This is a genomic window from Aromatoleum diolicum (assembly GCF_012910955.1).
Classification (GTDB): domain Bacteria; phylum Pseudomonadota; class Gammaproteobacteria; order Burkholderiales; family Rhodocyclaceae; genus Aromatoleum; species Aromatoleum diolicum.
The window spans coordinates 1-55,942 of the sequence record NZ_WTVQ01000020.1; the positions used below are offsets into that span (position 1 = coordinate 1).

General features: G+C 67.3%; 53 protein-coding genes (1 of these 53 cut by a window edge). 34 read left to right on the forward strand and 19 right to left on the reverse strand.

Features of this window, described 5'->3' with window-relative positions; translation table 11 throughout:
• Positions 1 to 246: hypothetical protein (locus GPA25_RS23835; RefSeq protein ID WP_211163097.1), on the reverse strand; the 246-nt coding region annotated here is incomplete at its 3' end.
• On the opposite strand from GPA25_RS23835, the gene GPA25_RS12865 reads away from it, so the two are divergent.
• From GPA25_RS12865 to GPA25_RS12945, 17 genes are all read left to right on the forward strand, one after another.
• Complete coding sequence (locus GPA25_RS12865) at positions 239 to 634, forward strand: hypothetical protein (protein WP_169260805.1); 396 nt, start codon at positions 239 to 241, stop codon at positions 632 to 634. The two genes, GPA25_RS23835 and GPA25_RS12865, sit on opposite strands and share 8 nt — an antisense overlap.
• Positions 635 to 1,339: 705 nt before the next feature.
• Positions 1,340 to 7,126 (forward strand): manganese-oxidizing multicopper oxidase MnxG, encoded by a 5,787-nt coding sequence (gene mnxG, locus GPA25_RS12870; protein WP_169260806.1) that lies wholly within the window; start codon positions 1,340 to 1,342, stop codon positions 7,124 to 7,126.
• Positions 7,127 to 7,366: 240 nt separating this feature from the next.
• Entirely contained in the window at positions 7,367 to 9,313 is a 1,947-nt protein-coding gene (locus tag GPA25_RS12875) for a YncE family protein (RefSeq protein WP_343034923.1), read from the forward strand.
• A gap of 29 nt (positions 9,314 to 9,342) precedes the next feature.
• Entirely contained in the window at positions 9,343 to 10,125 is a 783-nt protein-coding gene (locus GPA25_RS12880) for an SCO family protein (protein ID WP_211163098.1), read from the forward strand.
• A gap of 4 nt (positions 10,126 to 10,129) precedes the next feature.
• A complete protein-coding gene (locus tag GPA25_RS12885) occupies positions 10,130 to 10,855 on the forward strand; it encodes an SCO family protein (protein WP_169260808.1) in 726 nt (241 codons plus the stop codon).
• Positions 10,856 to 10,860: 5 nt separating this feature from the next.
• On the forward strand, positions 10,861 to 12,447 hold the full coding sequence (locus GPA25_RS12890; RefSeq protein WP_169260809.1) for an ABC transporter substrate-binding protein: 1,587 nt from the start codon (positions 10,861 to 10,863) through the stop codon (positions 12,445 to 12,447).
• Positions 12,448 to 12,460: 13 nt separating this feature from the next.
• Entirely contained in the window at positions 12,461 to 13,183 is a 723-nt protein-coding gene (locus GPA25_RS12895) for a SurA N-terminal domain-containing protein (RefSeq protein WP_169260810.1), read from the forward strand.
• 268 nt (positions 13,184 to 13,451) lie between these two features.
• Positions 13,452 to 14,003 carry a response regulator gene (locus tag GPA25_RS12900; protein ID WP_169260811.1) on the forward strand — a complete coding sequence of 184 codons (552 nt, stop codon included), beginning with the start codon at positions 13,452 to 13,454 and terminating at the stop codon, positions 14,001 to 14,003.
• Between the two features lie 94 nt (positions 14,004 to 14,097).
• Positions 14,098 to 15,819, forward strand: coding sequence for a GspE/PulE family protein (locus GPA25_RS12905; protein WP_246265656.1), 1,722 nt, complete (start codon positions 14,098 to 14,100; stop codon positions 15,817 to 15,819).
• Entirely contained in the window at positions 15,800 to 16,612 is an 813-nt protein-coding gene (locus GPA25_RS12910; RefSeq protein ID WP_169260812.1) for a hypothetical protein, read from the forward strand. Before GPA25_RS12905 ends, GPA25_RS12910 begins: the two co-directional genes overlap by 20 nt.
• Entirely contained in the window at positions 16,612 to 17,151 is a 540-nt protein-coding gene (locus GPA25_RS12915; RefSeq protein WP_169260813.1) for a PilN domain-containing protein, read from the forward strand. Before GPA25_RS12910 ends, GPA25_RS12915 begins: the two co-directional genes overlap by 1 nt.
• A complete protein-coding gene (locus GPA25_RS12920) occupies positions 17,138 to 17,686 on the forward strand; it encodes a GspMb/PilO family protein (protein ID WP_169260814.1) in 549 nt (182 codons plus the stop codon). Before GPA25_RS12915 ends, GPA25_RS12920 begins: the two co-directional genes overlap by 14 nt.
• The gene (locus GPA25_RS12925) at positions 17,686 to 18,291 is read left to right on the forward strand and encodes a secretion system X translation initiation factor (RefSeq protein WP_169260815.1); all 606 of its coding nucleotides are present in this window, start codon (positions 17,686 to 17,688) and stop codon (positions 18,289 to 18,291) included. The genes GPA25_RS12920 and GPA25_RS12925 overlap by 1 nt, the downstream gene beginning before the upstream one ends.
• Positions 18,288 to 20,582 carry a secretin and TonB N-terminal domain-containing protein gene (locus GPA25_RS12930; RefSeq protein ID WP_169260816.1) on the forward strand — a complete coding sequence of 765 codons (2,295 nt, stop codon included), beginning with the start codon at positions 18,288 to 18,290 and terminating at the stop codon, positions 20,580 to 20,582. Before GPA25_RS12925 ends, GPA25_RS12930 begins: the two co-directional genes overlap by 4 nt.
• Before the next feature lie 16 nt (positions 20,583 to 20,598).
• The gene (locus tag GPA25_RS12935) at positions 20,599 to 21,066 is read left to right on the forward strand and encodes a type II secretion system protein (protein ID WP_169260817.1); all 468 of its coding nucleotides are present in this window, start codon (positions 20,599 to 20,601) and stop codon (positions 21,064 to 21,066) included.
• 82 nt (positions 21,067 to 21,148) lie between these two features.
• Positions 21,149 to 21,523: a type II secretion system protein gene (locus tag GPA25_RS12940; protein ID WP_169260818.1), complete on the forward strand. Its 375-nt coding sequence runs from the start codon at positions 21,149 to 21,151 to the stop codon at positions 21,521 to 21,523.
• Positions 21,524 to 21,526: 3 nt separating this feature from the next.
• Entirely contained in the window at positions 21,527 to 22,114 is a 588-nt protein-coding gene (locus GPA25_RS12945) for a type II secretion system GspH family protein (protein ID WP_211163099.1), read from the forward strand.
• A 122-nt stretch (positions 22,115 to 22,236) separates the two neighbouring features.
• Here the strand turns inward: GPA25_RS12945 and GPA25_RS12950 are convergent, their stop codons facing one another.
• Positions 22,237 to 22,440, reverse strand: coding sequence for a cold-shock protein (locus GPA25_RS12950; RefSeq protein WP_169260819.1), 204 nt, complete (start codon positions 22,438 to 22,440; stop codon positions 22,237 to 22,239).
• Between the two features lie 302 nt (positions 22,441 to 22,742).
• Between GPA25_RS12950 and GPA25_RS12955 the strand changes: the two genes are divergently transcribed.
• From GPA25_RS12955 to GPA25_RS12965, 3 genes are all read left to right on the forward strand, one after another.
• Entirely contained in the window at positions 22,743 to 23,186 is a 444-nt protein-coding gene (locus tag GPA25_RS12955) for an NfeD family protein (RefSeq protein WP_169260820.1), read from the forward strand.
• A gap of 9 nt (positions 23,187 to 23,195) precedes the next feature.
• A complete protein-coding gene (locus tag GPA25_RS12960) occupies positions 23,196 to 24,062 on the forward strand; it encodes an SPFH domain-containing protein (RefSeq protein ID WP_169260821.1) in 867 nt (288 codons plus the stop codon).
• Between the two features lie 453 nt (positions 24,063 to 24,515).
• Entirely contained in the window at positions 24,516 to 25,082 is a 567-nt protein-coding gene (locus tag GPA25_RS12965) for a PRC-barrel domain-containing protein (RefSeq protein WP_169260822.1), read from the forward strand.
• 84 nt (positions 25,083 to 25,166) lie between these two features.
• Here GPA25_RS12965 and GPA25_RS12970 read toward each other — a convergent pair whose 3' ends face one another.
• On the reverse strand, positions 25,167 to 25,691 hold the full coding sequence (locus GPA25_RS12970) for a retropepsin-like aspartic protease (protein WP_169260823.1): 525 nt from the start codon (positions 25,689 to 25,691) through the stop codon (positions 25,167 to 25,169).
• Between the two features lie 312 nt (positions 25,692 to 26,003).
• Here GPA25_RS12970 and GPA25_RS12975 point away from each other — a divergent pair, with 312 nt between their 5' ends.
• On the forward strand, positions 26,004 to 26,141 hold the full coding sequence (locus GPA25_RS12975; RefSeq protein ID WP_169260824.1) for a hypothetical protein: 138 nt from the start codon (positions 26,004 to 26,006) through the stop codon (positions 26,139 to 26,141).
• A gap of 106 nt (positions 26,142 to 26,247) precedes the next feature.
• On the opposite strand, the gene GPA25_RS12980 is transcribed toward GPA25_RS12975, so the two are convergent.
• From GPA25_RS12980 to GPA25_RS12990, 3 genes are read right to left on the reverse strand one after another with little or no spacing between them, the layout of a single operon-like run.
• Positions 26,248 to 27,075, reverse strand: a complete 828-nt coding sequence (locus tag GPA25_RS12980; RefSeq protein WP_169260825.1) for a DUF2145 domain-containing protein — start codon at positions 27,073 to 27,075, stop codon at positions 26,248 to 26,250.
• Positions 27,072 to 27,515, reverse strand: a complete 444-nt coding sequence (locus GPA25_RS12985) for a hypothetical protein (RefSeq protein ID WP_169260826.1) — start codon at positions 27,513 to 27,515, stop codon at positions 27,072 to 27,074. Before GPA25_RS12985 ends, GPA25_RS12980 begins: the two co-directional genes overlap by 4 nt.
• A 29-nt stretch (positions 27,516 to 27,544) precedes the next feature.
• Positions 27,545 to 27,991 (reverse strand): YiaA/YiaB family inner membrane protein, encoded by a 447-nt coding sequence (locus tag GPA25_RS12990; protein ID WP_169260887.1) that lies wholly within the window; start codon positions 27,989 to 27,991, stop codon positions 27,545 to 27,547.
• A 187-nt stretch (positions 27,992 to 28,178) separates the two neighbouring features.
• Here GPA25_RS12990 and GPA25_RS12995 point away from each other — a divergent pair, with 187 nt between their 5' ends.
• From GPA25_RS12995 to GPA25_RS13010, 4 genes are read left to right on the forward strand one after another with little or no spacing between them, the layout of a single operon-like run.
• Positions 28,179 to 28,946, forward strand: a complete 768-nt coding sequence (locus GPA25_RS12995; protein WP_169260827.1) for a helix-turn-helix domain-containing protein — start codon at positions 28,179 to 28,181, stop codon at positions 28,944 to 28,946.
• A 58-nt stretch (positions 28,947 to 29,004) separates the two neighbouring features.
• Positions 29,005 to 31,146: a bifunctional acyl-ACP--phospholipid O-acyltransferase/long-chain-fatty-acid--ACP ligase gene (aas, locus tag GPA25_RS13000; RefSeq protein WP_169260828.1), complete on the forward strand. Its 2,142-nt coding sequence runs from the start codon at positions 29,005 to 29,007 to the stop codon at positions 31,144 to 31,146.
• Positions 31,146 to 32,402 (forward strand): amidohydrolase family protein, encoded by a 1,257-nt coding sequence (locus tag GPA25_RS13005; protein ID WP_169260829.1) that lies wholly within the window; start codon positions 31,146 to 31,148, stop codon positions 32,400 to 32,402. Before aas ends, GPA25_RS13005 begins: the two co-directional genes overlap by 1 nt.
• A complete protein-coding gene (locus tag GPA25_RS13010) occupies positions 32,399 to 34,279 on the forward strand; it encodes an MFS transporter (protein ID WP_169260830.1) in 1,881 nt (626 codons plus the stop codon). The genes GPA25_RS13005 and GPA25_RS13010 overlap by 4 nt, the downstream gene beginning before the upstream one ends.
• On the opposite strand, the gene GPA25_RS13015 is transcribed toward GPA25_RS13010, so the two are convergent.
• Genes GPA25_RS13015 through GPA25_RS13025 form a run of 3 tightly spaced genes read right to left on the reverse strand, consistent with a single transcriptional unit; the run spans position 34,276 to position 36,908 of the window.
• On the reverse strand, positions 34,276 to 35,154 hold the full coding sequence (locus GPA25_RS13015; RefSeq protein ID WP_169260831.1) for an alpha/beta fold hydrolase: 879 nt from the start codon (positions 35,152 to 35,154) through the stop codon (positions 34,276 to 34,278). The genes GPA25_RS13010 and GPA25_RS13015 overlap by 4 nt on opposite strands.
• Before the next feature lie 58 nt (positions 35,155 to 35,212).
• Positions 35,213 to 36,331 carry a transglutaminase-like domain-containing protein gene (locus GPA25_RS13020; protein ID WP_169260832.1) on the reverse strand — a complete coding sequence of 373 codons (1,119 nt, stop codon included), beginning with the start codon at positions 36,329 to 36,331 and terminating at the stop codon, positions 35,213 to 35,215.
• A 22-nt stretch (positions 36,332 to 36,353) separates the two neighbouring features.
• Positions 36,354 to 36,908, reverse strand: coding sequence for a TlpA family protein disulfide reductase (locus GPA25_RS13025; RefSeq protein WP_169260833.1), 555 nt, complete (start codon positions 36,906 to 36,908; stop codon positions 36,354 to 36,356).
• A 473-nt stretch (positions 36,909 to 37,381) separates the two neighbouring features.
• Between GPA25_RS13025 and GPA25_RS13030 the strand changes: the two genes are divergently transcribed.
• Entirely contained in the window at positions 37,382 to 38,077 is a 696-nt protein-coding gene (locus tag GPA25_RS13030; RefSeq protein ID WP_343034924.1) for a hypothetical protein, read from the forward strand.
• 132 nt (positions 38,078 to 38,209) lie between these two features.
• Here GPA25_RS13030 and GPA25_RS13035 read toward each other — a convergent pair whose 3' ends face one another.
• On the reverse strand, positions 38,210 to 38,698 hold the full coding sequence (locus GPA25_RS13035; protein ID WP_169260834.1) for a CreA family protein: 489 nt from the start codon (positions 38,696 to 38,698) through the stop codon (positions 38,210 to 38,212).
• Positions 38,699 to 38,720: 22 nt separating this feature from the next.
• The gene (gene arfB / locus GPA25_RS13040) at positions 38,721 to 39,146 is read right to left on the reverse strand and encodes an alternative ribosome rescue aminoacyl-tRNA hydrolase ArfB (RefSeq protein WP_169260835.1); all 426 of its coding nucleotides are present in this window, start codon (positions 39,144 to 39,146) and stop codon (positions 38,721 to 38,723) included.
• Between the two features lie 235 nt (positions 39,147 to 39,381).
• Here arfB and GPA25_RS13045 point away from each other — a divergent pair, with 235 nt between their 5' ends.
• A complete protein-coding gene (locus GPA25_RS13045) occupies positions 39,382 to 40,038 on the forward strand; it encodes a c(7)-type cytochrome triheme domain-containing protein (protein WP_169260836.1) in 657 nt (218 codons plus the stop codon).
• Between the two features lie 71 nt (positions 40,039 to 40,109).
• Here GPA25_RS13045 and GPA25_RS13050 read toward each other — a convergent pair whose 3' ends face one another.
• From GPA25_RS13050 to GPA25_RS13080, 7 genes are all read right to left on the reverse strand, one after another.
• On the reverse strand, positions 40,110 to 42,587 hold the full coding sequence (locus GPA25_RS13050; RefSeq protein ID WP_169260837.1) for a putative bifunctional diguanylate cyclase/phosphodiesterase: 2,478 nt from the start codon (positions 42,585 to 42,587) through the stop codon (positions 40,110 to 40,112).
• Between the two features lie 117 nt (positions 42,588 to 42,704).
• Positions 42,705 to 43,364, reverse strand: coding sequence for a DsbA family oxidoreductase (locus tag GPA25_RS13055; protein WP_169260838.1), 660 nt, complete (start codon positions 43,362 to 43,364; stop codon positions 42,705 to 42,707).
• A 79-nt stretch (positions 43,365 to 43,443) separates the two neighbouring features.
• Entirely contained in the window at positions 43,444 to 44,475 is a 1,032-nt protein-coding gene (locus GPA25_RS13060) for a DnaJ C-terminal domain-containing protein (protein WP_169260839.1), read from the reverse strand.
• Between the two features lie 4 nt (positions 44,476 to 44,479).
• A complete protein-coding gene (locus GPA25_RS13065; protein WP_169260840.1) occupies positions 44,480 to 45,559 on the reverse strand; it encodes an extracellular catalytic domain type 2 short-chain-length polyhydroxyalkanoate depolymerase in 1,080 nt (359 codons plus the stop codon).
• Positions 45,560 to 45,577: 18 nt separating this feature from the next.
• The gene (locus tag GPA25_RS13070) at positions 45,578 to 46,072 is read right to left on the reverse strand and encodes a GDYXXLXY domain-containing protein (RefSeq protein WP_169260841.1); all 495 of its coding nucleotides are present in this window, start codon (positions 46,070 to 46,072) and stop codon (positions 45,578 to 45,580) included.
• Positions 46,069 to 47,130, reverse strand: coding sequence for a DUF4401 domain-containing protein (locus GPA25_RS13075; protein ID WP_169260842.1), 1,062 nt, complete (start codon positions 47,128 to 47,130; stop codon positions 46,069 to 46,071). The genes GPA25_RS13070 and GPA25_RS13075 overlap by 4 nt, the downstream gene beginning before the upstream one ends.
• A complete protein-coding gene (locus GPA25_RS13080; RefSeq protein ID WP_169260843.1) occupies positions 47,127 to 48,104 on the reverse strand; it encodes a DUF2157 domain-containing protein in 978 nt (325 codons plus the stop codon). The genes GPA25_RS13075 and GPA25_RS13080 overlap by 4 nt, the downstream gene beginning before the upstream one ends.
• A 208-nt stretch (positions 48,105 to 48,312) precedes the next feature.
• Here GPA25_RS13080 and gmk point away from each other — a divergent pair, with 208 nt between their 5' ends.
• The 4 genes from gmk to GPA25_RS13100 are packed head-to-tail and all read left to right on the forward strand — an operon-like array spanning position 48,313 to position 52,517.
• A complete protein-coding gene (gene gmk / locus GPA25_RS13085) occupies positions 48,313 to 48,927 on the forward strand; it encodes a guanylate kinase (RefSeq protein WP_169260844.1) in 615 nt (204 codons plus the stop codon).
• Between the two features lie 2 nt (positions 48,928 to 48,929).
• Positions 48,930 to 49,145, forward strand: a complete 216-nt coding sequence (gene rpoZ, locus GPA25_RS13090) for a DNA-directed RNA polymerase subunit omega (protein ID WP_169260845.1) — start codon at positions 48,930 to 48,932, stop codon at positions 49,143 to 49,145.
• 27 nt (positions 49,146 to 49,172) lie between these two features.
• Positions 49,173 to 51,377 (forward strand): RelA/SpoT family protein, encoded by a 2,205-nt coding sequence (locus GPA25_RS13095; RefSeq protein WP_169260846.1) that lies wholly within the window; start codon positions 49,173 to 49,175, stop codon positions 51,375 to 51,377.
• Positions 51,378 to 51,383: 6 nt separating this feature from the next.
• Complete coding sequence (locus GPA25_RS13100) at positions 51,384 to 52,517, forward strand: CobW family GTP-binding protein (RefSeq protein WP_169260847.1); 1,134 nt, start codon at positions 51,384 to 51,386, stop codon at positions 52,515 to 52,517.
• A 19-nt stretch (positions 52,518 to 52,536) separates the two neighbouring features.
• Here GPA25_RS13100 and GPA25_RS13105 read toward each other — a convergent pair whose 3' ends face one another.
• Complete coding sequence (locus tag GPA25_RS13105) at positions 52,537 to 54,036, reverse strand: aminotransferase-like domain-containing protein (protein WP_246265659.1); 1,500 nt, start codon at positions 54,034 to 54,036, stop codon at positions 52,537 to 52,539.
• A 96-nt stretch (positions 54,037 to 54,132) separates the two neighbouring features.
• On the opposite strand from GPA25_RS13105, the gene GPA25_RS13110 reads away from it, so the two are divergent.
• From GPA25_RS13110 to GPA25_RS13120, 3 genes are all read left to right on the forward strand, one after another.
• On the forward strand, positions 54,133 to 54,732 hold the full coding sequence (locus GPA25_RS13110; RefSeq protein ID WP_169260848.1) for a LysE family translocator: 600 nt from the start codon (positions 54,133 to 54,135) through the stop codon (positions 54,730 to 54,732).
• Positions 54,733 to 54,862: 130 nt separating this feature from the next.
• Complete coding sequence (locus tag GPA25_RS13115; protein ID WP_169260849.1) at positions 54,863 to 55,051, forward strand: DUF3460 family protein; 189 nt, start codon at positions 54,863 to 54,865, stop codon at positions 55,049 to 55,051.
• Positions 55,052 to 55,125: 74 nt separating this feature from the next.
• On the forward strand, positions 55,126 to 55,942 hold the 5' portion of the coding sequence (locus GPA25_RS13120) for an exonuclease domain-containing protein (protein WP_169260850.1). The gene runs 590 nt beyond the window's last position; only the first 817 of its 1,407 coding nucleotides appear in the window; the start codon lies at positions 55,126 to 55,128; its stop codon lies beyond the right edge, outside the window.

The window sequence follows — 55,942 nt, forward strand, 5'->3', positions numbered from 1 at the left end:
TTCCCCGCTTGTGGGTCGGCAGGTGGGGGGGAATTTCCCACGTGCATCCGCATAAAACTTTAAGTTATTGAAAATAAGCAATTTTATAAATTGGCACGCGGTTTGCTCAATGTCCCTCGGGATTATCCCGTTGAGCACCCGCTGCTGCCGTAGTAACCAAACAGCGGGGGCGATCGGAGCGCGGCGATCATCTTGAAAGCCGGCTTCATGAATCCACAACCCCATCAGAGGTGTCAAAATGACCATCCGTCTTCGTCACATTGCAGCACTCGCATTCGTTCCCTTGTCGCTCGCCGCAGGTTCGGCCAGTGCTGCGCTCGGAGACTATTCGGGCATGAAGGTATGCAGCACCGAGTTCGCGCAAGTGTACTGGGAGATCCAAAACGCCACATACACCTCAGCGAAAAACGCGGCGTGGAACAAGAGCGCTCTGGTCGTAAAACTCGACTCGGCGGAAAGCAAAGTGGCTGGCGGCAAGTTCGGCGAGGCGGTGGACTACCTTCAACAAATTTCGGCCAAGGCCACGGAGTGGGCCGACTTCACGCCGAAGCCGAAGCTCGAAAGCGCCGATGGGATCAATACCAGCGTTTCGGCCGCGATCGGTTGCGTGACGGTTAATACGCCAGCGATCTAAGGAAGGGGCTGCGACCGGCAGCCGCGGCCGGCCCTTCTGAGGCCGGCTGCCCGCCGGAGCATCCCCGCGCGGGAAATCGGCCCAGGTCCGCTTCGTTGCGGACGCGCCCCGCCCCGCGCACGACGGCTTCGATGCCGCGTTTCACGAAGGCCCCGCCTGAAAAGGCGGGGCCTTCGTGCGTCAACGTCCCCCTCCGTCGCGCATCGCACGGCGTCCTGCAGATCCCTGTCTCGCGCCCGCACGCTTCGATCGGGCCCGCATCGAGTGGGGAATTTCCCCCTGTCCTGGGGATTCTCCCCCCGATGTGGCCCCGCATCCCCGCGGCCGCGCCCGAGTCGCGGATGTTGCGTCGCGGCACGCCCTTTTGTCTCCGCATGTTTCAACCGGCCACGTGCGATTTGCATGGGGGGCGCAGCCACGCTGCGCGCCGGTTCGTCCAGGACTGCCTGTCTGTGGGGGATTGGGGAATTTTCCCCACCCGCATTGGGGGGATACAGCTGGGGAAAATTCCCCGGTCGCATCTGTGAGATTTTGTAAAGCATTGATAAATAGTGAAATTATGTAATGGCACGCAGGTTGCGAGAGCAGCCCCGGGGAATGTCCCAATGGGGCGCGCGCTCTCTTGCGGTTTCGGTTGCAGGGCGCGGGCTACGAGGTCTGTGGGGAGTTACAGACCGAAGCGTTGTAATCGATGGGAGAGCGACGATGAAATACCTGTACCCGATAGGGCGGGCACCAGCACACGACGGCCGTCCAGGCCGCCGGCTGCGTCTGGCCAGCCTGCTCATGGCGGCCGGTGCCACGTTGTTTGCGGGCGTCCAAGTCGAGGCGGCACCGCCGAGCGGCGGCGGCGGCACGACGACGACCGGCGCGATCGCGTGCTCGCGCACGCTGGTTGCCAACGTGGTGGCGATCGACCAGCCGCTGATGTTCAACCGTCTCGGCGCGCAGAACGTCAACGGCATGATGTTTGCGCTTGAAGACGACGTGGTCTACCACGATGACGCCACCAACAAGGACACCCCGCTGACACTGGGCGGCGCGGCGACGCCGGGCAAGGTCCAGCTGCGCGCCGACAAGCGCCCGCGTCCGCTGGTGCTGCGCATCGCGGCGGGCGAATGCCTGACTGTCAATCTGAAGAACCTGCTTACCGCGACGGCCAACCCGCGCAACGCGACGCCGCCCGAGATGCATATCGACGACCAGGTCGCAGACCGCAACGTCGGTTTCCTCGTGCAGGGCCTGCAGGCGGTCAATTCGATCGCCGACATCTCCGACAACACCGGCAAGAACCCCAGCGCACTGGTGGCCCCGGGCGGTAGCCGGACCTACACGCTGTACGGCGAGCGCGAAGGCGCTTTTGCCGTGCATAGCTACGGTGCCACGTTCGGCGCCGACGGCACCGCCGGCAACGTCGCCAACGGCCTGTTCGGCCAGGTGGTGGTGCTGCCCAAGGGCGGCCGCGCCTACCGCAACGCCGTGACCGAAGAAGAAATGCGGCTCGCGACCATCGGTCGCACGGCCGCCGGCCAGCCGATCGTCAACTACGCCGCGGTGTACCCGGCGACCGAACCGTGGAAGACCGAAGGCAAGAGCGGCGCGCCGATCCTGTCGATGGTCAATGGCACGCGCATCGTGCATAGCGATGGCGACGCGGTGGTGCTCGGGCCGAACGCCAATGGCAGCTTCCCGGCAACGACCTACCCGCTCGAAAGCATGGGCAAACGCAACCCGCCCTACCCGAACCGCCTCGAACCGTTCCGCGACTTCGCGTCGGTCTGGCACGACGAGGTCGCGACGGCGCAGGCCTTCCCGGGTTTCTACAACGACCCGGTGTTCGGCTACGTGCTGCAGGCCACCCGCGACGCGTTCATGATCAACTACGGTTCCGGCGGCATCGGTTCCGAGATCATCGCCAACCGCCTCGGCGTCGGCCCGATGCACGACTGCCTGTCCTGCGCGTACGAGGAGTTCTTCCTCACCGCCTACGTCGTCGGCGATGCGGCCCAGTTGGTCGACATCCCCGCCAACGTCGGCCTCGAAGCGCTGAAGCCGGGCCAAGTGCCGCCGGCCGGCACGACGGGCATCAAGGCGACCAAGCCGCTGTACCCGGCCGACCCGGCGAACGTGCATCACAGCTACATCGGCGACTTCGTCAAGATGCGCAACACGCACGTGGGCCAGGAACAGCACGTGTTCCACCTGCACAACCATCAGTGGCTGTTCAACCCCAACGACGACAACTCCAATTATCTCGACGCGCAAGGCATCGGACCCGGGTCCAGCTACACGTACGAGATGGTGAATGGCGGCTCCGGCAACCGCAACCGCTCGCCGGGCGACGCCATCTACCACTGCCACTTCTACCCGCACTTCGCGCAGGGCATGTGGTACATGTGGCGCATCCACGACACCTTCGAGGAAGGCACCAAGCTCGCGGTCTCGGGGAATGGCTACCATGCCGCGCCTTTCGCGTTGCGTGACGGTTCGCCCGCTGCGGGTGCCCGTGCGCTGCCGGACGGCGAACTGGTGGTCGGTGCGCCGATTCCCGCGATCGTGCCGCTGCCGGGCAAGGCGATGCCGCCGATGCCGGGCAAGGCGAGTGTCGTGGCCAAGGTGATGGATAACAACGTGGTTGCCGGATCGAAGGTGCTGGTCGATCGGAGTGCCGCCAACAAGAACGCCGATGGCACGCTGAAGAATCCGGGCTATCCGTTCTTTGTCGCCGGGATCGAATCGACGATGGGTCAGCGTCCGCCGACCCCGCCGCTCGACATGCTGACGCCCGAACAGGCGCAGGCGCTGCGCGGCAGCGGCAATGCGCTGTGGGCCGGGCTGGAGCCGGCACAGGCGGGTGGCTGGGACGGCGGTCTGCCGCGGCATGCGCTGGAAGGCATCCTGGCGGGCGGTTCCGCTGCAGTGACGACGAGCCCGGTGGACTTCCTGAAGCACCTTACCGCCGCGAAGCCGGTGTACTTCCCCGAGGAAGGCACGGACGTCGAGCAGGCGGCAATGGCGTTCCACTCGAAGACCTCGCACGCGAGCTGGTCGGTGCTGCCCAACGGCACCTCCGTCACGGCGGCGAACTTCCGCACCAACGGTGCGAAGCCTTCGGTCGCGGCGCCGTTCGCCGAACCCTGCGTGGATGACACGCAGAAACAGCTGACCAGCACCGCCGGAGCGGGCACCTGGAACAGCGGTTCGTCGATGACCGCGATGTGGACCGGCAAGGCCTCGCCGTTCAATGCGACCACGCCGCGCGTCTACAAGGGCGCCAACATCCAGTTCGACGCGGTGCTCAACAAGGCTGGCTACCACTTCCCGCAACAGCGCATCATCGCCCTGTGGGAAGACGTCATGCCGGTGATCGACAAGCTGCAGCCGCCCGAGCCGTTGGTGATGCGCATGAACACCTTCGACTGCACGATGTACCACCACACCAACCTGGTGCCCGAGTTCTACGAGCTCGACGACTACCAGGTGCGCACGCCGACCGACATCATCGGCCAGCACATTCACCTGCCCAAGTGGGATCTTTCGACCACCGACGGTGCGGCGAACGGCTGGAACTATGAAGACGGCACGCTGGCGCCGGGAGCGGTGGTCGAACGCATCCATGCGATCCGCCACTTCAACCATTGCACCGAACCGACCGACCCGCGCGACGGGACCGGTGTATGCCCGGTGCCCAAGGCTCACCCCTATTTCGGACAGTTCAACCGTCCGGACTGGATGGGCGCCCGCACCACCCAGCAGCGCTGGTTTGCCGACCCCTTGCTGAACCAGTACGACATCGATCGTGGTCTGGGCAACATCTTCACGCATGACCACTACGGCCCCTCGACGCACCAGCAGGTCGGGCTGTACGCGACGGTACTGACGCAGCCGGCGGGCTCGACCTGGTACCACGGCGAGACCGGCACCCCGTTGTACACCCGTGCAGACGGCGGCCCGACCTCGTGGCAGGCAGTCATCAACAGCGGCGACTTCGACGGCGACAAGGTCGACGACAGCTACCGCGAGTTCTACCTCGAGTTCACCGACTTCCAGCATGCGTACGAAGCCGGTGTGTATGTAGGTGCAGGCCCCGACGGCATCCCTGATGCGACGGCCTACCCGACCAGCACGGAGAGCTTCCGTTACGCCATCAACCCGCCCGCCAAGAAGACCACGCTGCCGATCTTCCCGGATATGCAGCGCATCGTGGCCGGTGGCGAGAAGGCCGGTTGCCCGGTACGTCCGTGCCCGCAGGCGATCTCGGCAGATGATCCGGGGATGTTCGTGGTGAATTACCGCAACGAACCGGTGGCGCTGCGCATCTACGATCCGGCCAAGACGGGTCCCGACGGCAAGCCCGGCATGCAGGCGGACGGGCTCGGCGGCGACCTTGCCTATGCGCTGCAAACCCGCACCGACCGCAAGATCCCGGCGTTCAACCTGGCGCCGAGCGCGATCACCCAGGCAACCGGCCCGACCGGTGGTGTCACGAAGTTCCCGCCGCACATCAACAAGGCGGGCGACGTGGCGGGCGACCCCTTCACGCCGATGCTGCGCACCTATGCGGGCGATATCACCCGCATCCGCGTGCAGGCCGGCGGGCAGGAAGAAGCCCACAGCGTCAGCATCCACGGCGTCAAGTGGCTGCAGGGTGGTTCGTCCTTCGGTGCAGCAGGCAACTCGGGCTGGCGCAATGGCCAGATGGTTGGCATCTCCGAGCAGTTCAGCTTCGGCGTTCCGGTCGCGATGTATGCGGACCCGGCACGTACCCAGGCCGACTACCTGTATGCGATCAATTCGTCGATCGAGGGCTACTGGAACGGCGCCTGGGGGGTGATGCGCAATTACTCCGAACTGCGTGACGACCTGTTCCCGGTGCCGAACAACCCGAAACCGGTGGGCGTCGCCAACGCGGCGGACTTCAACGGCATCTGCCCGAAGAACTACGTCGATCCGAAGCTCGGCTCGCTGCCGGTCACTCAGCGCAATTTCAACGTAGTGGTCGCGCTCGCCAACGACATCCTGCCCAACCCGTACAACCTGACGATCGGTATGCCGGGTAGCGACGGTCAGCATGTCGGCGGTCCGCTCAAGGCCAACGGTGGCACCCTGGTGTACAACCAGCGCGCAACCAGCATCCCGGCCGCGACGGTAATCGACGAAGTCACCGGCGAAACGATGACGATCGGTGGTCATGCGGGTCCGCTGCACGACCCGACCGCGGCGATGTACGTGCGTGCCGAGGATCTCGATCCGACTACCGGCAAGCTCAAGGCCGGCGTGCCGGTGGAGCCGATCGTGCTGCGGGCCGCGGCTGGCGATTGCGTCAATGTCACGCTGGAGAACCGTCTGCCGGCCGTGATGCCTGACCTGCCGTCGCCCAACCTGATGTCGCCGGTCGTGATTCGTGACCGCTTCAGCACCGTGGGCACCACCAGCTTCAACAACAACCTGATGCGTCCGTCAAGCCATGCTGGCTTCCACACCCAGCTGGTGACCTTCGACGTGACCAAGTCTGACGGCACCAACGTCGGCATCAACCCGGTGCAGACCGTCGCACCGCGGGCGGGCACGACCGGCAGCTACCCGACGACGTCCTATCAATACTACGTAGGAGACCTGGCACGCGCGTATTCCGCGCAGACATCCACACTGAAGATGAGCACCGATACCGTCACGGCGGTCGGGGTCGAGTTCGGCGGCGTCAACATCATGCCGGCGGACAAGATCAAGCAGACGCAGAAGGGTCTGAACGGAGCGCTCGTTGCACTGCCTCCGGGTTCCACCTGGGTCGAGGACGCGAACATGCGTGCCGCGGCCACGGTGACCAAGATCACGAAGCCGGAACTGCCGACCTACCGCGATTTCGCGCTGCAATGGGCGAAGGGTCTCAACATGCGCTGGGCTGACGGTCAACCGGTGGAGAACATCGCCGCCGAAGGTCCGATGGTGCATGAGGATCCGGAGGACAACTCGGCGATGGCGGTGAACTACAAGGTCGAGCCGCTGTGGTATCGCTTCGCGAAGGCGCCGGATGCGCCGTTCGGTCACGCCAACGGTGCGGGTTTCGCCGCTGTGCCGAACGCCAACATGGCATACAGCAACGCGCTGGTCGGAGGCGACCCGGTGACCCCGGTGCTGACGGTCAATCGCGGTATGCCGTTCCGCATCCACGTCGTGCAGTCCTCGGGCGGCAGCCGTGGCGGCACCTTCGGCCTCCATGGCCACGTGTGGCAGCGTGATCCGTACCGTTCGCACAACAGCGACGCATCGGGTTACCCGGCGCGCAAGTTCGGTGTGGGTTCGACACGCATCCTGTTCAACCCGCTCGGCATGTTCATGGGCGGTCAGGAAAGCATCCTGCCGGCCAGCCACTTCACCTTCAACATGGCCAGCGCGGGTGGCGGCAACGGCGTCGTCGGCGACTACCTGTACCGCGACTTCGAATCGCTGGGCAACCTCGGCGGTCGCTGGGGCATCGTGCGGGTGCAGTAAGCAGTTGCAGCACGGGGCGCGGCGCGAACCGCCGCGCCCCGCAAGCAGGAGTTTCAAGAGCAGTGGCAACACGCAGTACCGCAAGTGCTTTTGATTTGGGGGGGGTCATCATGGCAGAGGAGACTCCCTCACTTTTTCCGGATGAGTAAGTCGCTGCTCAGGGCAGTGGCCTCCATCCGATCGAATTCGCAGTCCGGGTCGGCTCCACCAGGTTCCGACCCTGCAATTGGGGAGACAGACGTGCGCAAACTTCGCTTCGCAACAATCTCGGTGCTTTTGTCGTGTGCATTGTCGGGCAGCCTCGCCGCCGCGCCGGCGCCGGCCTCCGCCCTGCCGGGCGCCAAGGACGCGGCCCCCGCAGCCAGCGGTCGCCTGGTGCGCGACGGGGTGGCGATCGATTTCGAAGCGCGCCCGACGGCCGGCGGTAGCGAGCTGGTCGAAGGCGGGCTCGCCGACATCCGTTTCCGCATCAGCGACGCCAAGAGCGGCAAGGCGCTGAGCGGCCTCGCGCCGGGCGCGTGGCTGGATCTCGCGCAGGTCATCTCCTCCCCGAAAGGCGAGCAGAAGGAATGCAAGGACAAGATCGCGCTCTACCTCAAGGGCGTGGTCGGCGTGCGTCCGATGGTCGACCTCAACAGCTATTACCTGCTGGTGCTCAACAAGGACGCCAGCATCACCGTGGTGGACCCGCTGATGTCGGTGGCGGGCACCACCAGCACGCTGACGCGCATCATGTTGAAGCGGCCGCCGGTCGATTGGGTCAAGAGCGCCGACGGCAAGCATATTTTCGTGTCGATGCCGATCGCCGATCAGGTGGCGGTCGTCGATGCGGCGAATTTCAAGGTCGTGCGCGACGTCGATGCCGGCGACGAGCCGGTGCGCGTCACCGTGCAGCCGGACGGCCGCTACCTGTGGGTCGGCAACAACTCGCGCGACCCCAACAAGAGCGGCGTCACGGTAATCGACGCGAAAACTTTCAAACCGGTGAAAAGCTTCGCCACCGGCAAGGGCCATCACGAGATCGCCTTCAGCGAGGATTCGCGCCACGCCTTCGTGACCAACCGCGACGCGGGCACCGTGAGCGTCTTCGACGTCGCGAAGATGCAGAAGCTGCAGGACGTGGCGACCGGCCCGCGGCCGATTTCGGTGGCGCTGTCGGCGCTGTCCAAGGCCATCTACGTCGCCGACGGCGAGGCCGGCACGATCAGCGTGATCGACGCGCACAGCCTCAAGCCGCGCAAGCTGATCCAGGCCAAGCGCGGCCTCGGGCCGGTGCGCTTTACCCTCGACGGGCGCTACGCCTTCGCGCTGAACACCCTGGAGAACACCGCCACGGTGGTGGATGCGGGCAGCGACGAGGTGGTGCATGACATCAAGGTCGCCGCCGAACCCTACCAGGTCACCTTCACGAAAACCTTCGCCTACGTGCGCGGGCTCGCGACGGAGCACGTGACGATGGTGAACCTCGGCTCGCTCGGCAAGGGCCGCGAACCGACGCTGCAGAGCTTCGCCGCCGGCCCGGAGGCGCCCAAGCTCGCCGGCGACCTGCCGCTCGCCACCAGCCTCGCCGCGCGCAACGACGAGTCCTCGGTGTTCGTCGTCAATCCGGTGAACAACACCACCTACTTCTATATGGAGGGCATGAACGCGCCGATGGCCGGTTACCTCAACCGCGGCCACACCGCGCGCGCCGTGACGGTGGTCGACCGGGCGATGCGCCAGGCCGAACCGGGCGTGTTCACGACGCAGGTGATGTTGCCCGCGGCCGGGCGCTTCGACGTCGCCTTCATGCTCGACCGCCCGCAAGTGCTGCACTGCTTCAGCGCCGAGGTGAAACCCGGCCAGGCCACCGACGCCAAGCTCGCGATCCCGCGCCTGGAATTCCTGCCGGCGCCGGTGACGGTGCAGGCGCCGTCGAAGGCCGCGGTGCGCTTCCGCCTGGTGCAGGGCCGCAAGGACGAACCGCGGACCGGCGTCACCGACCTGCGTGTGCGCTATTTCCTCGCGCAGGGCGGACGTCGGCTCGACGCGCCGGTGCGCGAAGTCGGCGACGGGGTGTATGAGGCGCAAATCGACGTCACCGATACCGGTGCGTACTACGTCCATGTCGATTCCGCCGCGCTCAAGGAAGACCGCGACCGGCCCTACCTGACGCTGCGCGCCGTACCTGCGGTCGCACAGAAATGATCGCCCCGGAACATGTCGAGGAGAAGATGATGAACGCCACCCGCAAAACCGTCCTCCAGTCCTGCGTTCTGGCGCTGGCGCTGGCCGGCGGCCTGACCCAGCCGCATGAGGCGACAGCCCATTCGGAACATGCACAGCGCGCTGTCACCGCTCGCGCCGACCATGCTTCGCATGACGTCAATGCCCACGCCGAGCACGCGGTCAAGCCTGAACATGCCGGCCACGCCAGCGCCACCTCCCCTGCGGATCATGCCAACCACGCGAATCATGCAGATCACGCCAAGCACGCCGCCGCCGGGAAGAACGCGGAAGGCGTGAATGTGCGTTTCGCCGACGTCGCGCTGCTCGACCAGGACAGCCGCGAACGCCGCCTCAAGTCCGACGTCATCGGCGACCGCATCGTCGTGATGGACTTCGTCTACACCAGTTGCACCACGGTGTGCCCGGTGGTCTCCGCGATCATGAGCGAAGTCCAGAGCAAGCTCGGCGCGCGCGTCGGCCGCGACGTCGCGCTGGTGTCGATGACGGTGGACCCGGTCCGCGACACCCCGGCCCGGCTGCGCGATTACGCGCGCTCGCGCGGCGCAGGGCCGGGGTGGTCGTGGCTCACCGGCAGCACCACGGCGATCAACGACACCCTCAAGGGGCTCGGCACCTGGACGCCGGACTTCGAGGATCACCCGGTCGTGATGATGGTCGGCGACGGCCGCAGCGGCCAATGGACACGTTTCTACGGCTTTGCCGATCCCGCCGCGCTGGTGGCCCAGGTCGAATCGCTTACCGCGGCGCGTGGCGCCACTGCCAAGGAGTAGGACCATGAACATTGCACGCTCGATCACCGCCGCTTCGGCTTCCGTTTCCGCTTCTGCATTGACCCTCGCCGTCGCGCTTGCCCTCGCGCTTCAGGGCGGCGCCGCGTTCGCGCACGGCAAGGATCATCCCGAGGCGGGCGCCGCGGCGGCGTCGCAGCCCTCCGCCACCAAGGCGGCCCCGGTGGCGCAGCCGGTGTCGGCGGGCACGCGCGATGCGCGCGCCTACTTTTCCGACACCCTGTTGCTGACGCAGGACGGCCGGCAGGTGAAGTTCTACAGCGACGTGCTGAAGGACCGCGTCGTGTTGCTGAACGTGGTGTTCACCAATTGCAAGGATGCGTGCCCGCTGATCACGCGCAAGCTCAAGGAAGTGCGCGCCGCGCTCGGCGAGCCGCTCGCGAGCAAGGTGCATTTCATCTCGATCAGTTCCGATCCCGAAAAGGATTCGCCGCAGGCGCTGAAGGCCTTCGCCGCGAAGAACGAAGCCGACAATCCGAACTGGACCTTCCTCACCGGCGACAAGGCGAACGTCGATTTCGTGCTCGCACGCCTCGGTCAGCTGGGCGAGAGCCCCGAAGGGCACTCGACCCTGCTGATTGCCGGTGACGTCGGCGCCAAGCGCTGGAACAAGATCCGCCCGGATGCCGCGCCGGTCGCGATCGCCGAGCGCCTGAAAATGCTCGCCGATCCGGTCGCAAGCGCCGCGCTGAACGCGGGCGCGGGCAAGTAACGATCATGGCGAGCCGCCGCATCTTCCATTGCCTCGGTGTTGCCGCCGCGCTGACATGCGCCGCGGGCACCGCTGCCGCAATCGAACTGTCGGCCTCGGAGCGTGCCGGCAAGCGGATCTTTCTCGAAGGTCGCAGCGCGACGGGCAGCAGCATCGCCGCCCGCGTCGGCGCAGGCGACACCGCGATGCCGGGAACGGTGGTGCCGTGCGCGAACTGCCACGGCGCCGACGGGCGCGGCCGCCGCGAAGGCGGCGTGCGTCCCTCCGACATTACGTGGCGGCGGCTCGCCACCCCCTACGGCCAGCGCCTCGAAAGCGGGCGCGAGCATCCCGCCTACGACGCCGCCAGCCTCGCGCGCGCCGTCAGCCACGGTGTCGACCCCGCCGGCAACCGGCTCGACCCGGCGATGCCGCGCTTCGTGATGTCGGCGCGCGACCTCGAGGATCTCACCGCGTATCTGAAGCGGCTCGAGGACGATCGCGACCCCGGCCTCCTCGAGGACGTGCTGCGCCTCGGCACGCTGCAGCCCGCGAGCGGCCCGCTCGCCGAACTCGGCGGCACCGTTACCGCGGTGCTGCGCGGCGCGATCGACGCCGTCAATGCCGACGGCGGCATCCACGGCCGGCGTGTCGAACTGATCGTTGCCGACGCGGGCAGCGACGCCGCGGCGGGTGAGGCGGCGCTGCGTCGCCTGGTCGAGCAGGACAAGGTCTTCGCGGTGCTCGCGCCGCTCGCGCCGGCGCTCGACGGCAGGCTCGGCGAACTGGCCGACGCCGCGCGCATTCCGCTGGTCGGACCGCTTGCCCAGCTGGCAAGCGGTGGCGGCCGTTTCGTGTTCGACCCCCTGCCCGGATTGGGCGAACAGCTCGGCGCGCTCGGCGAATACGCCGCGACGACGCTGAAGCTCGGCAATCCGCCCGCCGCGATCGTGCACCCCGACGACCGCCGTAGCGCCAGCCTCGCGACCGCACTCGCCGAGCGCCTTGGCCGTCGCGGCTGGTCGCAGGTGCGCGCGTATGCCTACGCTCCCGGCGCCTTCGATGCCGCCGGGGCGGGCACGGCACTGGCCGGGCAGGGGGCGAAGGCCGTGTTCTTCGTCGGCCGCGACGACGATTTCGGCGCCCTCGCGGCGCAGAAATCCGTGCAGAAGTCTGCGCCGTGGCTGTTCGCCGCGGCGACCCAGGTCGGGCCGGCGGCGCTCAAGCTCGCCCCCGCGCAGGCCGAACGCGTGTTCGTCGCCTACCCGACGCTGCCGCAGGACTGGTCCCCGCAGGGGGCCGGCTTGCTGCGGGCGATGCGCGAGCGCAGCGGCGTGGGCGAGCGGCACCCGGCTTTCCAGGTCGGCGCGTACGCCGCGGCGCTGGTGATGATCGAAGGGCTCAAGCGCGCCGGGCGCGACGCGAGCCGCGAAAAACTGGTCGCCGCGCTGGAGAACCTGCACGGCTTCCAGACCGGGCTGACGCCGGCGATCGGCTTCGGGCCGGGGCAGCGGGTCGGCGCGCCGGGGGCGCACATCGTCGCGGTCGACGCGGCCAAACGCACGTTCCGTCCGACGGGCCGCTACGTCCGGCTGGACACGACGCAAGAGTGAGGGAGGGAGCGCAGTGAGAGCGAACCAGGCACAGGGCAGGATCGCCGTGAAGGCGCGGGAAGGGAGAGAGGGACAGTCGCGTGCGGGCCGACGGTGGCTGCGTCGCGGGGCTGTGTTCGCCCTGTGCCTGGTTGTGGCTCTCAGCCTCGCCGTACCGGCGATGGCGCAGGAAGTGGGCGTGGTCGCCCGCGTCAATGGATCGGACATCACCGTTTTCCGGCTGGAACGGCACTTCGAGGATTACCTCAAGCAGCAGGCGCGCAATGTCGCCGCGATCCGCAATCCGGAAGTCTTCAAGCGTCTCAAGCGCGAGGCCCTCGATCAGCTGATCGACAAGGAACTGCTGTGGCAGGAGGCGCAGCGCCGCGGCATCGTCGTCGACGACGCGGTGGTGCGCGAGGCGCGCGCCGGGATTGCATCCGGCTTCCGCACCCCCGAGGCGTTTCAGCGGCGCATGCAGGAGGCCGGCTTCGACGACGCCGCCTACGATGCCTATCTGCGCCGCGAACTCGCCTCCAGTCGGGCATTGAGCGAGCTGATCGGTCCGGTGAAAGTGTCCGACGAGGACGTGAAGCGCGTGCTCGCGCAGCAGTCGCCGCCCCCCGACATGCCCAAGGCCGCGGTCGAGGCGCAGGTGCGCGAGCAACTGCTCGCCGGCCGCCGTGCCGAAGCCAGCCGCGCAGCGCTGCAGCGACTGCGCACCGGCGCGCAAATCCAGACCTTGCAGCGGTTCTGACGGGGCACCCGACGCCAATGCGCCCGACAGGGGCTTCGGTGGCGGTCGAGCATGGGGATACACCCGCTTTGGGGTGCGAACGGGCGTGGCGCAATGGGGCGCCCCCCACTTTCGGGGTCACGGTGCAAAAAAGCGTTTTGTTATTGAATCAACGGTCTGCGCAGAACCTGCAACTTTCTTTTGCGTGGCACGAAGCATGCTGGCAAAGTTCATGCACAACCTTCACCCGGTGCGAGTCACCCACGGGTTTCGGAGAAAGGAACATTACATGCCAGCGGCGAAACGAGTGCTGATTGTCGAGGACGAGGAAATCCTCGCCGGCAATCTCAAAGCTCACCTGGAGCGCGCATCCTGCAATGCGCGGATCGCTGCCGACGGTGCCAGCGCGATCCGCGTTTTTGACGACTTCGCCCCCGACGTGCTGGTCCTCGATTACCGCCTGCCGGACATGAACGGCTTCGAGGTGCTCGATGCGATCCGTTGCCGCTGCAGCCTGTGCGAATGCGTACTGATGACCGGCCACCCGACCAGCGAGGTGTATAGCGGCGCCGCCGAACGTGGCATCCGGCACATCCTGTTCAAGCCGTTCCCGATGCTCGAACTGTCGAGACTGGTGTGCGCGACCGCGCCGTTCCTGCTCGCCGGTCCGCTGCATGGCGACCTTGCGCCGCACGATACGCACCTGCCGGTGCCGGGGGAACGCCGCCACAACACGCGGCGCGGTTTCCCGATGCGCCTATTCGACGGGACTTGGTTGTATGCTGATCGTCGTCACCCCGTCGGCATGAGTCCGGACGAAGACAAGAGCGACGGGGACTGAAGCGCTGCAAGACTGAAGCAATGAACGATGCGGCGGCCACGTGATCGCCGCGACGCGAAGCCGCTCATGACGAGCGGACTTGAGGGTTCTGCCAATGGATCACCTTCCTGTCTCTGCCATGTGTGCGACACATGACCAGGCGCCGGCCGCGCGCCTTGACGTGGCCTTGTTGCGTGCTGCGCGCGAGCGCGCCGCGGTGCAGGGGCGGCGCGTGATCGACGAGCTCGAAGAGCAGGCCGCTCTCGAACCGGGCGAATTCGTCCGCCGTCTCGGCGCGACGCTGCATTACCCGGTGATGGACGGCGAACTGCTGTTTGCCAGCGCCCCGGATTTTGCGCGCGTGCCGCTGGCCGAGGCGCTGAAGCACGAGTTCGTGATGGTGCGGCGCCCCGACGACCCGGCGGGCGTCGTCGTCGGCGTGTTCTCGGACCCCTTCGATGGCGGGCGCCTCGCGTGGATCGACGAACGCCTCGGCAGTGCGTCGCTCTGTCTGGTGCATCCGGCCGACCTCGCCGCCTATCTCGCGCGCCACGAGGAAGATTTCCACGCCGTCGACTCGCTGGCCGCCGGCGCTGACGAAACCGCCGAAGCGGAAGACATCGAAACGCTGTCCCTGGCGCGCATCAGCGAGGATTCCAGTGTCGTCGTCAAACTGGTCAATTCGACCCTCTACGACGCCCTCAAGCTGCACGCCAGCGACATCCACCTCGGCGTCACCGGCACCGGGCTGGTGATCAAGTACCGCATCGACGGCGTGCTCAACACCGCCAGCCGGGTGCATGGCGCCGAAGTCGCCGAGCAGGTGATCTCGCGCGTCAAGGTGATGGCCGAACTCGACATCGCCGAAAAGCGCGTGCCGCAGGACGGCCGCTTCAAGGTCGCGATCAAGGGCCGCCAGATCGACTTCCGCGTCTCGATCATGCCCAGCATCTTCGGCGAGGACGCGGTGCTGCGCGTGCTCGACAAGCAGGATCTGGCCGACCAGATCCACGGCGTGCGCCTCGACGCGCTCGGTTTCGAGGCCTCGGTGATGCGCACCCTGCGCCGCCTCGCCAGCGAACCCTACGGCATGGTGCTGGTGACCGGCCCCACCGGCAGCGGCAAGACGACGACGCTGTACGCGATGCTCACCGAGATCAACCGCGGCGTGGACAAGATCATCACCATCGAGGATCCGGTCGAATACCAGCTCCCCGGCGTGCTGCAGATCCCGGTCAACGAGAAAAAGGGCCTCACCTTCGCGCGCGGCCTGCGCTCGATCCTGCGCCACGACCCGGACAAGATCATGGTCGGCGAAATCCGCGACCCCGACACCGCGCAGATCGCGGTGCAGTCGGCGCTCACCGGCCACCTGGTGTTCACGACCATCCACGCCAACAACGTGTTCGACGTCATCGGCCGCTTCGTGCAGATGGAGGTCGACCCCTACAGCTTCGTCTCGGCGCTCAACGGCATCCTCGCGCAGCGCCTGATCCGCCTGTCCTGCCCGGCCTGCGCCGTCGAAGTCACGCCGGGCGACGACGAACTGCTCGCCTCCGGCCTCAACCCCTCCGACATCAAGGGCTACCGCTTCGTGCACAGCCCCGGCTGCGGCCGCTGTCGCGGCACCGGCTACAAGGGGCGGACGGCGATCGCGGAATTGCTGCTGCTCGACGACGAATTGCGCCAGACCATCATCGATCGCCAGCCGATCTCGCGCCTCAAGGAACTGGCGCGGCGGCGTGGCCTGCGCCTGCTGCGCGAATCGGCGCTGGACCTCGTGCGCGAAGGCAAGACCACGCTGGAGGAGATCAACCGTGTCACTTTTGTCGCGTGAGCGTTACCTCGCGGTCATCACCCCGACGCGCGTGAGCCTGCTGCGCGGCCGCGGTCGTGGCGCCGTCGATGCGCTCGGCAGTGTCGCGTGCGCCGGCGACAGCGCGGGCTGGACCGCCGCTGCCGACGCCTTGCAGCGCCTGCTGACCGAATCCGGTGTACATCGCGGCGAACTGGAGGTGGTGCTGTCGAGCCATTTCGCCCGTTTCCGCCTGGTGGCGTGGAGCGACGCGATCGGCTCGCCAGACGAACTCGAGGCCTACGCGCGCATCGGTTTCGAGGAGGTGTACGGCCCGGTCGCCGCCGGCTGGGCGCTGCGGGTGTCACCCGAATCTGCCGGGCGGCCGCGTCTGGCCGCCGCGATCGAGCAGGCGCTGCTCGACCGTCTGCACGGCCTCGCACAAAGCGCAGGGCTGAACCTGGTGTCCGTGCAGCCGCATCTGATGGCGGCCTACAACCGCCTGTTGCCGCGCCTGCGGCGCGACGATTTCCTGTTCGCCGTGGCCGAACCCGGCCGCTGCAGCGTGCTGCTGGCGCGCGCCGGGCGCTGGGTCAGTGTGCGTTCGAGTGCCGCCGACGACTCCGAGGGCGCGGTGGCGGCACTGCTCGAGCGCGAGTGCGAACTCCACGGCCTCGCCGGCGAGGCCATGCCGCCGGTGTATGTGCACGCGCCGGGGCGTCCGCAGGGGGCCTGGCGGCCGGTGCATGGCGCCGCGCCGCAAGCGCTGGCGATCGGCGCGCCCGCCGCGGCGACGTCCGACCCCTGGCTCGACATGGCACTGGCGGTGGCCTGATGCGCAGACTCGAACTCGACTTCCGTCGTCGCCCCCGGCCCAGTGCGGCAGGGTGGGGGCTGCTCGCCTGCGGTGTGATCGCGCTGGCTGCCGTGCTGGGGGTCGAACGACAGTTTGCCGCCGATACCGCCACCCACGAAGCCACCGTGCGCCGCATCGAACAGACCCTGCCGGGCGCGGCACAGGCACCGCTGTCGGTGGCCGACACCCGGGCGCGTGACGCCTCGCTGGGCGACGTGCAGCGCGTGCAGGCGCAACTCAATCTGCCCTGGGGCGAACTCTTCGCCACGCTCGAATCGCTCGCCAGTGCCGATGTCGCGCTGCTGGGGCTGACCCCCGATGCGCGCAAGCGCCAGGTGCGCATCTCGGCCGAAGCGCGCAACCTCGCGGCGATGCTCGAATTCCACCGCAAGCTCGAAGACAGCGCCGCCCTGCACGACGTGTCGCTGATCAGTCACGAAATTGCCGACGATGCGCAGGGGCAGCCGGTGCGCTTCAGCCTGGTCGCAGGATGGGTGATCGACAATGCGCGTCCATAGACTTACCGCCATCGAAGACGTGCGCCGCCTCGGCCTGCCCGGCCTGGCAGGGGCGCTGCTGCTGCTTGTTGCGATGGCCTGGACGCTGCTGTCGGTGTTGCCGGCGCGTGAGGCACGCGACCGCGCGCAGGCCAGTGCGCAGCGCGCCGAAGCGCGGCTCGCCAGCGTGCAGCGCGGTGAAGTGCCGGTCAGCGAGGCGCCGGGCCGGCTGCTGCAGGACTTTTTCGCCGGCCTGCCGGCCCAGCCCGGCGCGACGACCGCCATCGACCGCCTGTTTGCGGCCGCCGAGCAGGAACGCCTGTCGCTGGCGCGCGGCGAATACGCCCTCGTCGTCGAGCGTGACATGGCGCTGGCGCGCTACCAGATCCTGCTGCCGGTGCGCGGCGCCTATCCGCAGGTGCGCCGTTTCCTCGCCGGCGCGCTCGAAGCGGTGCCGGCGCTCGGTCTGGAAGACCTCGATCTGCAGCGCAAGCAGGTGTCCGATACCGAACTCGAAGGGCGCATCCGCATGACCCTGTATCTGTCGAGGCGCTGATGGCGAAACGGCGCAATGTTTTCTGGCTGATCTTTCTCGGCGCCGCCATCGTGCTGGCGCTGATTCCCGAATTTTTCGACGCGCCACCCGAGGAGGTGGTGCAGCCCGTGCCGCCGACGCAACGTCGCGGCCAGCTGGCCGAACTGCGCTCGCCGCCTGCCGCGACCGCCACTACGGCGACGCCCGCGGAGGGCACTGCGGCCTTGCCGACGCCAGGCGACGCAGTGTCGCCCGCCGGCACCGCCGCGGCACCGTCCCAGGCTGCGCAACGCGCCGGCTCGGCTGCCGGCCCGGAAGTCGACCTGTTCGCCGCGCACAGCTGGTACGTCGCCCCGCCGCCGCCGCCAACGTCCGAGCAGCCCGTTGCCCCGGTCGCGCCGCCGAAACCCGTCGCCCCGCCGCTGCCCTTCGAATATTTCGGCAAGCTCGACGACAGCGAGCGCGTACGGGTCTTCCTGCAGCGCGGCGACAGAATCTACACCGTCGGTGTCGGCGATGTCATCGATGGCACCTACAAGGTGAAAAGCATCACCGACTCGCAGATGACATTGATTTATCTTCCGCTTGACCTCACCCAGACCCTGTCAGTGGGAAGCAAACTATGACCGATCTCACTTTCCGCCGTGGCGTCCGCCCCTGCCTTGCGGCGCTGCTGGTGATGCTCGCGCTGTCGGGTTGCGCCACCAACGCGTTCCAGCGCGAAGGCCAGCAGTTGATCGAGGAGGGCCGCTACGAAGAGGGACTGGCGAAGCTCGAGCAGGCGGTGCACGAGTCGCCGCGCGACACCCGGGTGCACATGACCCTGTCGGCGCAGCGCGAACGCGCGGTGGCGGCGCTGCTGGCGAGTGCCGACCGCGCCCGCATCGCGCGCGACCTGACGGCGGCGGTCAGGACCTACGAGCGCGTGCTGACGATCGAGCCGGCCAACGAGCGCGCCCGTTCGGCGCTGCAAGAGATCGAGCAGCTGCGCAATGTCACCGAGATGCTGCGCCAGGCCCAGCTCGCATTGCGCCGTGGCGATCCCGACAGCGCCGAGCGGCAAGTGCGCCAGATCCTCGTGCTCGATCCGCGCCACGAGGGCGCGCTGGCATTCAAGCGCGAAATCGAGGATCTGCGCGTGCGCAGCGTCACGACCTATCCGCAGCTGCGTTCGAAACTCGCGCAGCCGGTGTCGCTGGAGTTCCGCGACGGCAACATGAAGCAGATCTTCGAGGTGCTGGCGCGCACCGCCGGCATCAACTTCATCTTCGACAAGGACGTGAAGCCCGACCTCCGGGCCACGCTGTTCGTGCGCCAGGTGCCGGTCGAACAGGCGGTCGAACTGCTGCTGATGCAGAACCAATTGCAGCAGAAGCTCATCAACGAAAACACCGTCGTCATCTACCCGGACACGCCGCAAAAGCAGCGCGAATACCAGGACCTGACGATCCGCACCTTCTATCTCTCCAACACGGACGCCAAGACGGCGCTGAACTTGGTCAAGACCCTGCTCAAGAGCAAGGACGTGTTCATCGACGAAAGGCTCAACACGCTGACGCTGCGGGACACTGCCGATGCCGTGCGAATGGCCGAGAAGCTGCTGTTTGCGCAGGGCCAGCCCGACCCGGAAGTGGTGCTGGAAGTCGAAGTGCTGGAGATCTCGCGCCAGCGCATCCTCGACCTCGGCATCCGGTGGCCGAGCGTCTTTACCGCGCTCAGCGACGAACTCGGTCCGATCGAGATGCTGAATCAGCTGAAGGGCATCGGTTCGCGCCGCATCGCCGTCGATACCGGCCCGGTGGCGCGCATCAATGCCAGCGACAACGACGTCAACACCCTCGCCAATCCGGTGATCCGCGTCAGCAACAAGGAAAAGGCGCGCATCCACATCGGCCAGCGCGTGCCGGTGGTGAGCGCCACCTCGACGCCATCGACGCAGGGTCCGGTGATCACCGAAAGCATCCAGTACCTCGAAGTCGGTCTCAAGCTCGAAGTCGAGCCGACCGTGCACCTCAACGACGAGGTGCTGATCAAGATCGGCCTCGAAGTCAGCAAGGCCACGGCGCTGGCGCCCACCCGCAACGGCACCATCCCGGTGCAGGTCGATACGCGCAATGCCGCCACCGTGCTGCGCCTCAAGGATGGTGAAACCCAGGTGCTGGCGGGGCTGATGCGCAACGACCACGACATCACCGGCGACCGCATCCCCGGGCTGGGCGACATCCCCGGCGTCGGCCGGCTGTTCGGCAGCAACAAGGACTCCATCGGCAAGGCCGAGCTGGTGCTGTCGATCACCCCGCGCATCGTGCGCAACATGCCCTACATGAACCCGTACGACATGGAATTCACGTCCGGCACCGAAGGATCGCTGCGCATGCGCCCCGACCCCGGCCTGCGCCACGCGGCGACCGCACTGGCCTCGGTTTCGCAGGCCGTCGCTGCGCCCGCGGGGGCAGCGGCTGCCGACCTTGGCGCCCCGGATGTGGCCCCGGCCAGCGGCATCGCCTTGTCCTGGAGCGGCCCCGCGCAGCTCAAGGTCGGCGAGGAAACCGAGCTGGTGTTGCGCGCCAGCGCCGCCCAGTCGTTCAAGAGCACGACGCTGCAGCTCGCTTACGATCCCGCCGCGCTGCGGGTCGTCGCCGTCACCGAGGGCGATGTGATGAACCGCGACGGTGCGATTTCCTCGTTCGCGCCACGCATCGACGAGAAAAACGGCCGCATGTTCGTCGCCTTGTCGCGCTCCGGCGCGCAGGGCGCGAGCGGCGAGGGCGCGCTGCTGCGCCTGCGGGTCGTCGCGCTGCAGGCGCAGGATGCGCCGGCTTCGCTGCGGGTGACGAGCGTGTCGGCGGTGGGCGAGAGCAATCGCCCGGTGTCCGCGCCCCTGCCGGCGGCGCTGGAACTTCCGGTGGTACGCTGAACGGCACCCGGCGACGATGCGCGCGCGCGGCTTCTCCCTCGTCGAAGTTGTCGTCACGGTCGCGATCGTCGCCCTGCTCGCGTCGATTGCCGCGCCGCTGACGGAGACGGTCGTGCGCCGCGGCAAGGAGAACGAGCTGAAGACGGCGCTGTACCGCATTCGCGATGCCATCGACGCCTACAAGCTGGCTGCCGACGCCGGCTACATCGAAAAACTCGCGGACGCCACCGGCTACCCGCCGACGCTGAAGGTGCTGGTCGAGGGCGTGCGCGACGTGCGCAGTGCCGCCGGGGCCCGTGTCTATTTTCTGCGCCGCATCCCGCGCGACCCCTTTGGCGACCCGAACCGGCCGCCGGAGGAAACCTGGGGCCTGCGCAGCTACGCCAGTCCGCCGGACAGCCCGCGCGCTGGCGTCGACGTGTTCGACGTCTATTCGCTGGCGCCCGGTAACGGCCTCAACGGCACACCCTACCGCGAGTGGTGATGGCTGAGGTGAATACTGCAGTGATGACAACCGAGGCAAGCCATGAACAACACCATTCCGGCTTCCCGATGAGGCCAACGCAATGAAACGACGCGCCGGCTTCACGCTGATCGAACTGCTGGTGGTGCTGTCGATCATCGCCACGCTGTTGGCGATCGCCGTGCCGCGCTATTTCGGCAGCATCGAGAAGTCGCAGGAAACGGCGCTGCGGCAAAGCCTGTCGGTCATGCGCGAGGCGCTCGACCACCACTACGGCGACATCGGCAGCTATCCGGATTCGCTGCAGGCGCTCGTCGAAAAACGCTACCTGCGCAGCGTGCCGATCGATCCGATCACCGAGCGCAACGACACCTGGGTCCTGATGCCACCGCCCGCCGGCGTCACCGGCAACGTCGGCGACGTGCGCAGCGGCGCCCCCGGTAACGGCCGCGACGGCACGCCCTTTGCGGAGTGGTAGGCGGTGCGTAAGCGCGAGCACGGCTTCACCTACCTCGGCGCACTGTTTCTCATCGTGCTGATGGGCCTGGCGCTCGCCGGTACCGGCGAAGTGTGGTCCACGGCCAGCCAGCGCGCCCGCGAAAGAGACCTGCTGTGGGTCGGCAACCAGTACGCACAGGCGCTGCGGCGCTATTACGAGAACTCTCCGGACATCAAGCTGTACCCGCTGCGGCTCGCCGAGTTGCTCGAGGACCAGCGACGTCCGACGCCGCAACGGCACTTGCGTCGCCTCTATCCCGACCCGATTACCGGCAGCCGCGAGTGGGGCCTGATCCTGGGTTCCGATGGCCGCATCGTCGGGGTGCACAGTCTGTCGGAACGTCCCACCCGCAAACGCAGCCGCTTCCCTCCCGCGTGGTCGGATTTCGACGGCGTGGCGACGTACGCCGAATGGAAGTTCCTGGGGGACCGTGCGTTCAGTGACGCCGCGAAACCCGGTCCGGATGAGGCCTCCCCGACACCGGGGGCGGATCCACGCAAAAGCTTGAAGGAGCTGACGCGCCCCTTGACGGGCGCCGGCACGACCAGCCCGCTTCTGCCAGCGCGTTGAGCGCGGCCATCGGGGCAGGGGTGCGAGGGGTGCGCAATGGCCCAGATCGGCCGGGCGCAACAAATAAAAAAAGGCCCGGCTTGCGCCGGGCCTTTCTCACTTAAATCGTGCCGTTGGGCAGATTAGAGCGGGCGGATGTTGCCAGCCTGCTTGCCCTTCGGGCCGGACGTTTCGTCGAACTGAACTTTCTGACCTTCGGCCAGGCTCTTGAAGCCATTGCCTTGGATCGCGGAGAAGTGCGCGAACAGGTCTTCGCCGCCGTTGTCCGGGGTGATGAAGCCGAAGCCTTTGGAGTCATTGAACCACTTAACGGTACCAGTTGCCATTTTGAATTTTCCCAAATCGGAGTTAATCAGGGGCGGTTGCCCATAGTTGCGACAATCGGGATCGGGGAAAGACGGACTGAGTACCAATGGACGTCGAGCTCGAAAAACCACGCGATTACTGATGCGCACCTGCAGTCTGGTCAAAAACTGCGCCGCGGTCAACTGCCATCGGATAAACGATGCCTGGTGTGCTGCCCGCGAGATGCCCATGATGGGCATTTACCCCTGAACAAGGGCGTGCAGTACCCCTGTGGCGGACACGCTCGTAACATCCCGCTACAATCGCCCGCAAGGAGAACGCTATGAATATCGAATGGTGGCAGTGGGCGGTCGCCGGTATCGTGATGATCCTCGCCGAGTTGGCGGTTCCGTCCTTCTTCTTGATCTGGTTCGGCATCGCCGGCCTGGTGATGGCGGGCGTGCTGCTGATTGCGCCGGGGCTCTCATTCACGACCCAGCTCGCGCTGTGGACGGCGCTGTCGCTGGTCATGGTCGCGCTGTGGTTCCGCGTGTTCAAGCCGGGATTCCACAAGACCCGCATCGGCACCGCCGACGGCGAGGTGCTGGGCGAAGTCGGCCTGCTGGTCGGCGCGGTCGCGCCGTTCAAGCGCGGCAAGGTACGTTTTCAGCGTCCGGTGCTTGGGTCCGACGAATGGGTGTGCCTTGCCGAGACCGCGATCCCGGCCGGCGAGCGGGTGCGCGTCGTCGCCGTGGAAGGCAGTTTTCTTAAAGTTGTGAAAGCCTGAGGAGGCAGCATGAGTGAAGGGTTCATCGTCGTAGTCGCAGTACTGATTTTCGTCGTCGTCACCCTCGCGAAGGGGGTGCGCATCCTGCCGCAGGGCGAGGAGTGGATCGTCGAGCGGCTGGGCAAGTACCACGGTACGCTCAAGCCCGGCCTCAACATCATCATTCCCTACCTCGACCGCATCGCCTACAAGCTCGTCACCAAGGACATCATCCTCGACGTGCAGGAACAGGAAGTGATCACCCGCGACAACGCGGTGATCCGGACCAATGCGATCGCTTTCGTCAAGATCACCGATCCGGTCAAGGCGGTGTATGGCGTCACGGACTTTTCCGAGGCGATTCGCAACATGATCATGACCACGCTGCGCTCGATCGTCGGCGAGATGGATCTCGACGCCGCGCTGTCGTCGCGCGACAAGATCAAGGCGCGCCTGCGCGAGAGCATCGCCGACGAGGCCGTCGACTGGGGCCTCACCGTCAAGTCGGTGGAAATTCAGGACATCAATCCGTCCGAATCGATGCAGCGCGCGATGGAACTGCAGGCCGCCGCCGAACGCGAGCGCAAGGCCGCGGTGACCAAGGCCGAAGGCGCCAAGCAGGCGGCGATCCTGGAAGCCGAAGCGCGCCTCGAATCCGCCAAGCGCGATGCCAACGCCCAGGTGATGCTGGCCGAAGCCTCGGCCGAAGCGATCCGCCGCGTCGCCGCCGCGGTCGGCGACCAGACCGTGCCGATGATGTACCTCCTCGGCGAAAAATACATCGCCGCGATGGAACGCCTGGGGGCCGGCGATAACGCCAAGGTCGTCGTGCTGCCGGCCGACCTGCAGGAAACCGTGCGCGGGCTGATGGGGCGCGGCAAGTCGGCCGGGCTGTAGGCGGGGCCCCTGCGGATACGGTCGGGCGCCGTGACGGCATCGACCGGTCCGACAGTGACGCTGCTGCGACGCGCGCGCGTGGCCGAAATACACATTGTTACTGCCGCGTAATACGGTCGCAGGCGTGCCGTTCGTCCGTGGCGGCCGCGGCACATCTCTGCGCGACGGCAGTCTGAATGTAATCAACAGCTTACGCAGATCTCGCCAAGCGCCCGAATGTCGACATGACCCGTCTATCGGGCGGGCCGCGCAGCCTTGCGGCCCTTGTGCGCCGCTTGCGCCCCGGAACTTGGCAACCTGTTGATCGATCGAAGACTTACCTCGATCCACCGGCCGCCAGCGAGCCGTCTTGAATCGTGCGTGCTTGCTGCGGGCGCGAGCTGGATCGATGCCAGGTACTCGTCCCAGGTGCGGGCGAGACGTTCGGACGGACACCACAGGCAGGAGGATGATATGAGTTCCCTATATCGCAAGTCTTTGCTGGTCGGCGCCATCGCAGCGCTGGTTGCGGTCCCGACGGGAGCCCTCGCGGGCTCGTACACGGAGGGTCAGACCAAGCAGCCGATGCGCTCGCAGATGGGCACTTCAGGACAGGTGCAGACGATGACGCCGAGCCAGTTGCGTGGCACCGAAGTGGTCGGCATCAACGGTGAAACGATCGGGTCGGTGAAGAGGGTCGTCCAGAGCCGTCAGGAGAAGAACATCCATGCGGTGATTTCCGCCGGCGGACTCCTCGGTTTCGGCGACAAGGAAATCACCGTGCCGCTCGACCGCATGCGTTATGAGGACGGCAAGCTGCGGCTGAGCGCAACCGCGGACGAACTGAAGGCAAGGCCCGAGTATCGCGCCGAGCAGTACGTCGAACTGCGACCCATGGACCAGCCGATCAGCGAATTCTCGGCGTTCGAGACGGTGCCGGACAGGCCCGCGATGTATCGCGGCAAGGGGAGCACGTGGGATGGCGGGCGCAGTACCGACCCGAACGCGTTTTACCCGGAAAGGCCGGTGTTCACGCCGTAAGTGCCCGGAAACAACGCCGCTTCGGACGAGGATCGCCTGAATGCGGCAACGGCCGGCACGCCGCATGACGTGCCGGCATTTTTTTCAGTTGTCGAAGGCCGCGAGGTCGGCGGTGTCGGCGGTGTCGGCCGACGGGTTCGCCGCGGTGGCAAGGCAGTTGCTGAGCACCAGGCGCGGCGGCTCGAACGAGAAGATGAACGGCGCCGCGCGCTGCAGCGCATTGAGCCCCAGGATGGCGCGCGTGGCGCCCGGAAAGACTGCCGCTTCGACATCCTTGAGCCAGCATCCGCCGCCGATGCTCAAGGCCTCGATCGCGTACACCGGCACGTTCAGTTCGCTGCCGTTGGCGAGCCTGCCGCGCAACTGCTTGACGTAGCGCACCTGGCCCGTTTCTTCCAGCTGCGCGAGCATCTCCTCGTTGATCGTCATGTAGCCGGAGCCGGTGTCGACCATCAGGTCCACGTTACCGAGTCCGGCAATCCGCCCTTCGACGTAGAAGGTCGTTGCGCTGGTCGCACGCATGTCGACGGTGGTGTCGAACTCGCCGGCGGACGCGAGGCGGAATGTGCCTGCAAGCAGTGCGGCCAAGAGGCACAAAAATTTCCTCATCGAACGATCCCCGGAAAAGCGGTTTAACGGTTACGCCCGGATCTCCGGACATACAGATACTAAACGAAGCAATGGCCGTGCCGTCGAAAAGCGAGCACGATAACCATAACGGCCCGGCCCATGATTTCTTTAGGCTGCTGACGCGCCGACACATCGGCCGGCCGGCGAGGAATTCGTGACGCAAGGGCGGGAATGGCAGTTCTCCGCAGCATTCCCGAACCCGAGTCCTATATTTGAGAACCGCGCGGGTGCGCTGATGTCGATCATTGCGCGCCCCTGCGGGCAGTTCGCAACGTACTGATGGAGGTTTCCATGCGAGCGACTGTTCCACCCGGCCCTGGCCACGATCCGGCGCCCGATCCGGCGCCCGAGCACGACCCGGTTCCCGATCCGAGCAAGGATCCGGATCCGGAAACGGACGATGACGCGGCCGAAGTGAAGACCGCCTAGGCTCGCACCGGCAGTTGCACGCTGTTCGGGCGTATGGCAACCCGGTCGCCCTATCCTGGTGCGGCGCGCCGCGGCGACCGCGGGTGAGGACGGCAAGGGCGGCCGTTCACCGTACCGCCAATCGCTCGCGGCCGAGGCCGCTGCGCATCAGCCAGTCGAACGCCGAATCGGCGGTGACCGTGTCGATGCGGTCGCTGAAGCGCCGCGCCGCGGGGTGGTCGTCAAAGGCGATGTTGGCGCTGCCGACGCGGGCGCCGAGGCGGCGTACGGCATTGATGTGCAGCGTCGTGGGCTGGTAGCCGCGCAGGCGTAGCCAGGCCTGTGCGCGGTGGCGGTCGGTCGCGGCCGGTTCCAGCACGTGGGCGAGCGTCTCCAGCGCCCACTGGTTGCTCTGCTGGTAGCGCGTCGCCCACGCATAGGCAAGCATGTTGTAGCGCGGTTCGTGCAGGCGCGCGACGGTGAAGTTGTCGCGCAAGCGTGCCGCCAGCACCGCGCCCGCCGCGGGCTCGAGCGTCACGATGCCGGCCTCGAAGTCGTACAGGTCCTCGCCGAAGAACTCGGCCAGGCCGTGGCGAAACAGGCTCGCGCGGTCGCTGCCGCAGTGGTTGAGCTTGTGCACGACGCGCCAGGCGCCGTGTCCGCCCGCGGCATCGCCGTCGCGGTAGGCGATCGCGATGTGCGAGTAGCGCAGACCCCATTCGCGCAGATCCTGCCCAGCGCGTGCGACGATCGCAGCGCGTGCGCCGCTGCGCTCGAGCGCAGCTGCGGTGCGTGCGGCGAGTTCCAGGCTGCGCACGAGTTCATCGGCCGTGAGCCTGCGTTCGGTGCAGGGCTGGCCGGCGAGCGCCGGCGGCGCGAGCCAGGTGGCGACGGCGACGAGGAGGGCAGTGATGGCGGCGCGCAGGCCGCGCTGCAGGACGTCGCGGGCGTTCATGGCGTGATCCGCTCGCTGTAGAGCAGCGATTGCCCCAGCGCATTGGGCACGAAACACAGGGCGGCGCCCGCCGCCGACAGGATCCAGCCTGCTGACAGCGCGGTGACGGTGATGAGCGTGCCGACTGCGACCAGCGATGCGCCGACCGCCTCGGCCCCCAGTTCGATGCTGGCGCGCACGCCGTCCGAGGCGCGCTCGAGGATCCACAGCGTACCGTGCGCGGAGGCTTCGACCGCGGTGACGGTAAGCACCGCCCCGGCCGACAGGATCATCACCGGCGCGGCCACCACGGAGGCGAGCGGCAGGGCCAGCGACAAGGCCGAGACGGCACTCGCTTCCGACGGCCCGCCATGGGCGCGCGCCGCGCCGCAGCCGAGCGCCAGTGGCACGGCGAGCAAAAGGGAGAGGGCCTTGCGGCGTTCGCGTTGTTCCAGTTTCATGATGTTCTCCTCGGGTGGTGCCCGGCGCCTCAGCGCGCGGGCAAAGTAGTGGTCTCGGTGTGGTGTGTGGCGCGTGCGGCGACGTGCGCCGCGCCACACAGTTCGGGCTCGCCGGCGGCGCTCAGGCGGGCTTCCGCACGGTCGGCCTCCCACGCGTCGCGCAGCGTCTTGGCCAGCGTGAAGGCGCAGGAAATCAGGTACAGCCAGCTCACCAGCAGATAGGCTTTCCAGGTCGGGTTGATCTCCATGCGCCACAGCGGGGTGTCCTTCGGCCCACCTTCCGAGTCGCGTACGAATTTCGCCAGTGCGAACGCGCTGGTGAGGCAGAATGCATAACCCATGACCATGAAGGCGCGATCGAGCTCGGCGCCGGGCAGCGCCACCAGACCGCCGGTACACACCAGCAGCGCCAGCCCGAAGGAAATCCAGACCTGCATGCGCCAGGCGCGGGTATCGCGGCGAACAATCGTTTCCATCTCGTGCTCCCTTGCGTTGATGACGTGGCCGATGATTCCCTTGTTGCGCTGCCGGTACAATTTCACCGCGCGAAGTCCGCTGCAGATGCGCTGAAGGTATCGAAATGCGATACTTGATGACGTTCGCTCGTGCCGGATATCGCATGTCGATAATCTGGGCGCCAGGCTGTCACCAACGGAACCGACCATGAGCACCACCGCCGATCTCGTCACCGCGCTGAAGGCAGAACTGAAGGCCTCCGCGCTTACCTACGCCGCGCTGGCCGAACGTCTCGGCATCGCCGAGTCCAGCGTCAAGCGCATGTTCTCCGCGAGCGGCGACATGCCGCTGTCGCGCATCGATGCGGTGTGTCGCGCGCTGAACCTCGACTTCGCCGATCTGGCGCGCAGCGTCGCCGAGAAGGAACCGCTGCTGATGGAGTTGTCGCTGGCGCAGGAAAAGGCCGTCGTCGGTGATCGCAAACTGCTGCTGGTCGCGATCTGCTGCCTGAGCCACTGGACGCTGGAACAGATCGTCGCCACCTACCGGCTCGGCGAGGCGGAAGTCGTCAAGCACCTCGTGCGCCTCGACCGCCTCGGCGTGATCGACCTGCGCCCGGGTAACCGCTACCACCTCAAGCTCGCCAAGGGCTTCCGCTGGCGCGCGCAAGGGCCGGTGATGCAGTATTTCCGCGCCGAGGTGCTGGACGATTATTTCGCCGGTGGCTTCGACGGCGAATCGGAGATGCTGATGGTGGTGCATGGGCAGATCGGCCGCGGCCTGGCGAATTCCTTTCGCGAGCGCCTCGCGCGCATCGGCCAGGACTTCGCCCAGCAGCACATCGCCGACCAGAAACTGGCGCCCGCGGACCGCCGCCCCTACACGATGGTGATCGGCATGCGCTCCTGGCTGATGGCGGCCTTCCGCGACATGAAACGCCCCGAAGTGATCTGGCCCGACGCGCCGCCGCGCTGACGCTCGCTCGCGCCCGACCGCCATCCCCTTTCACGCCATCGAACGACGAGACCCGACCATGTTCCGCCCGCTCATCAAGATCGTCCTGCGCAGCTTTGCCCGCGTGCTGTTCCGCGTGCGCGTCAGCGGCAGCGTCCCTTCGGGGGAAGCGCGCCTGCTGGTGATCGCGAACCACGAATCCTTTCTCGACGGCCTGTTGCTGGGCCTCTTCCTGCCGCTCGACCCGGTCTTCGTCGTGCATACCGGCGTGGCGAAGAGCCGCTGGTTCCGCCTGGTGCTGTCGCTGGTCGATTACCTCGCGGTGGACCCGACGAGCCCGATGGCGATGAAGAAAGTGGTGCGCCTGCTCGAATCCGGCCGGCCGGTGGTGATCTTCCCCGAAGGGCGCATCACCACGACCGGCAGCCTGATGAAGACCTACGACGGCCCGGCCTTCGTTGCCGCGCGCACCGGTGCGACGATCCTGCCGGTGAAGATCGACGGCGCCGCGCGCACCTACTTCTCGCGCATGGGCGGGCGTTTTCCGCGGCGCCTGTTTCCGCAGCTCGCGCTGACGATCCACCCGGTGACGCGCATCGACATGCCCGTCGCCCCCGTCGCGCGCGAGCGCCGCCGCAAGGCCGGCGAGGCGATGCGCCGCATCATGCAGGAGATGATCTTCGCCAGCCGGCCGCAGCAGACGCTGTTCGAGGCCCTGCTCGACGCCGCGGCGATCCACGGGCGCGCGCGCCGGCTGGTCGAGGATCTCAAGCAGGAGGAGTATTCCTACGGCGATCTCATCAAGATGGCGCTGGCGCTCGGTCGCCTCGTCGCGAAGGAATCGGCGCCCAATGAACACGTCGGCGTGCTGTTGCCGAATCTTGCGCCGACGCTCGCGCTCGTCTTCGGGCTCAGCGCCTTCCGCCGCACGCCGGCGATGCTCAACTACACCGCCGGCGCCGACGGCATGCAGGCGGCGTGCACCGCGGCGCAGATCCGCACCGTCGTCACCTCGCGCGCTTTCGTCGAACAGGCCAAACTCGGCGACAAACTGGCTGCGCTCGAAGGCGTGCGTTTCGTGTATCTGGAAGAACTGCGTGCCGGCATGGGACTCGCCGACAAGTTGTGGCTGATGTCGTGGGCGGTGCATTTCCCGCGTGCCGCGACGCACATCGGCGCGCCCGAGGATGCCGCGGTGGTGCTGTTCACGTCGGGTTCCGAAGGCAAGCCGAAAGGCGTCGTGCTGTCGCATCGCGCGCTGCTGGCGAACATCGCGCAGATCCGCGCGGTCGTCGATTTCTCGGTCGACGACAAGATCCTCAACGCGCTGCCGCTGTTCCATTCCTTCGGTCTCACCGCCGGCGGCCTGCTGCCGCTGCTCTCCGGCGCCAGCGTGTTTCTCTACCCCAGCCCGCTGCATTACCGCGTGATCCCGGAGCTCGCCTACGACCGCGGCTGCAGCGTGCTGCTGGGCACCAGCACCTTCCTCGGCAACTACGCGCGCTTCGCCCACCCCTACGACTTCTACCGCCTGCGCTACGTCATCGCCGGCGCCGAGAAACTCGCCGAACCGGTGCGCCAGACGTGGTTCGAACGCTTCGGCATCCGCATTTTCGAAGGCTACGGCGCGACCGAAACCGCACCGGTGATGGCGGTGAACACCCCGATGGCCTATCGCAGCGGCACCGTCGGCCCCTTCCTGCCGGGGCTGCAGGCGCGCCTGCTGCCGGTGCCGGGCATTGCCGAGGGCGGCATGCTGCATGTCTCGGGTCCTAACCTGATGAGCGGTTACCTCAAGGTCGACCAGCCGGGCGTGCTGCGGCCGCCGGTCTCGGACGCGGGCGAGGGCTGGTACGAGACCGGCGACGTCGTGAAAGTGGACGACGACGGTTTCGTGCGCATCGTCGGCCGCGTCAAGCGCTTCGCCAAGGTCGCCGGCGAGATGGTGAGCCTCGAAGCGGTCGAGAAGCTCGCGGCCGCGACCGCCCCCGCGGCCCAGCATGCCGCGTCGACGCAGCCGGATGCCGCCAAGGGCGAGGCATTGGTGTTGTTCACCAGCGACCGCGAGTTGAGCCGCGAGCGCCTGCTCGTCAGCGCGCGCGAGCACGGCTTGCCGGAGCTCGCGGTGCCGCGCAAGATCGTGCCGATCGACGCGCTGCCGCTGCTCGGGACCGGCAAGATCGACTACGTGACGCTCAGGCAGTGGGCGGAGGCGGCGTGATGCCCACGCCATTCTCGCCCGTGCGCCGCCGCTGGCTCGCTGCCGGCCTCGGCCTCGGCGCGCTGTCCGCGACCGGTGTCGCCGCGATGCTGGGCCGGCCGTGGCTGCTCAATCCCTGCCGTGCTGCGCTGCCGCCGGAACTGGCGCAGCACGATCTGGTGCTGGGCGCCTGGGAAGGACTCGATCCCGCGCAGGTGTGGGACTGCCACGCGCACCTCGCCGGCATCGGCGATGGCGGCAGCGGCGTGAGGATCTCGGAGACGATGCTGAGCCCGCTCCACCCGCTGCAATATCTGCAGCGCCTGTTCTACCTCAACGCCGGCTGCGCGCACGAGGCGCCGGGGCGCGTGGACCAGAGCTACGTCGAACGCCTGCACAACCTGATGGAAGGCATGGCGCCGGGCTTCAAGCTGATGCTGTTCGCCTTCGATCACGCGCATGACGAGGCCGGCCGCGCGCAGCCCGAGCGCTCTGCCTTCTTTGTTCCGAACGCCTATGCGCGCGACGTTGTTCGGGCCGCGCCGCAGTGGTTCGAATGGGTGTGCTCGGTCCATCCGTACCGGCCCGATGCCGTCGCGGCGCTCGAAGCGGCCGTCGCCGACGGCGCGCGTGCGGTGAAATGGCTGCCGCCGGCGATGGGCATCGATCCCGCCTCGCCCGCCTGCGACCGCTTCTACGCGGCGCTGGTGCGCCTCGACCTGCCGCTGATCACCCACGTCGGCGAGGAGCAGGCGGTCGCCGGCGCGGGTCACCCAGGGTGGGGCAATCCCCTGCGCCTGCGGCGTGCGCTCGAGCATGGCGTGCGCGTCGTGATGGCCCATTGTGCGAGCATCGGCGAAGATATCGACCTCGATCGCGGCGAGAACGGGCCGCGCGTGGCGAGCTTCGAACTCTTCGCCCGCATGATGGCCGAGCCGCGCCACGCGCCGCGGCTGTTCGGCGACATCTCGGCGATCATCCAGCGCAACCGCAAACTTGCCGTGCTGCGTGCAATCGTCGAACGCGAGGAATGGCACCCGCGCCTGCTGTTCGGCACCGACTACCCCCTGCCGGGCATCGTGCCCCTGGTGTCGCCGGCGCTGCTCGCCAGCGAGGGCATGCTCGATGCCGCCGCGGTACCGGTGCTTGAAGCGATTCGCGAGCACAATCCGCTGCTGTTCGCCCTGGTGCTCAAGCGCCACCTGCGCAGCCGCGGCAAGCGACTGGCGCCACAGATTTTCGAAACCCGACGTTTTTTCTCCCGGACCCCGACATGAGTTCCCAATTCAAGCTGATGGGCGAGCGGCGCTTCCTGCCCTTCTTTCTGACCCAGTTCCTCGGCGCCTTCAATGACAACCTGTACAAGAACGCGCTGGTGGTGCTGCTCACCTTCCAGGCCGCGCGCTACACCACGCTGTCGCCGGGCGTGCTGGTGAATCTCGCCGCGGGCCTGTTCATCCTGCCGTTCTTCCTGTTCTCGGCGACCTCCGGGCAGCTGGCGGACAAGTTCGAGAAGACACGCCTGATCCGCTTCGTGAAGCTGTTCGAAATCGCCGTCATGGCGCTCGCGGCCGTCGCGTTCGCGCTCGATTCGCTGACGCTGCTGTTCGCCGCGTTGTTCCTGATGGGCGTGCATTCGACGATCTTCGGCCCGGTGAAGTACGCGGTGCTGCCGGTGTACCTGCGCGAGGAGGAACTCGTCGGCGGCAATGCGCTGGTCGAATCCGGCACCTTCATCGCGATCCTGCTCGGCACGATCGCCGGCGGCGTGACGATCGCGCTGCCCGGTGGCGCCGCGTGGCTGTCGGCCGCGGTGCTGGCGGTCGCGGTGCTGGGCTACCTGACGAGCCGCGCGATTCCCGCGGCGCCGGCGGCCGACCCGAACCTCCGGATCAATTGGAACCCGCTCACCGAGACCTGGCGAAACATCGGCTTCACGCGCGGCAACCGCACCGTGTTCCTGTCGATCCTCGGCATTTCGTGGTTCTGGTTCTACGGCGCGCTGTTCCTGTCGCAGTTCCCCGGCTACGCCAAGGACGTGCTGGGCGGCGACGAGCACGCGGTGACGCTGCTGCTGGCGCTGTTCTCGGTGGGCATCGGTACCGGCTCGCTGCTGTGCGAGCGGCTCTCCGGCAAGCACGTCGAGATCGGTCTGGTGCCCTTCGGCTCGATCGGCCTGACCCTGTTCGCCCTCGACCTGTGGTGGGCGAGCCCCGTCGCGATCCACACCGGCGACCCATTGCCGCTTGCGGCGGTGCTGATGAACCCGCTGAGCTGGCGCGCATTGTTCGACCTCGTGATGATCGGCCTGTTCGGCGGCTTCTTCATCGTGCCGCTGTATGCGCTGGTACAGTCGCGTTCCGAACCGGCGCACCGCTCGCGCATCATCGCCGGCAACAACATCCTCAACGCGCTGTTCATGGTCGTCGCGGCCGGCATGGGCGCGGGACTGCTCGCCGCCGGCATGACGATCCCGCAGCTGATCCTGATCACCGCGCTGCTCAACGCCGCCGTGGCGCTCTACATCTACACCCTGGTGCCGGAATTCCTGCTGCGCTTCATCGTCTGGCTGCTCGTGCACACCGTGTATCGCCTGCGCGTCGAAGGCATCGAGCACGTGCCGGAGGAGGGGCCCGCGCTGCTGGTGGCGAACCACGTCAGCTTTGTCGACGCGTTGATCATCACGGCCGCGTCGCGCCGTCCGATCCGCTTCGTCATGGATCATCAGATCTTCCGCTGGCCGCTGCTGTCCTTCGTGTTTCGTTCCAGCCGCGCGATCCCGATCGCCTCGGCGAAGGAGGATGCGGCAATGATGGAGCGCGCCTTCGAGGAGGTCGCCCGGGCGCTGGAAGCCGGCGAACTGGTGGGCCTGTTCCCGGAAGGCAAGATTACCGCCGACGGCGAGATTCAGCCCTTCCGTCCGGGCATCCGCCGCATCGTCGAGCGCACGCCGGTGCCGGTGGTGCCGCTGGCCTTGCGCGGCCTGTGGGGCAGCACTTTCAGCCGCAAGGATGGCCCGGCCTTCAGCCGCCCGTTCCGCCGCGGCCTGTTCAGCCGCATCGAGCTGGTCGGCGGCACGCCATTCCCGCCCGATGCGGCGACGCCCGAAAGCCTGCACTCGGCGGTGGCGGGACTGCGCGGGGAAGTGCGTTAGTCGCGCCGCAGGAAGGCTTCGAGCGCCGCGGCGACCTGCTCCGGCTGGTCGTGCTGCAGGTTGTGGCCGGAGTCGGTGACGGTCACGCGCTGCAAGTTCGCGAAGCACGCCAGCCGCCGTTCGATCTCGTCGGGCGTTTCGCCGAACCGCTTCAGCACGTAGCCCTGGTCCGACAGCAGCAGCAGCACCGGCGCCTCGATCGCCCGCCACGCCTCCAGCGCATCGTCGGACTGGTAACGGACCGGCGACGCCACCCTGTGCCAGGGGTCTCCGCCCATCGTGACCTGCCCGTCGGGCAGCGTGCGCGAGACCGTGTGCGCGAGGAAGGCTGCGCGTTCCGCCGTCAGGCGCGGATTGACCTGCAGCAGGCGGCGTGCGAACGCGTCGTGATCGGGATAGTTTCGCTGCGGCGGATCGCTTTGCAGGCTGTCGAGCCAGCGCGTGATGTGTCCGGGCGCTTCGTGCGGCCGGGTCGTCGTCAGGCCGAGAAAATCCATCATCACCAGCTGCGCGACCCGCGCGGGCCGCACGCCCGCGTAAGCGCTCGAGATGCCCGCGCCCATGCTGTGTCCGACGAGGCGCGCGGGGCGATCCGGCGAATAATGGGCGAGCAGTGCGTCGAGGTCGCCGTAGTAATCGGGATACCAGTACGGTCGCCGCAGCCACTCGCTCTCACCATAGCCGCGCCAGTCCGGCGCGATCACATGCCAGTCCTGCTTCAGCGCGTCGACGACGAACTGGAAGGTCGCCGACGTATCCATCCAGCCATGCAGGAAGAACACCACGGGGGCGTCCGGCGTGCCCCAGTGGCGGACGTTGTAGCGCAGCCCGCGGATGTCGAGCTGTTCGCAGCGGGAGTCGAGAAAGGCGTTCATGCACGCGATGATAGCAATCCCCGGCGCCCTTGCGACGGCGCCGGTCTCATCGCGCCGATCACGCCGCCGTGATCTCCCGCGCTGTCAGCGTGTAGCGGAATTTCGCCGGGTCGAGGCTGTCGAACCGCCCGTCGCGGTTTTCGCCCTGCGGGTACATCAGGTAGGGTACTTCCGGCCCGTCGCTGCCGGGCAGGCGGAGGTCGTGGCCGACGTTGTACGCCACCCAGTTCATTTCCCAGGCGCCGAACAGCACCTGACGCGCCGCGGCGACCTTTGGGTCGAGCATCGACAACTGGCCCGGCGGTTCCTCGAGCGCGACCTTGCGCACGTCAGCGGGGTCCACGGGCACCCAGCCGAAGCGTTCCAGCCACACTTCGGCGCGGCAGTGCTGCGCCTTCGACACGTCGCCGCTCTTGCCCAGGCTCTTGTAGCCATAGCGCGAATCCGCGACACGTACGCCATACACGTCGCGCGCCGGCACGCCCACCGAACGTGCCAGGCCCACATACAGCGCGTTGAGGTCGGCACATTTGCCCGACAGGTCGCCGGTTTCCAGCATCGTGCGGATGTCGCCGAGCCCGCAGCCGCGGGTCTTGGGGTTGCGGAACGTGTTGGCGACGATCCATTCGTAAATCGCACGTGCCTTGTCCACGTCCGATGTGGCACCGCGCACGATCTCGCTGGCGGTGTCGCGCACGATGCCGTCGGTCGGCAGCAGCACCGTGGCACGGGTGTACAGCGTGCGTTCATCCGCCGCCAGCTGACGCACCGGTCCGGGGCGTGACAGGTCCACCGCGCGGTCGCGCGTGGCGAAGCGGCTGACCACTTCGACTACCGGCGCGGCCGTGCCGGCGGCCCATTCGGCGGACAGCATCGACGCGCCGTACACCGGGTCGGTCAGCACGCGCATCTGCTGCGCATTGCCCTGCCACTGATTGCCCATCGGGCGAATCCACTCGGCGTCGCTCACGGACGGCAGTGGCACCCACACGCGGGTGATGCCATCCGTGGCGGACGGTTCGATGCGGCTGCTCAGCTCGAACACGCGCCAGCCGTTGTCCGGCGTCGGCGCGAACGCGGGCTGGTGGACGGGGTCGGGCGTTGCGGCGCGGCTCCACGCGGGCAGCGTGAGGCCGGCGGCGATGGCGGAGGTCTTGAGGAAGTCTCGGCGGTTCATGGTCGGGTTTCCGGAATCGGTTTCAGGCTTGTGTCGGCCGTTTGGCCGCGAAGGCGCGGAGATGCGCGCGCACGCTGTCATGGTGCCAGTCGAGTTCGCCGCGCACGCGCAGTTGCGGCTGGTGGGCGGCGTCGAGCAGCAAGGTGGTGGGCAGGTAGCTGACGTCCCAGGCGCGGGCGATGACCTGCTCCGGGTCGGCGACCACGGTCGGTTCGAGCAGGTGCTCGTCGAAGAAGCGGCGCACGTCGTCGGCACGGTCGGCGACCGCAACGGTCACCAGCGCGATGCCGGGTTCGGCTTCGTCGAGGCTGACCAGCGCGGGCATCTCGATGCGGCAGGGCTCGCACCAGCTTGCCCAGAAATTCACCAGCACCGCCCGCCCGCGCAGCGGTTCGAGCGCGCGCCGCAAGGCTGCGGGAGGCAGGGCCGCGAGCTTGAATGGCTCGAAACGTGCACTCGGTGAGGTGGTCCGTGTCGAGCCGGGCACGGACAGGGCGGGCGGCGCGAACGCTGCCGCAACGAGGCCTCCCATCGAGGCGAGCACGCGCCTTCGCATGGCGCGACGCTGGTGGGACATGACAATGTTTCCCGATTCCGTTACGGGAAGTTCCGGAGCGCTTGCCGTGCGGCGGCATGACCGCGGGGCACGGCTCTCCAGCACTTCCCTAGCCACCCCGGTGCGGAAGCCGCCGGGGTTTAATCGGGGAGCGCCGTGGCGCCCCCGTCGGTACATCAAGTGCGGTACACAGACCGCGGGGCCGGGCGGCCGATACGCCGATCGGCCCGATTTTCCCGGGGACCGCCGATTCGCATCGGCGGTCCTTCGTCCGCCGGCAGGCTGTTGCCTGCTGCGCCGGACTATGCGCATTATCCCAGCTTGCGCCGTTTTGCAGAAACAGTAATGGCGACCGCGGGTAAGGGGTTGGCGGCGGTTTGCGGGTCCTGTTACAAATCGCACCGCCGGGTATCCGCATGGGATTGTTTTTGCGGTGTGATAAAATTAACGTTTAGGCATGGCCACTTGGCACTGCCATTTTGCGGAGAATTCCTGTGAATCGTTGGTTGTTGCTTGCTGTGGCCGCATCGGTCGGCCTGTCCGCCTGTTCCAAGAAAGAAGAGACCGCTGCGCCCGCCGCTGTGGCACCGGCACCGGTAGCTCCCGCCGCCGCGCCGACGGTGTCCGCCGCAACGCCGAATTCCGGCAAGGTCATCGAGTTGCTGCAGGGCGGTGGCTACACATATGCGGAAGTCGAAACCGGCAACGGCGAGAAGGTGTGGCTGGCCGGTGGGCAGATTGACATCAAGGTAGGCGATGCCGTGCAGTGGGGCGACGCCGCGGTGATGACGAATTTCGCTTCCAAGTCGCTGGGTCGCAGCTTCGACCGTATCCTGTTCGTGAATGCCTGGGGCCCGGTCGGTGCCGCCATCACCGGCGTCGCGCCGCACGGCACGGCGCCGATGGGTCAGCAAGCGCCGATGCCGACGCCGCAAGCCGCGCAGCCGGCACAGACCGCTCCGGCCAACGTCGGCGAGGTCAAGAGCGTCATCAGTGGCGGCGGTTATACCTACCTGGAAGTGCTCAAGGGCGACAAGACCGTGTGGGTCGCCGCGCCGGAAACCGCAGCCAAGGCCGGCGATACGGTGAGCTGGAGCGACGGCATGGTGATGACCAACTTCACCAGCAGCTCGCTGAACCGCAAGTTCGATGAAATCATCTTTGCCAGCGCGGTGAAGATCGGCAAGTAAGCGCACGCGCGGCGCCGGCGGCTTTGCTGCCGCGTCCGCCGACCCGGTGTTTCCGCAAGGGGCCGTGCCTGCACGGCCCCTTGCTTTTCGCCCCTCCTATGCGCCGCGCCGATGCCGCCGCCAGCGCCGCGCTCAGCGCACCGGAATCGGGATGGCGCGGTCGACCGGTACCGCGGTGACGCTGTTCTGCGGGCTGCCTTCGATGATCTTGTCCGAGTAGGTCAGATAGACCAGCACGTTGCGTTTGGCGTCCACCATGCGCACCACCTGCAGGCGCTTGAACAGCACCGACAGGCGTTCGGAGAACACTTCCTGCTTCAGCGGCAAGGGCTCGCGAATCTTGATCGGTCCGACCTGACGGCACGCAATCGAGGCTTCGGACAGGTCTTCGGCGAGGCCGACGGCGCCCGACAGCCCGCCGGTCTTGGCGCGCGATACGTAGCAGGTCACCCCCTCCACGCGCGGATCGTCGTAGGCTTCAACCACTACCTTGTGATTGGGGCCGATCAGCTTCCACACGGTGGATACGTCGCCGATCGTTTCGGCATGTGCCGTGCCGATGGCGCACAGGGCGCCGCTCAAGGCGAATGCCGCAAGGTGCCGCGGGGCTGCAAGGGTCATGCTGGCCGGATCTCCGTGATCGTCATTGGTCGTGATGGGTGCGTCCGCTGCGGGTGCGCTTGCGTTCGCTCTGGGTGCGTTTGCTGTCGAGTCGGCGCCTGACCGAGGCTTTGGTCGGCTTGGTGGCGATGCGCGGCGTCGGTGCCTCGTGGGCTCGCTGGATCAGCGCGGCAAGGCGTGCACGCGCATCGGCGCGATTGCGTTCCTGGGTGCGAAAGCGCTGTGCGCTGATCACGATGACGCCATCCGAGGTGGCGCGCCGCCCCGCCAGGCGGATCAGTCTTTCACGCACCGCGTCGTTCAGCGAGGGAGAATGCGCGGCATCGAAGCGCAGTTCGACCGCGGTGGATACCTTGTTGACGTTTTGGCCGCCCGGTCCGGAGGCGCGGACGAAGCGCTCTTCAAGCTCTTCTTCGGGAAGAACCGGCAGGGGCGGCAATGCTGACATGACCGCAGTATAGACCGGCCGCCGGCATGTGGTCCGACGTGCATGCAAGGTGGCATTTTCGGTGGCTTCGCGCCGACGAACGGGGCAGAATCGCGCGGAGCACGCGGGTTCATGTTCCGGCGTGCGGCGATTGCGGTCCCTTGGGGCGTCGCGTGCCGGGCGATCCGGTGGGCGTCGCGAATCTGGTGCCGAAATTGCCTTCGAGGCTTCGGCGAATGTCTGGACGTGTAATCCGATGACGGGAAAACGATTCTTGCTCAGTCTGGTCGGGCTGTGCATGGCATTGATGGCGGGGGAGGGCGGAGATGCCGTCGCTGCCCTGAAGGCGGTCGAGGTGCCGTCTGCGGATGAGCCGCCACCTGCGCCGCAGCCTCAGTCACAGCCTGCCCACGCGGCAGAGCCGACGAGCGCGCGCGATGAATTCTACGATCCCAGCAACCCCGCCTTTGATCGCCTGCAGCGGGCGGGCGAGGCGCTCGACGGCATGCCGTTGGACCGCGACGGCAAGGTCGACTGGATGACCGCGCTGCGTCGCCAGACGATCGCACCGCGCCAGCGCCTCGACGGCAAGGATCGCCCGCCGCCGCTGGATCTCGACATCATCATGCGCAACACGCGCCTGATGCCGAACGTGCGTTTTCCGCATCGCGCACACACCGAATGGCTCGATTGCAGCAACTGCCATCCATCACCGTTTGCAGAAAAGGCCGGCAGCACGCAAATCCGCATGGAAGACATATTCCGCGGGCAATTCTGCGGCAAGTGTCACGATCGGGTCGCCTTCATCACGCATCGCAACTGCTACCGCTGCCACAGCGTGAATCCCGACGGCACGCCGGCGCTGCCGCCGTCGGTATTGCCCGTGCATCCGGCCGCCCCGATCGCGCGCTGACCGCATCGCCGGCCGCATCGCCGGCCGGGAATTCGGGCACGGCCGGGCGCGCGGCGTCATCCATTTGGCGATTAGCGCGGGCGCGCCGCCAGCCAGGCCGGGAGCGCATCGGCCGGCAGTGGCTTGCTCAGCAGATAGCCCTGTATCGCGTCGCAGCCGGACTGGCGCAGCAGATCGAATTGCGCCTGGGTTTCGACGCCTTCGGCGAGCACCTTGATGCCGAGTTTGTGCGCCAGCGCGATGATCGCATTGGTAATCGCGTGATCGCTCTCGTCGTGGATCACGTCGGTGATGAAGGAGCGGTCGATCTTCAGCAGTTCGATCGGGCAGCGCTTGAGCTGGCTGAGCGAGGAGTAGCCGGTGCCGAAGTCGTCAATCGACAGGTGGATGCCCAGGGCGCATAGCCGGTCCATGGTGTTCACGGCGGAGCCGACGTTCTCCATCACGATGTCTTCGGTGAGTTCGAGCTCCACCGACGAGGGGGGGACGCCCGCCTCGGCGATCGCGCGCGCCGCCATGTCGACGAGGTCTTCGCGGCGGAAGGACTGATTCGACAGGTTCACCGCCACGCGCAGCTGGGGCCAGCCGGATTCACGCCAGCGGCGCAGCTCGGCGCAGGCCATGCGCAGCACGCTTTCATCGAGCGCCGCCATCAGGCCGGCTTCCTCGGCGGCCGGCAGGAACTGCGCCGGCGAAATCAGGCCGAGCTGCGGATGCTGCCAGCGCACCAGCGCCTCGAAACCGATCAGGCTGCCGTCGAGATTCTGTTGCGCCTGGTAGTGCACCTGCAGCTGGTCCTCGGCGTCGAGCGCGCTGCGCAAGGCGTGCTCCAGCAGCAGGCGCAGCTCGGTGCGCGTGCGCATCTCGGGGGCGTAACGCATGAAGTGGTTCTTGCCGGCGGCCTTGGCGGCGTACATCGCGAGATCGGCATTCTTCACCAGTTCATCGGCATCCAGCCCGTCGCCGGGGGCGCAGGCGGTGCCAACCGATGCCGTCACGTACAGCTCATGCGGGCCGATCTGCACCGGTTGGCGCAGCGACTCGACGATCTTCGCGGCGACGAGGTCGATGTCGTCGGGGCGTGCAATTTCGTCGAGCAGCACGACGAACTCGTCGCCCGCCCAGCGTCCGACGATGTCGCCCGGGCGCAACACGTCGCGGATGCGCTCGGTGATGCGTTGCAGGAGCATGTCGCCAATGCTGTGGCCAAGCGAATCGTTCACGAACTTGAAGCGGTCGAGGTCGCAGAACAGCAGGCCGATGTGCTGTTTGTTCCACGGCAGGCGGACGAGGCTGCTGCGCAGGTGGTCGAGGAACATGCGCCGGTTCGGCAGCCCGGTCAGCACGTCGTAGCTGGCGAGATAGCTGAGCCGTTCCTCGTGGCGCTTGCGCTCGGTGACGTCCTGAACCAGCAGCACGCGGCCCTTGTTGCTGGCGCCAAGCATGATCGGGGAGACCGAGACCGCGACCACGGTCGGCGGTTCGTGACGGCCCGCCAGGCGGCACTCGAAGCCCTGACGCGCCGTCGGATCTCCCATCAGGCCCTCGACATCGCTGTCGGTGACGAACACTTCGCGCAGGGCGCGACCCTCCAGCGCTCCCAGCACCGACTCGTCGTAGAGCCGGCGCATCGCCGGGTTGCAGCGTTCGATGCGTCCGGCCTCGTCGAGCACGACGACGCCTTCGGCCAGCGATTCGATGATCGATTCGACGTATTCGCGCGATACCAGCGAGTGCGCGAGATCATCCGCCATGTGGTTGAAAGTGTGTGCCAACAGGCCGATTTCGTTGCTCGACGTGATGGCGACGCGGGTATCGAGGCGCCCGCTGCCGAGTCGCAGTGCGGCGTGCCGCAGCGCGCGGATCGGGCGGGAGATGTGTGAGGCGAGCAGTCCGCCGCCTCCGATGGCTGCCAGCAGCGACACCAGGCACACCGCGACGATCGCGTACAGGTAGTGCATCGACTGGCTCTCGGCGCTTTCCTGCTGCTCGTGGAACTCCCTTTGCTCGCCGGCTGTCGCCTCGGCAACGGCTGCGAGCAGGGTATCGAGGGCGGCCTTGATCCTGGCCAGCTGGGCGTGAACCGCCTTGTCGCTCAGGGTCGTGCCATCGATGCGCAGCATCTCGATGCTGTGGGCGAAGGCGTGCGCGTGCGCCTCGATCACTCGCGCTTCATCCAGCTCGTTCGGAAAGGACTTCGCAACCAGGGTCCGGTAGGCATCGACCGAAGCCATGAGATCGGCAATCGACGGCGGCGCGGCGTGAGCCGGTGCGGCAGGGGCCTCCGCGGACTGTCCGGTCGAGGTGCTTGCGGTCGCCGCGCGTTCTTCCCGGTTCCGCGGCTGTGCCGCCACCGCTGCAGAAAATGCCAGCGACGTGGCGTCGGCGCGAACCGTCTGCAATGCCGTGAGTATCGGCTGAATGCGGTTGATGGCGGTGTCGAAGTCGCGCGATACGGCGCGCAGCGCCAGATAGCCGGTCGCGCCGACGACCAGCACGAGGAGTGCAAGCAGCGCGTAGCCGGAAAAGATCTGTGTGCGGAGCTTCATGAATGGGCGCGCGATATGCGGTTTCGATGCAGCACCGGAAGTGGGGCAATCCGCCCATTCTCGATGATGGGGCCGCGCGCCGCAATGCGGACATCCGCATCGGGGGCAATCACGTGGTCAATCGTTGCGCAGCGATTGCAGGATCGCTGCGCCGAGCGTCGCCGTGCTCTGCGCGCCGGAGACGGCGAGCTTGCGGTTGAGAATGAAGAATGGAACGCCGCTGACGCCCTGTTTCTGCACCTGTGCCGCCATGCGCTTGACCGTGGCGACGTCCTCGCGGCTGTCGAGGTAGTCCTGTACCTCGTCCCGGTCGTCGCCGTTGGCGACGGCAATATCGACCAGCGTGGCGATGTCGCCGATGTCGCGCCCTTCCTGGAAGTGCGCGGCGAACAGGGCTTCGCCCAGCGCGGTGATGAGGGCCTGGGTGTGGCCGAGCGACTGCGCGCGGTAGGTCAGGCGATGGGCGTTGAGCGTGTTGGGGCGGGTCTTGATGCGCTCGAATGCAAAGTGCAGGCCGTCCGGCGCCGCGGCTTCGGCCACGCGTGCCAGTGCGTCGTCGGCCCCGCGCCGGCCGCCGAACTTGGCTTCCAGAAACGGGCGGTAGGGCTCGCCACCGGCAGGCGTGTCGGGGTTGAGGAAGAAGGGCAGCCAATTGATGCGCACTTCCAGTTCCGGATGCGAGGTGCGCACCTGTTCCACGGCACGGGCAAGACGCGTCTTGCCAAGGAAGCACCAGGGGCAGACGAAGTCGGAGACAAAATCAATATCGAGAATCATGAGGCGTGGGGATGCGATGAATGGTGGTGAGCCTGCCCGGGCAGCCTGCCGCGGAGGGGCTGCAATGCCTGTCAGGCGCTCAAGGCGCGTCCGGCCTGTCGTGAAGCCAGCGTGCTTCCCAGAGTGCCACATCCGGCAGATGCCGGGAATGCTTCGCGGCAACAAGTGTGTCGAGTTGCGCGATCAGTGCGCGCATTTCCGCGTCCGGGGCGTCGGGCAGCACCGGGGCAAGCTGCACGATCAGGTCGCCCGCGGGCTGGCCGCCACGCCCGGGGAAACCGGCCCCCGCAACGCGCAGATCACGGGCGGTGGCGCTGCCGGGGGCGAGCTTGAGCATGCGTGTCCCGCCCGGCATCGGAATCGCGAGTTCGCCGCCGATCAGCATGCGCAGGGCGCTGACCGGTCGGCTCAGGAGCAGGTTGCGGCCGTCGAGCCGATACAGGGCGTGTCGCGCGAGGCGGACGCGCAGGATCAGGTCGCCGGGCAGGCCGGCTTCGTGTGCCTCGCCGGCGCCGGCGATGCGTAGCTCGTCACCGCCCAGCAGGCCGGGGGGCAGGGGCACGACGAGTGGACGGACGGTGCGCATGCGGCCGCTACCCGCACAGGCCGGGCAGGCGTGTTTCGTCAGATAGCCGCGTCCGGCGCAGTGCTTGCAGCCGAGCAGCCCATGCTTGCTGCGAATGCGGCCGGTGCCATGGCAGTGCGCGCACAGGCGCGTGTGCATGAGGACTTCCTCGCCGCTGCCCTGGCACTCGGCGCACTCGGTCTCGTCTTCGAGCTTGAGCGTTGTTTCGCCGCCGCAGTACGCTTCCTCAATCGTCAGTGTCAGGTCCTGCCGGCGATCGGCGCCGCGCGGGATGTCGTCGGCATCGGCACCCCGATCCTCCGCGGCCGCGTCGTCGGACTGATCGGCGCCGTCTTCATCGTCCGCTTCGACAGCCAGACCGGCGAGCAGGTCTTCATAGGCCGCGCGCAGTGCCTTGAAATGCTCCAAGGCTGCGGGGTCGGCGTTGCGGTCGGGGTGCCAGCGCATCGCCAGACGGCGGAAGGCCTTCTTGATCTCTTTCGCGCTGGCACCCGGGGCGAGTCCGAGCAGGTCGTAGGCTTCCATGGGCTCAGCGCTCCGGTGCGGGCGACAGCGGCGTCGCCAGGCGCTCGAGCATCGCGCGCACCGCCTTGATCTGTCCACCGTTACGCGTTGCATAGGCCGCGTCGGTATAGCCCCACCAGTCCCAGCAGCCCTTGGGGTTGTACACCCAGCGCAGCGATCCCCACGCCAGGCCGCTGCGCGGACGGGCCTGCGGGTACAGCACCAGCAGGCGGTTGGCGTCGGCCCATTCGTTGTATCCCGCGCGCTCGACGAAACGCCGGCCGATCTGTGCCTCGCTCTGGCGGCAGCCGTGAAAGGCGACATGCACGCGGCAGCCGCCGCCGCGGCAGGCGGCGGGAACATAGACGTAACCCTGGTCGGCGATGCTCAGGTCGACGGGTGCCACGCCGGTGAAGGGACGCTGGTCGAACGCGAGGATCTCGCCGCCCGCGCTGGTGCTGCGTGGCGCGAGCGGACCGAGCAGGTGCGCGAGCATTTCGCCCGCGGCATCGAGGTCGCCGCAGCGGTTGATGTAAGGGGGCTCCGACGTGCCGCAGGCGTTGGGTTGCGGATCGGCGACCGAGATCATCGCGTGTCCTGCCGGTGCAACGTCGACGAAGCGGATGGCGTCGCCCGCCACCTGCTGGCGGTAGAAACCCAGCAGCGCGTCGACGACCGGTCGTTCGACGGTGCGGTCCGCACCGCCTGCGAGCACCCACACGCGATCGTCGCGCAGGCCCGCCGGCGCGTCGATGCGCCCGGCGCGTGCCTGGGTGTCGATGCGGGCGAGGGTCCGTGCGGTGTCGGGGACGCGTGCGCCGGTGCCCGGTTCCATGCAGTTGTTGAGCGCGCGCCACATGCTGCCTTCGGCGCATTCGTAAGGGCCGGCGGCAAGGACGCCGATGCCCGCCACCAGTGAGGAATGGGCGACCTGGAACTGCACCGCCATGAAGCCCCCCGACGAAATGCCGGAAACCGTCAGCTGCGACAGTTGCGCGCCGAGCGCGGGCAAGGGCGACGCGCCTTGGGCAGCTGCGCCCGCGGCCAGTGCCGCAAGGCAGAACCCGCCCATAAGGCGCTTGAGGGGTGTGAGCAGCTCAGTCATGCCGCACAAGATAACAGTTCAGCGGCGGTTCTCGCCGAGGCGTTGCAGGTCTTCGCTGCGCAGATGGGTCAGCAGCGCCTTGCCGTCGCTGTCGACGCGGAATTCGCCCCACTGTGCGCGAGCAAAGTCGGCGGCCCGTCCTTCCTGAAAAAAGAATCCGTTCGGCCCGATGCTGGTGATGCCGTCGCGCGAACGCAGTTTCATCGCCACCTGCGCGGGGGCGTCGGGCAGTCGGTCGCCGAGCGCCGCCAGCGATGCGCGTCCCTCGCCGTCGAGCGCCAGATGCGCATAACCGCCATGCGCTTCGCCGCGCAGGATTTCATTGTCGATCGCGTAGGCGAGCGCCATGTAGTCGCCCTGCATCAGCGAGCGCGGATCGACGGGCGCAAGACGCACGAGCACGATGCGACCGCTTTCGAGCATGCGCTCGTTGCCGCGCACCGCGAACAGTGCGGTGCCGGCGACCAGCACGAATGCCGCGATCAGTGCGGCACGAATCATCCGGGTACTCATGCTGTCTTCCTTGTCTGGGCGCGTAGCGCGACTCGCAGTGCCAGGAGCAGTGCGCCACTGGCGGTAAGCGCGAGCGATTTGACCAGCAGCGTGCTTTGCAGGCTGTAGTAGAACTCGCCGAGGTAGAGCCCTGAAAACACGAGCGACATGACAATCCACGGCCGATGGCAGGCGTGGAAGCTTGCAAGCAGCAGCGTCGTGCCGACGATCAGCCCAGGGGCGGGATGCGCGGCGACGGCGAACAGCATCGCGGCGGCGAGCGCCGTCAGGCGCAGGGAGCCCGCCCGCCGGCACAACCACGCGACGGTGCAGAGCAGCACCAGCGCGCTGCCGATACGGTAGATCGGCAGCACCAGCGATGTCTGGCTGCCGAGCAGCAGTTCGCCCACGACGCCGATCGCCGACGGGCTATTGCCGTAGGGTGCCAGACACAGCGCCGCCAGCGTCGTGGCATGGGCGGCAGCCTTGAGCAGCGGCGCCCGCGGGTAGGCAGCCCACGCACTGCGGCCGAGCCACAGGGCCGTCGCGGTGGCGGCAAGGCTTACGCCGAACACGGCCAGGCCGCTGCCGGCGCCGATCAGGTAGCCGAGGCTGGACAGCGCGATCAGCACGCACACGCTGCGGTGCAGTACCGTGGCCGGGATCGCCGCCATTACCGCACTGAGGGCGAGCGCCGCCAGCGCGACATCGTCGGAGCCTTCGAGCAGTTCGAAAAAGCGATCGGCGACGGACGACAGCACCAGGCCTTGCCCGGCCAGCGAGAATGCCAGCGCCATCTGGTCGGTGAAGGCCTTGCGGCCGTGGAACAGGAAAGCACTGGCGGCGAGCAGCACCATGCCGCCGATGCCGCGCGTGACCGGACCATTGTCGAACATCATCAGCGGGCCGAAGAAGGAAGACATGATCATCAGCGCGGCGATCCACGCGGCAATTCCGAGCAGCAGCGCAAGCCACCAGGGCGTCGGGGTGCATGCGGCCAGCGTCGAGTGCTGCGCGTCGTCGATGATCGCGTTGCCGTGCAGGCGTTCGAGCAGCACGGGGGAGGGGGAATGACTCATGCGCCGCGTCCCTCCTTGTACAGCCGGGTCAGCCACACTCCGGCGAAGGCCGTGGTGGCGATGACGAACACGGCGATCAGGTTCATCGCGAAGAAGTCCGCGCCGTGCGCGAGCAGGCGGGCCAGCGCGGCACTGGCGACCGCGATCGCCGCGAATATCGTCAACGCGAGCATCGGCACGTCGCGGCGCTGCCTGAGGTAGGCGCCGGAAAACGCCGCGGCAACGACCACGAAGACGGCGCCGACGCCGAGATATTCCTCCTCCCACCAGCCGACGCATGCGCCGAACGCCAGCGGGGCGAGCACGCCGAGGCCGGCAAGGCGCTGCACATGGCGGCGCGGTACGACGAGCAGCCTGTCCCCGGCGAATTCGAACGCGAGCAGCACCAGCGTGTTCAGCGCGGCGATCGCGAACAGCGACTCCGGCTCGCCGAGGGCACCGAGAAAGCGTGCCCAGCGCGACTCCGACAGGTAGCGCAGCAGGCCGGCGTTGGCCACGACGAGCCACAGGCTCCAGCACGCCGACGAGCGCGACAACAGTGCGAAGGGCAGCATCAGCGTCGCCCAGGCGACGAACAGCTCCCACACGTCGGCGCCGGTCTGATAAGTCTGGCCGATCAGTGCCAGCAGGGCGCCGGTGGCGAGGCAGGCGGCGAGCAGGGCCGCGCGATACACCGTGCCGAAGGGCGCGGCGGCCAGTGCAGTGCCGATGCAGGCGGCGAGGGCCGCGAGCGCCATGCCGAGCTTGGCGAAGCGATGCAGATCGTCCCAGTTGTAGGCAAAGAAGAAGATCAGCCCCGCCGCCAGCAGCAGTGCACCGGCAAGCGCCAGGACCTGATCGGCGGCGCTCAGCCATTCTTCGCGTGCGGGCGACAGCGGCGCGATTGCCGTCGCACGTTCGAGTTGCTGTGGTGACAGCGTGCCCGCTTCGGCGAGCGCCAGCAGCGCTCCGCTATCTGTCAATTTCCACGACATGTGCGTATCCGGAGTGTCGAAATATGCAGTTTAACAACAAGCGCAGCGCCTTGCCCGTGCGGCCGACGATTGGCGCGTCGCGCCGTGGCTGGCACAATCCCCATGCGGCCCGCGGCGTTCAGGCGGACGCCCGGCCAGCGTCGGCAACCGTAACCACCATCGAACCACGGAGGTCGCCCGCTCCTCGCGATGCGGTGCGCAAAATTCCATGCCAGGAACCCTGATCATCATCACTGCGCCCTCGGGCGCCGGCAAGACCACCCTGGTGAAGGGGCTGCTCGAGCGCGACCCGCAGATGTTCCTGTCGGTGTCCTATACGACGCGCGACCCGCGCCCCGGCGAGCAGGACGGGCGCGAGTACCATTTCGTCGATGTCGCCACTTTCCGCGCGCTGCGCGATCGCGGTGAATTCCTCGAATGGGCCGAAGTGCACGGAAACTACTACGCCACTTCGAAGGTCTGGCTTAAGGAGCAGATCGCCGCCGGGCGCGACATCCTGCTGGAAATCGACTGGCAGGGCGCACAGCAGGTGCGCAAGAGCTTTTCCGACGCGGTCGGCGTGTTCGTGCTGCCGCCGTCGCTGGAGGCCTTGGAGTCGCGTCTGCGCGGACGCGGCACCGACAGTGATGATGTCATCTCCCGGCGCCTGCTTGGCGCGCGCGGCGAGATGCGCCATGTCGGCGAATTCGACTACGTTATACTGAACGATGAGCTGCGGCGTGCCGTCGACGATCTTGTGGCGGTGGTGAAGGCCTCGCGGCTGCGCTACGCCAACCAGCGTTTGCGGCACCTGCAGTATTTTGATTTTCTTCAACAGGACTAACCATGGCTCGCGTCACCATCGAAGATTGCCTCAAAAGAATCCCCAACCGCTTCCAGCTCACCCTGGCGGCGACCTATCGTGCCCGTCAGATCACCATCGGCTCGGCCCCCCAGGTCGAACTGGACAAGAGCGACAAGGACAAGCCCACCGTGATCGCCCTGCGCGAAATCGCCGCCGGCAAGGTCGGGCTGGAAATCCTCAACCGCGGGCAGGCCTGATCCCCGCCGGGGAGGGGAGCTCGTGCCATGGATGCTGCCGCCGCGATTCCCGCTCCCGAACCGTTCCGACCGGCGCCCTCGTGCGTGTTGTCGCTTGATTTCGCCGAACTCAAGGCCAAGCTCGCGACCTATCTGCGCCCCGAGGACGTCGGCCGCATCGAGGCCGCCTATCACTTTGCGGCGAGCGCCCACGAGGGCCAGTTCCGCATCAGCGGCGATCCCTACATCTCGCATCCGGTGGCAGTCGCCGACATCGTCGCCGACTGGCACCTCGACCCGCAGGCCCTGATCGCCGCGCTCCTCCATGACGTCATGGAGGACACCCACATCTCCAAGCAGGAGATCGCCGAACGCTTCGGCAAGACCTCCGCCGAACTCGTCGATGGCCTGTCGAAACTCGACAAGATCGAATTCCGCTCGCAGGAAGAGGCGCAAGCCGAGAATTTCCGCAAGATGCTGCTGGCGATGGCGAGCGATCTGCGGGTGATCCTGATCAAGCTTGCCGACCGCCTCCACAACATGCGCACGCTGCACTGCGTGCGCCCCGCCAAGCGCCGCCGCATCGCCAAGGAAACGCTGGAGATCTACGCGCCGATCGCGAACCGGCTGGGGCTGAACAACCTGTTCCGCGAGTTGCAGGAACTCGCCTTCGAGCACAAGTACCCGATGCGTTACCGCGTGCTGTCGCGCGCGATCAAGGCGGCGCGCGGCAACCGCCGCGAGGTGGTGGGCAAGGTGAGCCAGGCGGTCGAGGAGCGGCTGCCGCAATGGGGCATCGCCGCCGAGGTGTTCGGCCGCGAGAAGCACCTGTTCTCGATCTACCGCAAGATGGCCGAGAAGCACCTGTCCTTCTCGCAGGTGCTGGACATCTACGGCTTCCGCGTCATCGTGCGCGATGTGCCGAGCTGCTACCTCGCGATCGGCGCGCTGCATTCGATGTACAAGCCGGTACCGGGCAAGTTCAAGGACTACATCGCGATTCCCAAGGCGAACGGCTACCAGTCGCTGCACACCACGCTGATCGGACCCTTCGGCACGCCGGTGGAGGTGCAGATCCGCACCGCCGAGATGCACCACATTGCCGAGAGCGGCGTCGCATCGCACTGGCTGTACAAGGAAGACGAGAAGACCCTGACCGAGCTGCAGCAGAAGACGCACTCCTGGCTGCAGTCGCTGCTGGAGTTGCAGTCGGCCTCGGGCGGCGCGACCGAATTCCTCGAACACGTGAAGATCGATCTGTTCCCGGGCGAGGTTTACGTGTTCACGCCGCAGGGCAAGATCCTGTCGCTGCTCAAGGGGGCGACCCCGGTGGATTTCGCCTATGCGGTGCATACCGACATCGGCAACCGTTGCGTCGCCTGCCGCATCAACGGCGACCTGATGCCGCTGCGTACCGAGCTGCGCAACGGCGACCAGGTCGAGATCATCACCGCGGCACACGCCAATCCCAACCCGGCCTGGCTCGCCTACGTGCGTACCGGCAAGGCGCGCGCGCAGATCCGCCACTTCCTCAAGGGCGCGCAGCACGAGGAATCCGTCGCGCTGGGCGAGCGGCTGCTCAACCAGGCTTTGCGCCCGCACGGGCTGACGCTGGGCCAGATCAGCGCGTTTGCGTGGGACCGCTTCCTGCGCGACCGCGGCGTGCGCAGCAAGAAGGAAGTCTTCGCCGACATCGGCCTTGGCCGGCGTCTGCCGGTGATCGTCGCGCGGCGTGTGGCGCAGGCGCAGGATCTCGAATCCGGCCGCCCGGATGTGGTCAAGCCGAAGCCCGCCGGCGCGATCCTGATCCGTGGCAGCGAGGGCATCGCGGTGCAGCTCGCACGCTGCTGCCAGCCGATTCCGGGCGATCCGATCATCGGCGTGATCCGCAAGGGCCAGGGGCTGGAAGTGCACCTCCACGACTGCCAGCTGGTGGCCAAGCTGCGCGGTGACCGCGGGCGCTGGGTGGACGTCGAGTGGGAGGCGGGCGAGGAGCGTCTGTTCGACGTCACGATCCGTGTCCTCACCAAGAACGTGCGCGGCGTGCTCGCGCGCGTGGCCAGCGCGATTGCCGACGAAGATTGCAACATCCAGAACGTCGTCATGGACAATGAACAGGGCGGGCTGTACACGGCGATGAGTCTCACCGTGCAGGTGCGCGACCGCATGCACCTTGCCCATGTGATGCGTAGCGTGCGGCGGGTGCCCGAGGTCGTGCGCATCGGCCGCACCAAGAGCGACGTGCGCAGCTGAATCTCGATGAACGAGCCCCTGCAGCCGGCCGGCGGCGCGTCCGCCGCGACTGATCGCCGCGTTCCGGTGACGCTGCTCACGGGCTTCCTCGGTGCCGGCAAAACCACCCTGCTCAATCACCTGCTCGGCGATCCGGGCATGGCGCGCGCGGCGGTGCTGATCAACGAATTCGGCGAGGTCGCCATCGACCATCATCTGGTCGACAAGGTCGACGAGACCCTCGTCGTGCTGGATTCCGGCTGCGTCTGCTGCAGTGTGCAGGGCGATCTGGTGAAGGCGCTGAAGAACCTGTTCATGCGGGCCTTGCGCCGCGAGATTCCGGGGCTTGAACGCGTGCTGATCGAGACCACCGGCCTCGCCGATCCGGCGCCGGTGATCTACACGCTGATGCAGGAGCCCTTCATCGCCGAGCGTTACCGCTGCGATGGCGTGATCACCGCGGTCGATGCGACGCACGCGCAGGGCCAGCTCGACAGCCATCGCGAGGCGGTGCGCCAAGTGGCGATGGCCGACCGATTGCTGCTGACGAAATGCGATCTCGCGACCGCGGACGACCGCGCCGCACTGGCCGCGCGGCTCGCGATGCTCAATCCCGGCGCGCCGCAGGTCGAGGTGTACGGCGGCGAGGTGGCGGTGTCGGCGGTGTCCGGCTGCGGCCTGTACGACCCGGGCGGCAAGAATCCGGACGTCGCGCGCTGGCTGGGCGACGAGCAGGTGCGCGCGCAGGCGGAGCGCGCGGTGTCGCCGTCCGCGAGCTGGCGCCGGCCCGGTGCGAAACCGGCGCCGCCGGCAAGCCATGCCGCGCGTCACGACGACCGCGTCGCGAGCTACGTCCTCGCTTTCGACGAACCGCTCGACTGGCTGGGCTTTTCCGACGGCCTCGGCCTGATCCTGCAGGTGTATGGCGCACGCATCCTGCGCATCAAGGGATTGCTGAACGTCGCCGGCGACCCGTTGCCGCGTGTCGTGCAGTGCGTCCAGCACGTCGCCTATCCGACCAGCAGCCTGCCCGCCTGGCCCACGGGCTCGCCTTACGACGATCGCCGCAGCCGGCTGGTCTTCATCGTGCGCGAGCTGCCGCGCGCCGAAGTGGAGAACATCCTCGCGAGCTTCTGCGGGCAGATGCCGGCCGCGACGTAACGATGCGCACGTTTGGTGTTCATTGCTGCTGGGCGACCAGTTCGCCGAGGCTCATCAGCGCATGCACGTAGCGGTCGGAGAACGGGTAGCAGCCGGACAGGCGGATGTGCTGCGTGTAGCGGCCGCTGGGCGAGAACAGGTTGCCCGGTGTGATGCTGATCCTGCGCTCCAGGGCTGCGTCGAACAGACGGTTCGCGTCGCCGCCGGCAGGCAGTTGCACCCACAGCAGGAAACCCCCGGTCGGCTGGGTGGCCCGCGTGCCGGCCGGAAAGGCGCTGTCGATCAGCGCGCGCAGCCGGTCGATCTGGCCCGCGTAGGTGCGGCGCAGGCGGCGCAGGTGCTGGGCGTAGCCACCGTTCTCGAGAAACACGCCGAGCGCCTCGCACAGCAGCGCCGGCTGCGACACCGAGGTACAGAACTTGAGTTCGCTGAGTTCGCGCCGGAAGCGGCCGCCTTCCATCCAGCCGATGCGAAAGCCCGGCGCCAGCGTCTTGGTGTAGGACGCACACACGATCACCCAGCCGTCGCGGTCGAAGGCCTTCACCGCCGGTTGCAGTGGCGTCGCGTACTGCAACTCGGCGTACAGCGCGTCCTCGATGACCGGCACTTGGTAGGTATTGGCGAGGTCCGCGAGGCGCCGCTTGGCGTCGAGCGGCATGCTGGTGCCGAGCGGGTTGTGCACGTTGGGCATCACGACGATGGCCTGCAAGCGCTTTTCCGACAGCAACAGTTCGAGCGCGTCGAGCGACATGCCGGCGTCGGGATGCGTGGGCACTTCGATGGTCTTGAGCCCGAGCCGTTCGGCGAGCGGAATCAGGTTGAAGTAGGTCGGTGATTCCAGCGCGATGGTGTCGCCCGGCCGCGTGACGGCGCGCAGCGCGAGCTGCAGCGCCTCCATGCAGCCATTGGTGAGGATGATGTCGTCCGGCGCCAGCGTCATCGCCAGATCCTGCGCATGGCGGCAGATTTCGCGGCGCAGCAGCAGCGAACCAGGCGGCAGCGAATAGTCGGTCAGCAGGTTGGGGCGGTGGCGTGCAAGGTCGGCGATCAGCCGGCCGAGGCGCTCGCCGGGGTAGAAGTCGCCCCCCTTGGGGCAGGCGAGGGACAGGTCGATGGTGTCGGGGCTGGACTGGGCTGCGAGGACGCGCGTGATCTGGTCGAGCACCACGGTTTCGGCAGGTTGCGCGGTGGTGCTGGCCGGCGCGAAGCGCGGCGCCGGCGGGGTAGGCAGGCGCGAGCGGACGAAATAGCCGGACTGCGGTCGCGCCTCGATCAGGCCGTGCGTTTCCAGCTGGCGGTAAGCAGCCAGCACCGTATTGATGCTTAGCCCGCGGCTTTTGGCCGCCTCGCGCACCGAGGGCAGGCGCTCGCCCGCCGGCAGGCGGCCGTCGTTCATCGCGTGGCGGAGCTCCTGCGCGAGGGTCTGGTAGAGCGGCTGCGGGGCGTCTTGCATCGTGTTGGCGGACATGTAGGGGGCAGTACGCGACGATTTGAATGGATACAGCTGAGAATCTGTCAATCTGTGTCCAGTATAAATGTACTTTTCTGGTGCTGTAACCACGTCGCGGCGATCTCTATCCTTGGTGGCATGTGAGCAGTCCCCCAAGGAGAAGTCATGTTCGATGTGCCCTTGATGACCTACGTGGTCACGATGTCCGTCACGCCCGGGCCGAACAACCTTATGCTCGCCGCCAGTGGCGTCAATTTCGGCTTCCGCCGCACCGTTCCGCACCTGCTCGGGGTCAGCGTCGGGCATGCCGTCCAGGTGATGCTGGTGGCCAGCGCACTCGCGTGGATGCTGGTATGGCTCGATACCGTGCGGCTGCCGCTGGTCGTCGTCGGCTGCAGCTACCTGCTGTGGCTGGCGTGGCGTCAGGCGCGTGCCGGTCAGCCGGGGGGTGCCAAAGACGCGCGCCCACTGGGATTTCTCGCTGCGGCGCTGTTCCAGTGGGTCAATCCCAAGGCGTGGATGATGGTGCTCAACGTCGCGATCCTGTTCCTGCCGCGCGGTAGCGGCTGGCAGGCCGCAGCGACGCTGGCGCTGTGGTGCGCGCTGGTCAACCTGCCGTGCATCGCGCTGTGGGCAATCGCGGGGGACCGGCTCAGTGTATGGATGAAGAGTCCGCGGGTCCTTAAGGTGTTCAACTGGACGATGGCGGCGCTGCTCGCGGCGACGGCGGGCTGGATCCTGATCGACGAGACGCTGTCGCATTGACAGAATGAGCTGGCGACGCCGAGGCACGCCCGCCTGCGACGCCTCGCCGCCCGCTTGGGGTCGCGTGCAATCGCATTGGCGTGAACCCGGCGTAGGTCTACAATGCGTCGCCTTGCATAGGGAGAATAAGATGGCGATCTACGAATCGGAACACACCAAGTTCATGCGCGAGTGGATGGAAAAGCATCCACAGGAAATCCAGGAACAGAAAAAGGGGCGTGCGCTGTGGTGGGACAAGCCGCAGGAAGTCCGGACGCAGGCAAGCTACGATGCGTCGAGCGTGCCCGTCAAAGCCTATTACTACGATACCAATCACTGATCCCGCTGCCGTTTCGGTGCACCTAGGCGGCGCCGGAGCTGTGTTCTGCGGACTCCCGAACTTGCCCGATCCGCGTGTCGCTGCCTGAATCCCTGGTCCTGATCGACGTCGAAACTACCGGCGCGAATCCGGTGCGCGACCGCGTGACGGAGATTGCCGTGCTGCGCATCGAGCGGGGGGAGATCGTCGAGCGCTGGGAAAGCCTCGTCAATCCCGAGTGCCCGATCCCGTCGTTGATCCAGCGCCTGATCGGGATTACCGATGAAATGGTCGCCGGCGCGCCGACCTTTGCCAACGTCGCCGACGAGGTGCGCGCACGGCTCGGCAGTGCTGTCTTCGTCGCCCATAACGCGCGTTTCGATTACGGCTTCATCCGCAGTGAATTTACGCGCATCGGCCAGAGCTTCGATGCGCCGGTGCTGTGTACGGTGAAGCTGTCGCGCGCGCTGTATCCCGAACATCACCGCCATGGTCTCGATGCGCTGATTGCGCGCCACAGCTTCACCTGCGACGCGCGCCACCGTGCGATGGGCGATACCGAGGTGCTGTGGCAGTTTGCACGCCTGGTTACGGATGTCTTTCCCGCCGATGTGCTGGCGCGTGCCGTCGAGCGCGCGATGAAACAGCCGGTGCGTCCCGCCGAGCTGCCCGTGGGCGTGCTGGAAGGGCTGCCCGAGGCGCCCGGTGTGTATTTCCTGTACGGCGACAATGATCAGCTGCTGTACATCGGCCGTAGCGCAAGCCTGCGTGCGCGCGTGACGGAACATTTCTCGCCCTCCGTGAAGGGCAAGGATGCCGATCTGGCGCGCCGCGTGCGTCGCGTCGATTGGGAGGAAAGCGCGGGCGAACTGACCACGCTGCTGCGCGAGGCGGAACTGCTGCGCAGTCGCC

Bases quoted from the DNA above. Each gene is read 5' to 3' on its own strand.
- GPA25_RS12865 (WP_169260805.1), top strand. From the start codon at position 239: ATGACCATCCGTCTTCGTCACATTGCAGCACTCGCATTCGTTCCCTTG.
- mnxG (WP_169260806.1), top strand. From the start codon at position 1,340: ATGAAATACCTGTACCCGATAGGGCGGGCACCAGCACACGACGGCCGT.
- GPA25_RS12880 (WP_211163098.1), top strand. From the start codon at position 9,343: ATGAACGCCACCCGCAAAACCGTCCTCCAGTCCTGCGTTCTGGCGCTG.
- GPA25_RS12885 (WP_169260808.1), top strand. From the start codon at position 10,130: ATGAACATTGCACGCTCGATCACCGCCGCTTCGGCTTCCGTTTCCGCT.
- GPA25_RS12890 (WP_169260809.1), top strand. From the start codon at position 10,861: ATGGCGAGCCGCCGCATCTTCCATTGCCTCGGTGTTGCCGCCGCGCTG.
- GPA25_RS12900 (WP_169260811.1), top strand. From the start codon at position 13,452: ATGCCAGCGGCGAAACGAGTGCTGATTGTCGAGGACGAGGAAATCCTC.
- GPA25_RS12905 (WP_246265656.1), top strand. From the start codon at position 14,098: ATGGATCACCTTCCTGTCTCTGCCATGTGTGCGACACATGACCAGGCG.
- GPA25_RS12915 (WP_169260813.1), top strand. From the start codon at position 16,612: ATGCGCAGACTCGAACTCGACTTCCGTCGTCGCCCCCGGCCCAGTGCG.
- GPA25_RS12920 (WP_169260814.1), top strand. From the start codon at position 17,138: ATGCGCGTCCATAGACTTACCGCCATCGAAGACGTGCGCCGCCTCGGC.
- GPA25_RS12925 (WP_169260815.1), top strand. From the start codon at position 17,686: ATGGCGAAACGGCGCAATGTTTTCTGGCTGATCTTTCTCGGCGCCGCC.
- GPA25_RS12930 (WP_169260816.1), top strand. From the start codon at position 18,288: ATGACCGATCTCACTTTCCGCCGTGGCGTCCGCCCCTGCCTTGCGGCG.
- GPA25_RS12935 (WP_169260817.1), top strand. From the start codon at position 20,599: ATGCGCGCGCGCGGCTTCTCCCTCGTCGAAGTTGTCGTCACGGTCGCG.
- GPA25_RS12940 (WP_169260818.1), top strand. From the start codon at position 21,149: ATGAAACGACGCGCCGGCTTCACGCTGATCGAACTGCTGGTGGTGCTG.
- GPA25_RS12950 (WP_169260819.1), bottom strand. From the start codon at position 22,440: ATGGCAACTGGTACCGTTAAGTGGTTCAATGACTCCAAAGGCTTCGGC.
- GPA25_RS12955 (WP_169260820.1), top strand. From the start codon at position 22,743: ATGAATATCGAATGGTGGCAGTGGGCGGTCGCCGGTATCGTGATGATC.
- GPA25_RS12960 (WP_169260821.1), top strand. From the start codon at position 23,196: ATGAGTGAAGGGTTCATCGTCGTAGTCGCAGTACTGATTTTCGTCGTC.
- GPA25_RS12965 (WP_169260822.1), top strand. From the start codon at position 24,516: ATGAGTTCCCTATATCGCAAGTCTTTGCTGGTCGGCGCCATCGCAGCG.
- GPA25_RS12970 (WP_169260823.1), bottom strand. From the start codon at position 25,691: ATGAGGAAATTTTTGTGCCTCTTGGCCGCACTGCTTGCAGGCACATTC.
- GPA25_RS12975 (WP_169260824.1), top strand. From the start codon at position 26,004: ATGCGAGCGACTGTTCCACCCGGCCCTGGCCACGATCCGGCGCCCGAT.
- GPA25_RS12980 (WP_169260825.1), bottom strand. From the start codon at position 27,075: ATGAACGCCCGCGACGTCCTGCAGCGCGGCCTGCGCGCCGCCATCACT.
- GPA25_RS12985 (WP_169260826.1), bottom strand. From the start codon at position 27,515: ATGAAACTGGAACAACGCGAACGCCGCAAGGCCCTCTCCCTTTTGCTC.
- GPA25_RS12990 (WP_169260887.1), bottom strand. From the start codon at position 27,991: ATGGAAACGATTGTTCGCCGCGATACCCGCGCCTGGCGCATGCAGGTC.
- GPA25_RS12995 (WP_169260827.1), top strand. From the start codon at position 28,179: ATGAGCACCACCGCCGATCTCGTCACCGCGCTGAAGGCAGAACTGAAG.
- aas (WP_169260828.1), top strand. From the start codon at position 29,005: ATGTTCCGCCCGCTCATCAAGATCGTCCTGCGCAGCTTTGCCCGCGTG.
- GPA25_RS13005 (WP_169260829.1), top strand. From the start codon at position 31,146: ATGCCCACGCCATTCTCGCCCGTGCGCCGCCGCTGGCTCGCTGCCGGC.
- GPA25_RS13010 (WP_169260830.1), top strand. From the start codon at position 32,399: ATGAGTTCCCAATTCAAGCTGATGGGCGAGCGGCGCTTCCTGCCCTTC.
- GPA25_RS13015 (WP_169260831.1), bottom strand. From the start codon at position 35,154: ATGAACGCCTTTCTCGACTCCCGCTGCGAACAGCTCGACATCCGCGGG.
- GPA25_RS13020 (WP_169260832.1), bottom strand. From the start codon at position 36,331: ATGAACCGCCGAGACTTCCTCAAGACCTCCGCCATCGCCGCCGGCCTC.
- GPA25_RS13025 (WP_169260833.1), bottom strand. From the start codon at position 36,908: ATGTCCCACCAGCGTCGCGCCATGCGAAGGCGCGTGCTCGCCTCGATG.
- GPA25_RS13035 (WP_169260834.1), bottom strand. From the start codon at position 38,698: ATGACCCTTGCAGCCCCGCGGCACCTTGCGGCATTCGCCTTGAGCGGC.
- arfB (WP_169260835.1), bottom strand. From the start codon at position 39,146: ATGTCAGCATTGCCGCCCCTGCCGGTTCTTCCCGAAGAAGAGCTTGAA.
- GPA25_RS13045 (WP_169260836.1), top strand. From the start codon at position 39,382: ATGACGGGAAAACGATTCTTGCTCAGTCTGGTCGGGCTGTGCATGGCA.
- GPA25_RS13050 (WP_169260837.1), bottom strand. From the start codon at position 42,587: ATGAAGCTCCGCACACAGATCTTTTCCGGCTACGCGCTGCTTGCACTC.
- GPA25_RS13055 (WP_169260838.1), bottom strand. From the start codon at position 43,364: ATGATTCTCGATATTGATTTTGTCTCCGACTTCGTCTGCCCCTGGTGC.
- GPA25_RS13060 (WP_169260839.1), bottom strand. From the start codon at position 44,475: ATGGAAGCCTACGACCTGCTCGGACTCGCCCCGGGTGCCAGCGCGAAA.
- GPA25_RS13065 (WP_169260840.1), bottom strand. From the start codon at position 45,559: ATGACTGAGCTGCTCACACCCCTCAAGCGCCTTATGGGCGGGTTCTGC.
- GPA25_RS13070 (WP_169260841.1), bottom strand. From the start codon at position 46,072: ATGAGTACCCGGATGATTCGTGCCGCACTGATCGCGGCATTCGTGCTG.
- GPA25_RS13075 (WP_169260842.1), bottom strand. From the start codon at position 47,130: ATGAGTCATTCCCCCTCCCCCGTGCTGCTCGAACGCCTGCACGGCAAC.
- GPA25_RS13080 (WP_169260843.1), bottom strand. From the start codon at position 48,104: ATGTCGTGGAAATTGACAGATAGCGGAGCGCTGCTGGCGCTCGCCGAA.
- gmk (WP_169260844.1), top strand. From the start codon at position 48,313: ATGCCAGGAACCCTGATCATCATCACTGCGCCCTCGGGCGCCGGCAAG.
- rpoZ (WP_169260845.1), top strand. From the start codon at position 48,930: ATGGCTCGCGTCACCATCGAAGATTGCCTCAAAAGAATCCCCAACCGC.
- GPA25_RS13095 (WP_169260846.1), top strand. From the start codon at position 49,173: ATGGATGCTGCCGCCGCGATTCCCGCTCCCGAACCGTTCCGACCGGCG.
- GPA25_RS13100 (WP_169260847.1), top strand. From the start codon at position 51,384: ATGAACGAGCCCCTGCAGCCGGCCGGCGGCGCGTCCGCCGCGACTGAT.
- GPA25_RS13110 (WP_169260848.1), top strand. From the start codon at position 54,133: ATGTTCGATGTGCCCTTGATGACCTACGTGGTCACGATGTCCGTCACG.
- GPA25_RS13115 (WP_169260849.1), top strand. From the start codon at position 54,863: ATGGCGATCTACGAATCGGAACACACCAAGTTCATGCGCGAGTGGATG.